This window comes from Mesorhizobium sp. M0184, from assembly GCF_040322215.1.
Taxonomy (GTDB): domain Bacteria; phylum Pseudomonadota; class Alphaproteobacteria; order Rhizobiales; family Rhizobiaceae; genus Mesorhizobium.
The window spans coordinates 1-42,230 of sequence record NZ_JAMYSZ010000042.1 but is presented as its reverse complement, the minus strand read 5'-3'; the positions used below and the strand labels follow the sequence as shown (position 1 = coordinate 42,230).

General features: G+C 62.8%; 34 protein-coding genes and 2 pseudogenes. 28 read left to right on the top strand and 8 right to left on the bottom strand.

The window, feature by feature from the left end:
- From NKJ23_RS30930 to NKJ23_RS30845, 18 genes and pseudogenes are all read left to right on the top strand, one after another.
- A pseudogene (locus tag NKJ23_RS30930) lies at window positions 1–149 on the top strand (aldo/keto reductase); the annotation flags it as partial.
- A gap of 885 nt (window positions 150–1,034) precedes the next feature.
- Window positions 1,035–2,561: an FAD-dependent oxidoreductase gene (locus NKJ23_RS30925; RefSeq protein ID WP_352684485.1), complete on the top strand. Its 1,527-nt coding sequence runs from the start codon at window positions 1,035–1,037 to the stop codon at window positions 2,559–2,561.
- Between the two features lie 638 nt (window positions 2,562–3,199).
- A complete protein-coding gene (locus NKJ23_RS30920; protein WP_352621169.1) occupies window positions 3,200–4,402 on the top strand; it encodes an ABC transporter substrate-binding protein in 1,203 nt (400 codons plus the stop codon).
- An 83-nt stretch (window positions 4,403–4,485) separates the two neighbouring features.
- Window positions 4,486–5,352 (top strand): branched-chain amino acid ABC transporter permease, encoded by an 867-nt coding sequence (locus NKJ23_RS30915; RefSeq protein ID WP_023679424.1) that lies wholly within the window; start codon window positions 4,486–4,488, stop codon window positions 5,350–5,352.
- A gap of 7 nt (window positions 5,353–5,359) precedes the next feature.
- Window positions 5,360–6,334: a branched-chain amino acid ABC transporter permease gene (locus NKJ23_RS30910; RefSeq protein ID WP_023679425.1), complete on the top strand. Its 975-nt coding sequence runs from the start codon at window positions 5,360–5,362 to the stop codon at window positions 6,332–6,334.
- A 3-nt stretch (window positions 6,335–6,337) separates the two neighbouring features.
- Window positions 6,338–7,117: an ABC transporter ATP-binding protein gene (locus tag NKJ23_RS30905; protein ID WP_023679426.1), complete on the top strand. Its 780-nt coding sequence runs from the start codon at window positions 6,338–6,340 to the stop codon at window positions 7,115–7,117.
- Window positions 7,114–7,836, top strand: coding sequence for an ABC transporter ATP-binding protein (locus NKJ23_RS30900; RefSeq protein WP_023679427.1), 723 nt, complete (start codon window positions 7,114–7,116; stop codon window positions 7,834–7,836). The genes NKJ23_RS30905 and NKJ23_RS30900 overlap by 4 nt, the downstream gene beginning before the upstream one ends.
- An 11-nt stretch (window positions 7,837–7,847) precedes the next feature.
- Complete coding sequence (locus tag NKJ23_RS30895) at window positions 7,848–8,627, top strand: aspartate/glutamate racemase family protein (RefSeq protein ID WP_031212558.1); 780 nt, start codon at window positions 7,848–7,850, stop codon at window positions 8,625–8,627.
- A gap of 106 nt (window positions 8,628–8,733) precedes the next feature.
- The gene (locus NKJ23_RS30890; protein WP_352684483.1) at window positions 8,734–9,441 is read left to right on the top strand and encodes a GntR family transcriptional regulator; all 708 of its coding nucleotides are present in this window, start codon (window positions 8,734–8,736) and stop codon (window positions 9,439–9,441) included.
- Window positions 9,442–9,991: 550 nt separating this feature from the next.
- Window positions 9,992–10,246, top strand: coding sequence for a hypothetical protein (locus tag NKJ23_RS30885; RefSeq protein ID WP_352684482.1), 255 nt, complete (start codon window positions 9,992–9,994; stop codon window positions 10,244–10,246).
- A gap of 877 nt (window positions 10,247–11,123) precedes the next feature.
- On the top strand, window positions 11,124–12,563 hold the full coding sequence (locus NKJ23_RS30880) for an FAD-dependent oxidoreductase (protein WP_352684480.1): 1,440 nt from the start codon (window positions 11,124–11,126) through the stop codon (window positions 12,561–12,563).
- Between the two features lie 24 nt (window positions 12,564–12,587).
- The gene (locus NKJ23_RS30875) at window positions 12,588–13,763 is read left to right on the top strand and encodes an acyl-CoA dehydrogenase family protein (protein WP_352684478.1); all 1,176 of its coding nucleotides are present in this window, start codon (window positions 12,588–12,590) and stop codon (window positions 13,761–13,763) included.
- 13 nt (window positions 13,764–13,776) lie between these two features.
- Window positions 13,777–15,125, top strand: a pseudogene (locus NKJ23_RS30870) (LLM class flavin-dependent oxidoreductase).
- Between the two features lie 7 nt (window positions 15,126–15,132).
- Window positions 15,133–15,474, top strand: a complete 342-nt coding sequence (locus tag NKJ23_RS30865; protein ID WP_352684476.1) for a DUF3088 domain-containing protein — start codon at window positions 15,133–15,135, stop codon at window positions 15,472–15,474.
- Window positions 15,475–15,478: 4 nt separating this feature from the next.
- Complete coding sequence (locus tag NKJ23_RS30860; RefSeq protein ID WP_352684473.1) at window positions 15,479–16,660, top strand: acyl-CoA dehydrogenase family protein; 1,182 nt, start codon at window positions 15,479–15,481, stop codon at window positions 16,658–16,660.
- Window positions 16,657–18,012, top strand: a complete 1,356-nt coding sequence (locus NKJ23_RS30855) for an LLM class flavin-dependent oxidoreductase (RefSeq protein ID WP_352684471.1) — start codon at window positions 16,657–16,659, stop codon at window positions 18,010–18,012. Before NKJ23_RS30860 ends, NKJ23_RS30855 begins: the two co-directional genes overlap by 4 nt.
- Window positions 18,013–18,086: 74 nt before the next feature.
- Window positions 18,087–19,163: an LLM class flavin-dependent oxidoreductase gene (locus NKJ23_RS30850; RefSeq protein ID WP_352684469.1), complete on the top strand. Its 1,077-nt coding sequence runs from the start codon at window positions 18,087–18,089 to the stop codon at window positions 19,161–19,163.
- Window positions 19,164–19,395: 232 nt separating this feature from the next.
- Window positions 19,396–20,085: an NADPH-dependent oxidoreductase gene (locus NKJ23_RS30845; protein ID WP_352684467.1), complete on the top strand. Its 690-nt coding sequence runs from the start codon at window positions 19,396–19,398 to the stop codon at window positions 20,083–20,085.
- Between the two features lie 29 nt (window positions 20,086–20,114).
- On the opposite strand, the gene gcvA is transcribed toward NKJ23_RS30845, so the two are convergent.
- Window positions 20,115–21,125, bottom strand: coding sequence for a transcriptional regulator GcvA (gene gcvA, locus NKJ23_RS30840; protein WP_352684466.1), 1,011 nt, complete (start codon window positions 21,123–21,125; stop codon window positions 20,115–20,117).
- A 342-nt stretch (window positions 21,126–21,467) separates the two neighbouring features.
- Here gcvA and NKJ23_RS30835 point away from each other — a divergent pair, with 342 nt between their 5' ends.
- Together NKJ23_RS30835 and NKJ23_RS30830 are read left to right on the top strand one after the other, a co-directional pair.
- Window positions 21,468–23,063 carry an ABC transporter substrate-binding protein gene (locus NKJ23_RS30835; RefSeq protein ID WP_352684464.1) on the top strand — a complete coding sequence of 532 codons (1,596 nt, stop codon included), beginning with the start codon at window positions 21,468–21,470 and terminating at the stop codon, window positions 23,061–23,063.
- Between the two features lie 97 nt (window positions 23,064–23,160).
- Window positions 23,161–24,756, top strand: a complete 1,596-nt coding sequence (locus tag NKJ23_RS30830; RefSeq protein WP_352684462.1) for an ABC transporter substrate-binding protein — start codon at window positions 23,161–23,163, stop codon at window positions 24,754–24,756.
- 84 nt (window positions 24,757–24,840) lie between these two features.
- Here NKJ23_RS30830 and NKJ23_RS30825 read toward each other — a convergent pair whose 3' ends face one another.
- Window positions 24,841–26,280 (bottom strand): FAD/NAD(P)-binding protein, encoded by a 1,440-nt coding sequence (locus NKJ23_RS30825; protein WP_352684460.1) that lies wholly within the window; start codon window positions 26,278–26,280, stop codon window positions 24,841–24,843.
- Window positions 26,281–26,460: 180 nt separating this feature from the next.
- Between NKJ23_RS30825 and NKJ23_RS30820 the strand changes: the two genes are divergently transcribed.
- On the top strand, window positions 26,461–27,822 hold the full coding sequence (locus tag NKJ23_RS30820) for an LLM class flavin-dependent oxidoreductase (RefSeq protein WP_352684487.1): 1,362 nt from the start codon (window positions 26,461–26,463) through the stop codon (window positions 27,820–27,822).
- Window positions 27,819–28,910 (top strand): rhodanese-like domain-containing protein, encoded by a 1,092-nt coding sequence (locus NKJ23_RS30815; RefSeq protein ID WP_352684458.1) that lies wholly within the window; start codon window positions 27,819–27,821, stop codon window positions 28,908–28,910. The genes NKJ23_RS30820 and NKJ23_RS30815 overlap by 4 nt, the downstream gene beginning before the upstream one ends.
- 31 nt (window positions 28,911–28,941) lie before the next feature.
- Here NKJ23_RS30815 and NKJ23_RS30810 read toward each other — a convergent pair whose 3' ends face one another.
- The 5 genes from NKJ23_RS30810 to NKJ23_RS30790 are packed head-to-tail and all read right to left on the bottom strand — an operon-like array spanning window position 28,942 to window position 35,347.
- The gene (locus tag NKJ23_RS30810; RefSeq protein WP_352684456.1) at window positions 28,942–30,204 is read right to left on the bottom strand and encodes an FAD-dependent oxidoreductase; all 1,263 of its coding nucleotides are present in this window, start codon (window positions 30,202–30,204) and stop codon (window positions 28,942–28,944) included.
- Between the two features lie 5 nt (window positions 30,205–30,209).
- Window positions 30,210–31,430: an acyl-CoA dehydrogenase family protein gene (locus NKJ23_RS30805; RefSeq protein ID WP_352684454.1), complete on the bottom strand. Its 1,221-nt coding sequence runs from the start codon at window positions 31,428–31,430 to the stop codon at window positions 30,210–30,212.
- 15 nt (window positions 31,431–31,445) lie between these two features.
- Window positions 31,446–32,483, bottom strand: a complete 1,038-nt coding sequence (locus NKJ23_RS30800; protein WP_352684453.1) for an ABC transporter substrate-binding protein — start codon at window positions 32,481–32,483, stop codon at window positions 31,446–31,448.
- 9 nt (window positions 32,484–32,492) lie between these two features.
- Window positions 32,493–33,677 carry an LLM class flavin-dependent oxidoreductase gene (locus NKJ23_RS30795; RefSeq protein WP_352684451.1) on the bottom strand — a complete coding sequence of 395 codons (1,185 nt, stop codon included), beginning with the start codon at window positions 33,675–33,677 and terminating at the stop codon, window positions 32,493–32,495.
- Between the two features lie 59 nt (window positions 33,678–33,736).
- Window positions 33,737–35,347: an ABC transporter substrate-binding protein gene (locus tag NKJ23_RS30790; RefSeq protein WP_352684449.1), complete on the bottom strand. Its 1,611-nt coding sequence runs from the start codon at window positions 35,345–35,347 to the stop codon at window positions 33,737–33,739.
- A 315-nt stretch (window positions 35,348–35,662) separates the two neighbouring features.
- Between NKJ23_RS30790 and NKJ23_RS30785 the strand changes: the two genes are divergently transcribed.
- The 6 genes from NKJ23_RS30785 to msuE all read left to right on the top strand — a co-directional run bounded on the left by NKJ23_RS30785 (window position 35,663) and on the right by msuE (window position 41,311).
- Complete coding sequence (locus tag NKJ23_RS30785; RefSeq protein ID WP_352449708.1) at window positions 35,663–36,649, top strand: ABC transporter permease; 987 nt, start codon at window positions 35,663–35,665, stop codon at window positions 36,647–36,649.
- Window positions 36,649–37,647 (top strand): ABC transporter permease, encoded by a 999-nt coding sequence (locus NKJ23_RS30780; protein WP_352684447.1) that lies wholly within the window; start codon window positions 36,649–36,651, stop codon window positions 37,645–37,647. Before NKJ23_RS30785 ends, NKJ23_RS30780 begins: the two co-directional genes overlap by 1 nt.
- A 2-nt stretch (window positions 37,648–37,649) precedes the next feature.
- Window positions 37,650–38,648, top strand: coding sequence for an ABC transporter ATP-binding protein (locus NKJ23_RS30775; protein ID WP_352684445.1), 999 nt, complete (start codon window positions 37,650–37,652; stop codon window positions 38,646–38,648).
- Window positions 38,626–39,573: an ABC transporter ATP-binding protein gene (locus NKJ23_RS30770; RefSeq protein ID WP_352684443.1), complete on the top strand. Its 948-nt coding sequence runs from the start codon at window positions 38,626–38,628 to the stop codon at window positions 39,571–39,573. Before NKJ23_RS30775 ends, NKJ23_RS30770 begins: the two co-directional genes overlap by 23 nt.
- A gap of 19 nt (window positions 39,574–39,592) precedes the next feature.
- The gene (locus tag NKJ23_RS30765) at window positions 39,593–40,648 is read left to right on the top strand and encodes an aldo/keto reductase (RefSeq protein ID WP_352684441.1); all 1,056 of its coding nucleotides are present in this window, start codon (window positions 39,593–39,595) and stop codon (window positions 40,646–40,648) included.
- 72 nt (window positions 40,649–40,720) lie between these two features.
- Entirely contained in the window at window positions 40,721–41,311 is a 591-nt protein-coding gene (gene msuE, locus NKJ23_RS30760) for an FMN reductase (RefSeq protein WP_352684439.1), read from the top strand.
- Window positions 41,312–41,724: 413 nt separating this feature from the next.
- On the opposite strand, the gene NKJ23_RS30755 is transcribed toward msuE, so the two are convergent.
- Window positions 41,725–41,847: a hypothetical protein gene (locus NKJ23_RS30755; protein WP_352449789.1), complete on the bottom strand. Its 123-nt coding sequence runs from the start codon at window positions 41,845–41,847 to the stop codon at window positions 41,725–41,727.
- Window positions 41,848–42,230 lie beyond the last annotated feature (383 nt).

Below are 42,230 nucleotides of genomic sequence, written 5' to 3'. Positions count from 1 at the left end.
TCGCCAAGTCGGCAATCGCCCTGCCGGTTCCCGGCTTCACGCGGCCCGAGCAGGTCGCGGACAATCTCGGTGCGCTGGAGAAAGGCCCGCTGCCGGCAGCGGTGATGGCCGAGATCGACGCCGTGCTGAAAATTGCCGAGACCGCCTAGTGCGGCGAATCCGAAATTCGGACCACGTTGGAGCAAAACTGCACACGAAAGTTCCGTTTTCGTTCCTACGATGGGGCGGTCGACGGGTGTCGTGAGGCGCCGTTTGATGCTATTCGAGGGTGCGAGGCGATAACGGTTTCCGATATATTCGGTCGTCGGTCGCAGGACCGTACGGAACGATGCGGGAATACTGGCGATTCTGGTCCACGAAAACGCCAATAAAATCAATGTTTTTGGCGCATCCTCCGGGCCCACCATTGTCGTTATTTATCAATGACTTAGCATCATATTTTGGTTTGGTTGGCCAAGTCAATATTGGCGAACCACGGTGTATCGCGTTGATTTTATTGATTTATGGTAGGCTCCCGAGGACTGCCGATCGATTTGCTGCGCGAGCGTAGCGCATTCGTGCAGTCTTCCAGTCAACGGACGAACTTATGCAAATCCCTGCTCACACATCTGAACTTGGCTCGCACTTTCCGACCGTTGAGACTCACAACAACTGCGACCCTTCGGAGCCCGCTGTCGGCTTATTTTACCCCATTCCCTACACGCGCCATAGATAGGTCCATCCCAAAGCTGGCTCGATTGGCGGGCCGCGCCTCACGCCAGACGATCTATTAGGCTGCGCACGGCCTTCAGACCCACAAGGACGACAAAGGCGCTGCCGCAAGCTCGTCGCCGAAGGGCACGAGATCGGAAATTCAAGCGTGCATGCCGCCCACTGGCAACAAATGATGTGGTCGGACGTTTGGGCACAAGCGGTGTCGGGCACCTGAAGGCGCACTAGCCAGGCGGAAGGTATTCCGAGGCCGGCGGACCTGAAGATTTCCCGCTTCTTAGCCGTCCAGGCGATTTGACACTGTATCGCCAAGGGAGAAGAAAATGGCTAAAGGTCATTCCAAATTAGACGGGCCGGATCTGGTCCAGGGCGTCGCGTTCGCCGATCTTCCCGATGGCGGCAAGTTCGTCGGCCATTGTGGCAACGAGCAGGTACTGCTGGTGCGCCGCGGGGCTGAGGTCTTCGCCATCGGGGCGGCATGTACACATTACGGTGGGCCGCTCGTCGACGGTCTTGTGGTGGGGGATACTGTCCGGTGTCCGTGGCATCACGCGTGCTTCGATTTGCGCACTGGCGAGGCCTTGCATGCCCCCGCCTTCAATCCAATCGCATGCTGGTCGGTGGAACTACGCGATGAACGGATATTTGTGGGCGAGAAGCGCAAGCGGACGGCACCGAAGCAGCGCGATAAAGGCTCCGGCCAGGTTCCCGAGAATATCGTCATTGTCGGCGGCGGCGCGGCCGGTTTCGCAGCGGCCGAAAAACTGCGGCGCGAACACTATCATGGCAGCATCGTCATGCTCAGCAACGACGAAGCGCCACCCGTTGATCGGCCCAATCTTTCCAAAGATTACCTCGCCGGCAAAGCACCGGAGGATTGGATCCCGCTCCGCCGGGAGAGCTTCTACTCAAAGAACGATATCGATCTGCATCTCAATGCGGACGTCGTCAGCATCGATGCACGTTCTGGCGAGGTTGTACTCGCTGATGGCGCCCGGACCCCCTATGACAGGCTGCTGCTTGCGACCGGAGCCGAACCGGTCCGCCTCGCTATCCCCGGCGCCGACCAGCCACAGGTTCACACGCTGCGCTCGCTCGCAGATTGCAAGGCGATCATCGAGCGAGCCACGACTGCGCGCCGCGCCGTCGTGCTTGGCGCCAGTTTCATTGGCCTGGAAGTTGCCGCGGCCCTGCGCTTGCGCGACATCGAAGTTCATGTCGTGGCACCGGAGAGACGGCCCATGGAGCGGGTCCTTGGTCCGCAAATGGGCGACTTCATCCGCGCCCTCCATGAGCAGAATGGTGTCTTATTCCGTCTCGAAGATACCGCGAGCAGCATCGACGGCACCAACGTGAAACTAAGTAGTGGCAATACGTTGACGGCAGATTTCGTCGTCGTCGGCATCGGCGTGCGACCGCGGACTGGGCTTGCCGAGAAGGCAGGGCTGACCGTTGACGACGGGGTCGTCGTGAACGCGTTTCTGGAGACGAGCGCGCCAGGGATCTTCGCCGCCGGTGACATTGCGCGGTGGCCCGATCCTCACACTGGCGAGAACATTCGGGTCGAGCATTGGGTGGTAGCAGAGAGGCAGGGGCAAACCGCAGCACTCAACATACTCGGCCATCGCGAGAAATTCGTCGCCGTGCCGTTCTTTTGGAGCCAGCATTACGATATTCCCATCAACTATGTCGGTCATGCCGGACAATGGGACGAGATCGCGGTCGATGGAGACATCATTGCCAAAGATTGCCTGCTGCGCTTCAAGCGCAAAGGGCGCACGCTGGCTGTCGCTTCGATCTCCCGCGACATCGAAAGTCTAGAGACAGAGGTGGAAATGGAGCGCCAATGACCTAGCGAAGTGCAAGCTGTTATCCGCCTTCCGTGGCGATCAACATCCAATTGCGCTTCCTCGAGGATGTCACAGGCGAACGTCCACGCATCGATCACCTTAATGATCCCCTGGGGATCGCCAGCAACGATCGCATCATTGGGCCGAGCGTGTAACGCTGGCCAGGTCGGAAACGAAGCGAACAGCAATCTCAGCGGTATCATCTCCTTGAGAGCGTTGACGACCCGTCGCTTCGCTCGTTCCGATGGACGTCAGCCGCAGCATCCTCCCGACCCCGGCGTTCTGCAATCGCTCGCGACCTAATCCGCGCGCTGCGTTCGCTCGGCTTCGTCACCTCTTCCTCTCTACCTAGGCGGAAATCAGAGTCGCCGCCGCTCCGGGCGGGAGAGTCGCAAGAGACCCTGTTGGCCTCCTCGACGGCAAATCGACGTCGGCATAGCGCGACGAGGGTGCGGGTGGTGGACAGTACGACAGCATCGCACGCTAAATCCGCAAGCGTTCCTTCGCACACCTTGCGCACGATTGTATACGAAAATGAAGAATAATGTTGACAATTTTCCAATCCAGGTTTCCCTTTAAGGCATCCGCGCAGCCGATGAGCAAAACACAAAGCGCGATAACCAGAAGGGGAATGCAGAATGATCAACCGACGCGCGACTCTCAAATCGATGGCGCTTGGCGCCGTCTCGACCCTGGCCATCGCCGCCATGGGTATCCCGTCCGTGCAGGCCCAGAACAAGGAACTGAAGATCGGATTCGTCGGTGTCACAAGCGGCTCCGCCGCCGCCTGGGGCACATCGAATGTGCGTTCAATGCAGACGCGTGCCGCCTGGCTCAACGAAACCGGCGGCGTCAAGATCGGTGACAGCACCTACAACGTCAACATCGTTACCTTCGACGATCAGAAAGACCCAAAGCGCGCCATCGCCGGCATGGAGAAGATGGCTCAGGAGGGCATCCACTATGTGGTCGGCCCGAATGTCGATGACGGTGCCGCCGCCGTGCGTCCGGTCGCCGAGGCCAACGGCATCATTTATTTCCCGTACGCTTTCCCGAAGGCGCTTTATCAGAAGCCTGCCTCGAATGCCGTGCTCGGCATGATCGCCAACTATCAATCGGGCCCGGCGATCTACAAATATCTCAAGGAAAAAAAGGGGGTGAAGACGATCGCCTTCGTTGCCGCCAATGAATCGGATCCGTTGAGCCAGCGCGATGGTGGCGTCGAGGCAGCCAAGGCGTTGGGCCTCGAGATTGTCGCCCAGAACGACACCTATCAGAACGACACGCGCGACTTCACGCCGGTGCTCACGCCGATCGTTTCGCTGAAGCCCGACCTGCTGGTGCTATCCGGCGTCGCGCCCGCCAATGCGCCGCTGCTCATCCGCGCCGCCCGTGAGCTCGGTTTCGAGGGCCTGATCTCGACCGAAACGGCGCAGGACGCCAAGGTTCTGGAGGAGGGCGCTGGCGAGTACGCCAACGGCTTCATCTCCGTCGGTGGCGCCTCCACGCCGGAAATCGCCTCCGACACGATGAAGGAATTCGTCGACCGCTACACCAAGATGTTCGGCGAATACAATGACGAGTCCAATACCAAGGTCTATGCGCTCGAATACATCCTCGAAACGCTGAAGGCCAATCCGGCGGCAATCGACAATGTCGAGGAGTTCAAGAAGACCATCGACACCTTCTCGGCTCCCAACCCTTACCTGAAAGGCGACGCCAAGCTGAGCTATGTTGGGACGACCTCTTTCGGCCAGAAGCGTCAGCTCGCGGTGCCGATGGTTGTCAATGAGTACAAGGACGGCGCCTTCCAGACCCTGTTCGTCGGCTCGGTTGATTAGGGTTAGGTTCCTGCGGTTATTTCCTCCCGCGTTGCCGGGGGCCCGGAGCATGTTCCGGGTCCCTCGGAAGATCGAAGGCGTCAATGGAACAGGTCATCGCCAACGGATTCTACCTCGGTGCCCAATATGCGCTGATCGCACTGGGGCTCACGCTTATCTTCGCCTTGATGAACGTGCTCAACTTCGCCCATGGGCAGATGTATGTGCTGGGCGGGTTCATCACCTACACAATCTACGGACAACTCGGGCTGCCTTTTGTTGTGGCGCTGCTGGCGTCCGGCGTGACGCTCGCTGTCGTCGGCGCGCTGATGGAGAAATTCCTCTTCCGAACTGTCATCAGGCGAAGTCTACGCGAAGAAAGCACAATGCTGCTCGCGGCGGCAACGGCATTCTTTTTTGACGCGGTCATCCTGCTGTTGTTCGGTGAAAAACAGCGCGGTGTCCCCAAGATCGTCAAGGGCGTGTTCAACGAGGGCGGCATCATCATGCCCTATGACCGTATGGTCGTCGGCGTGCTCGCACTGGTCTTCATCGCGGCCTTTGTCCTCTACATGCAGTACAGCAGGGTCGGGCGAGCCATGCGGGCGCTGGCCCAGGATCGGGTCGCCGCCCAATTGATGGGCGTTCAGGTCGACCGCTATTCGATGATCGGCTTCGCCATGGGCGCCATGCTGGCGGGCATCGTCGGCGGTCTTTTGGTCACCATCACTGGCGTCAATTCCGGCATCGGCGGGCCGATCTCGATCAAGGCCTTCATGATGGTGATGATCGGCGGCGCCGGCGTTGTCGGCGGTGCGATCGCCGGCGGCTTCATCCTTGGCATGATGGAGTCGGTCGGCCTCACCGTGCTGCGCCAATATGGCGACGTCACTTACCTCGTCATCTTCGCCGCGCTGATGGTGTTCCTGTCGATCCGCCCCAACGGGCTGATGGGCAAGCCGTGGGGTTGATGGTGCCATGACGCGTAGCGTGAAAATCGCCCCGGTTGCCGCCTTTCTGGCGATCGTCTTCATCGCCGTGCCGGTTCTGATCTCGGCCAGCGGCCGGATCGACCTCTATTACACGCTCACCTCGGTGGCGTTGCTTAGCATCGCCAGTGCCGGCGTGTGGCTCACTTTCTACATCGGCCGGATCAATATCGGCCAGGGCGCGTATGCGCTGATGGGTGGCTACGTCTCGGCCATACTTGTGGTGACCTATGGCTGGTCGTTCTGGCTGACGCTGCCGGTCGCCGGCCTGTTTTGCGCGGCCGCAAGCGTGCTTATCGGCCTGCCGATCCTGCGCCTGCGCGGCGTCTACTTCGCCATGGTGACGCTGGTGCTGACCGAGGTTGCGCGGCTTCTGGCGCTGGCGCTGCCGATCACCAACGGTGCCAAGGGCATGGTCAGCATCCCGCTGCCTGGGGCGCTCACGATTCTGGGCCTCACCATCATCCCGGATTTCGCCACGTTGCATAATTCTCGGCTGGCCTTCTACCTGCTGGCGGTCGCGCTTATGCTGGTCTGTTTCGCGGTGGTGTACCGGCTGGTTCATTCGCGCGTCGGCAAGCTCTGCCAGTCGCTCCAGCAGAACGAAGATCTGGCCTCGTCGATCGGCGTCAATATCGCCTATCTGCGCGTCATAGCCTATGCCGTCTCGTCCTTCTTCGGCGGCGTCGCCGGTGCGATCTTCGCCGCCATCTCGCAGTCGATCTATCCGTCGAGCTTCACGGTCACCGACTCTGTCAACTTCATGCTGAACTGCTTCCTCGGCGGGCTCGGCTACGTATTCGGGCCGATGCTCGGCACGCTGGTGCTTTATTTCGGCTGGGACCTCCTGTTCCAGACTGGCCGGTTCCAGCTTCTGATCTACTCGACCTTGATGATCGTGCTGATGCTGTTTCTGCCCAATGGGCTGCTCAGCCTTGCGGCCACGACCCGGAAGAAGGGTTGAGCCATGGCCGATCTGCTTGAGGTCTCGGCTCTGACGAAACGCTTCGGCGGTCTCGTCGCGGTCAACAACATCTCCTTTTCGGTGCGCGAGAAGGAGATTCTGTCGGTCATCGGTCCCAACGGCGCCGGCAAGTCGACGCTATTCAAGCTGATCTCGTCGTTCCTCAGGCCGACATCGGGCGAAGTGCGCTTAAAGGGCGAGCGCATCTCCGATCTCGCGCCGCACATAGCCGCACGCAAAGGCGTCGTCCGGACGTTTCAGGAAACGACGATCTTCAAAAACATGAGCGTGCGCGACAACGTCATCATCGCTCACCATCTGCGCTCCACCGCGAGCCTGCTTGGCTTCTTCCTCGGTACTGGCACGGCTAAGGCCGACGAGGCAGCCTTTGGCGCATCAGCCGACGAGATTCTGGCGTTGCTTGGCCTGTCGTCGCTCGCCGGCGAAATCGCCCGAAACTTGCCGCACGGTCACTTGCGGGCTCTCGGCATCGCCATCGGCCTCGCCACGAGCCCGTCGATCCTGCTGCTTGACGAGCCCTTCGCCGGGATGAACCACGACGAGACGATGAGAATGGTGGCGATGGTCAGACGGTTGCGCGAGCGCGGCCTCACCATCCTTCTGGTCGAGCACGACATGCCTGCCGTAATGAAGATTTCTGACCGCATCGTCGTCTTGAATTTCGGCCAGAAGATCGCCGAGGGAACGCCAGCGGAAATCCAGAACAATGACAAGGTGATCGAGGCTTATCTCGGCAGCGAAGACGAGGCCATCGGGCTATGAACCAGATCCTGAAATTTGCTGATGTCCAACTCTACTATGATCACGTCTACGCGCTGAAGGGCGTGTCGCTGGAAGTCAATGAGGGCGAGACCGTCGCGTTGGTCGGCGCCAATGGCGCCGGCAAGTCGTCGATCCTTCGCGCCATTACTGGGCTGCGCAAGATCAAGTCCGGCGAGATCCACTACAATGGCCGGCGCATCGACGCCGCCGCCCCCGATGCGATCGTCAAGATGGGCATCGCCATGGTGCCGGAGGGACGCCGTGTCTTCCCTTACATGTCGGTCAAGGACAATCTCCTTATGGGCGCCTTCACCCGATCCGACAAGGCCGAGATCGCTGGCTCGCTGGAAATGGTGCTTGGCCGCTTCCCCCGCCTCAAGGAGCGCTATTCGCAAGCCGCCGGCACGATGAGCGGCGGCGAGCAGCAGATGCTGGTCATCGGCCGCGCGCTGATGGCCAAGCCGCGTCTGCTGCTGCTCGACGAGCCGTCGCTGGGCGTCGCGCCCAAGCTCGTCCAGGACCTTGCCCGCTCGATCGTGGCGATCAATCGCGACGAGAAAGTCAGCGTTCTGCTGGTCGAGCAGAACTCACGCATGGCGCTGCGCATTTCCCAGAGAGCCTATGCGCTGACTACCGGCAGCGTTGCGCTGAGTGGGAACTCCGCTGATTTGCTGACCGACGAACGGGTCAAGCATCTTTATCTCGGCGGCGAGATTTGAGGCTGATCGGCATGCGCATACTCGTCATCAATCCCAACACGACCGCATCGATGACCGCCAAGATCGGCAAGGTCGCGGCGAGCGTCGCTTCTGCCGGGACGGAAATCGTTTCGGTGAATCCCGGCGATGGTCCGCCGAGCATCGAAGGCTATTACGACGAAGTCTTCGCTATTCCGGGTATCGTCGCCGAAATGAGCAAGGCGGCCGCTATCGATGCCTATGTCATCGCATGTTTCGACGATACCGGGCTGGACGCGGCACGTTGCGCCGCCGAGGCCCCGGTCATCGGCATCGGCGAGGCCGCCTTCCACCTCGCTAGTCTCGTCGCCGGCAAGTTCAGCGTCGTGACGACGCTCGCCCGCTCCGTCCCCGCGATCGAGCACAACCTGGCGAAATACGGCCTCGCGTCGCGCTGCGCGAAAGTCAGGTCGTCGGAAGTTGCCGTGCTCGATCTCGAACTGCCGGGCTCGGACGCCAGGGCCAGAATCTCGGACGAGATCGCGCGCGCCATCAACGAGGACAGGGCGGAGGCGATCGTTCTTGGCTGCGCAGGCATGGCCGATCTGGCAAGCAGCCTATCGGAGGAACACGGCGTTCCCGTACTCGACGGTGTCGCCTGCGCGGTCACCTTGGCAGAGAGCCTTTTCAGAGTCGGTCTGAGGACATCGAAGATTGGTGGCTACGCTGCTCCCCGCGGCAAACGGTTTTCGGGCATCTATGAATCGCTGTCTCCGGCGGGCGCTGCGGCAGCTATACCGCCGACCCAGAACGCGCCTGGCCCCACAAATTGAGATACTGTGTCCCGGGATTGACCGCCACGTAAGCGATACTAGATTGCATCGACCGTTGAGCTGTTTGGGATGAATCAGGCAGTATCGTGCCTGCGCGTTGAGAAGCATGTTGACAGTGCTCAGAGAAGAAGACCGCGACGAAAAACCGGCAGCCCGCTGGTCGCCGATTTACTATGGTCTGAGAGATGCCATCGTCAGCCACCGTCTCGCCCCTGGCACCAAGCTGCCGGAAGATGAGCTGGCGTCGATCTATTCGGTGAGCCGAACCGTCATTCGTGCCGCCCTGCAAGCTCTGGCTCATGACCGGTTGGCGCGGCTGGAGCCAAACCGCGGCGCCTTCGTGGCCCAGCCATCGACGGTGGAAGCGCGAGAGGTATTCGAGGCACGAGCGCTGATTGAACCAAAGGTGGCTTGGCTTGCCGCGAAGGCAGCAGTGCCATCCGACATTGCGCAGTTGCGGCAGCATCTCGAGAGGGAGCATGAAGCACTTCACGCCGGCCGGGACAGTGAGGCGATCATGCTGTCGGCACGTTTCCACGTAGGCGTCGCCGAAATCGCTGCACATTCGGTGTTCACCAAATTCGTTCGCGACCTTGTCTCTCATTCTTCTCTCATCATCGCACTCTACTGGAAACGGCGCGACGCGACCTGTGAGAAACACGCCCATCACGCTCTGGTCGATGCAATCGAAGCAGGGCGTAGTTCCCAAGCGGCCGGCCTGATGACCAGCCATCTGGTCGACCTCCTGTCGGGGCTCGACCTCACAGACAAAATAGAAAAGTCAGACAACCTCTCGGATTTGCTTCGTCCGTAGAACAGGAGAGGACACAGCACTGCTGTACCCGAACAGCGCCAATTGCCGGCGCTGCCCGGATTATGGTCTCACGAGTTTTCGGCGCTTGATGCAGTGGGAGTGACGCCCAAGGAAACGGATCGAAAGAAGCGGGATTGGCAAGCGCGCTCCGCGCTAGCATAGTCCAGGCTCGTGAGATGGCGGTAGTTCAGGTCGCCGACCAAGTCCAGTGCCCAGATGTATTCCGCCCCCAATTGCTTCATTGACTAATCTTGGGAAGAGGGCACTTCAATGAAGGGAAAGGTTCGGTCCCTGCGCAGGCTTACCTCGATGTGACGCGATTACTCCAATTGAAGAGGCTAAATGACTGAAGTGGTGGACTTTTTTGCGGACAGAATGACCGAGAGTGAGCGGGCAGGATCGAAGCGGATCGTAGCGTAGGGAAACATCGGATGCCGGCGCGCAGCATCGTGTCATGGCGTAGAAAAGGCGGGGCTCGCCGGGCTGAACGAAACCGCGAACTTATGTGTTGCAGATTGCCCTCAAAGCTACGCCAGAGCCCTCCGTCAGGATGCGGAAGCGTGATCGCGACCGCGCCGAGCGGATCCGGCTTGCCGGTGGCCCAAAGCCGACATTGAGGGAACGCGCCGTCTCGCTCGCTCTTGAGAACGGCGAAGTCCGGACAAAAGACCTGACCGACATCGGCGTTCCTCGCTGCTACCTCGCCCGCATGTGCAAGGAAAGCTTCCTCGTGAAGGTGGGCTATGGGAGCTACCGTGTGGCAGTTCCCAAACAGGGCCTCAAGCTAGTCCGCCATGCAGCTTAAATCGGGGTGCCGCATCTGCTATGTCGTTGACGATCGCTGCGCGCGCCTCGGCGCTGTCGCGCTTATCAAGTGCTGCAAGAAGCTTCTCATGATGCCTCACCGGGCGGCCGCGGAATACTGGCGCGCGCTGTGCCATTTGGTGCTGACGAAGCGGTTGTGACATGTTCGGCAGCCCGCGGGATAGGGCCGCGATGTTCGACTGTCTGGCTGTCGCGGTACCATACGGAACGATACGGGAAGATTTCCGACTTTGGCCCACGAAAAAGCCAATGAAATCAACAATCTTGGTACATCCTCCGGGCCCACCATATTATTGCATATCAATATGTTACGCTTAATTCTTCGGGTTTGAATTGAGCGCTGTCGGGTAAATCCGTGACTTTTAGCGAAATGATTTTGGGCCCGTTCGTCGATTTTCTCCGTCTCGTTGATGGCACCCGTCACAGGTAGCTCAACACTCCCGGCTTCAAAAGACCCTTCAGCGATGCGTACGGCAATCGGCGGCAACGACGTGCAATTAGGCGGGTTCTGAACTCGGCCGTAGTCTCAAAATGCCCTTGTGCGGAGCAAAGTGTGGATCCATCCGCTTGCAGGTTCATGACCCTTCGCCAATCGCCGCTCCAGTCGCGAGCGGAATACCGGCACCAATTGCACCGGCCGCGGCGGTCCGTAGACCGCGGCTGCGGCCCGGTCATCCGCTGGCCGGGTAGTATCGCGTCTCCTGGAAGCTCCGATCTCCATTTGCCCGATGGCGCTCCCGATTGTGAAATCGGATGCAAGTGAAAAAAACTACCGGGCAATCAAAGCAGACATTTCTGGACTGTTTGCCGACTGGGGCGGAGTTTGGCGCGACGCTTGAACTTCAGCCGGAGCCCAAATGGCTTTACCATCCGATCCAGATTTCCACGCCCATGAAACACTTCGGCTGATCGGCCCTGATCCGCAGAACTGGGTGCCGGACCGGGAAGGCATCGACCACAATGTCTTCATCGTTGGCGGTGGGCAGACGGGGGCGACCTTTGCCTTCGCGTTGAGGCGTGCCGGCATCGGCAAGGTCACTGTCGTCGACGCGGCACCGGATGAAAGCAAGGCCGGCATCTGGCTCACTCATGCACGGATGAACCGGCTGCGAACGCCAAAGGGCTTGCCGGGGCCGGAACTCGGTCTGCCAGGCCTGAGCTTTCAGTCATGGTATGAAGCCTGCCATGGTGTGGAAGCCTATGCCGGTTTCGACCGCATCGCGCGGACGGATTGGGCGAGTTACCTGAAATGGTATCGCGACTTTCTCGGCATCGGCATTCGTTACGGCACACGTCTCATTCGCATCGAGCCGGCTGGCGGGCATTTTCGCCTCCACCTCGAAGCCGACGGCACGCCATCGGTCGAAACGGCGCGCAAGATCATTCTGGCCAATGGATTTGGCGGCAGCGGCGGTCCAGTGATACCGGCGGTACTTGCCGCCTTGCCGCAGGGCTTTGTCGCACACAGTTCTGCGGCAATCGATTTTGCCTCCCTCAACGGCAAGGCAATCGCTGTCGTCGGGTCCGCGGCTTCGGCATACGATGCGGCCGGGACGGCCCTCGAAGCGGGCGCCCAATCGGTGCGTCTCTTTGCCCGCCGCAACAGCATTGCCAGTGTGCCGATCAACCGCGTGCGCGGCTATCCCGGCGCCTATGACAATTATCCTCGGCTGCCCGATGCGGTGCGCTGGCGCCAGGCATTGCGCTTCCGCGAGGCCGGTTCAACGCCGCCGCTCGATGCGGTGGAGCGGGCGGTGCGGCACCAGAATTTTCATCTCCATCTCGGTACCCCCTGGACAAATGCGGATGTCGAAGACGGCAAGGTCGTCACCGATATCGCAGGCGAGACGTTTGCGTTCGACTTCGTCGTCGCCGGCACCGGCTATTTCGCCGACCCGACGCGCAAGCCTGAGTTCGCCGATTTCGCCGCCAACATCCGGCTATGGCGCGACCAGTACGCGCCGCCGGAAGCAGAGCTGGATGCATTTTTCGGCGCCCATCCTTATCTCGGCCTCGGCCATGAATTTCTCGAGAAGGCGCCGGGGGAGGCGCCATTCCTGAGGAATATCCATGTCTTCAATCCCGGCGGCTTTGTCAGTTTCGGCCTGCCGATCGGCGATGTGCCGTCGATCAGGCGCGATGTGCCGGCCGTTGTCGCGCGCATCAGCCGCGATCTCTTCCTCGCCGATCTCGACAGTCATGAGAGTCGCATAACCGGGAGCCATCCGGCCGAGTTCGGCGAAGACGCCTATGCCGCTTCCGTCTGGCGGCCGGCGCAGACCATCGCGGCGGAATAGACGCATTTCCATGGACAAACGCCGATGACCTTCAGCCCTGACCTTTCCGACCCGTTCGTCGCCACGGCGGTCGAACTGCGCGATATCTTCGATCGGGATGCCGTGGCGCGCGACAAGGCCGGCGGGCGGCCGGTCGAGCAAATCCGCCTGCTGAAGGAAAGCGGCCTGCCGTCGGCGCAGATACCCAAGCGCTATGGCGGCAAGGGCGCACCCTGGCTGTCGGTGCTGCGCGTCGTGCGCGAATTCGCCCGCACCGACGGCTCGCTCGCCCATCTCTACGGCTACCATCATCTGCCGCTCAACGGCGTGCTGTTTCGCGGGACCGAGGCGCAGAAGGACCGACTGCTGAAACGCTCGGCAAGGGAGAACTGGGTCTGGGGCAATTCCGGCAACGCCATGTCGAAGACGTCGACGGCGAGGCGCAACGGCAAGGGCTGGGTCCTCAGCGGCTTTCGGCCCTTTTCTTCCGGTTCGCACATCGCTGACTATATCCAGGTCGCCTGGGAGGACGGTCAGGACCGGCTGGCAGCCGCAATCCCGGCTGACCGTGAGGGCATCGTCATCGAGGACGACTGGGACGGCGTCGGACAGCGCCAGACGGGTTCCGGCAAGGTCACCTTCAAGGACGTGCATGTCGGTGATGACGAACTGATTGGCTCGCCCGCGGTGCCGCTGACGCCATTCCAGACGCTGACGTCACTGTTCCAGCAGGCGGTCCTGCTCAACCTGTTCGTCGGCAGCGCGCAAGGAGCGCTGAGCGAAGGCCGCGACTATACGGTCTCGCATTCGCGCCCCTGGGTCTATTCCGGCTATGAGAAACATACCGACGATCCGTTCGTGCAACGCAAATATGGCGACCTCTATATCCGCACGCTCGCCGCGGCCCAACTGGCCGATATAGCGGCATGCAGCCTCGATGCCGCCTATGGCCAGGGCGAGGCGTTGACCCTGGAGCAGCGCGGGCAGACGGCGATCGATCTCGCCACCGCCAATGTCTACGCCGGGCAAATCGGCCTCGATGCGTCGAGCGAGGTTTTCGAGGTGATGGGCGCCCGCTCAGCCACCAAGGCCAACGGCTACGACAGGTTCTGGCGCAACGTGCGCACGCACACGCTGCACAATCCGGCCGAATACAAGAAGCGCACCATCGGCACCTGGTTGCTCACCGGGGAATTGCCGGTCGGCGGATTGTATCGCTGAGGAGGCGCGGAACATGGCCAGCCGCAAGGACAAGCTCAAGCTTGGAGCCTTTCTTCTCTTCACCGGCCACCATGTCGCAGCCTGGCGCCACCCGGAGGCAGGAGAAGGGACCAGCCTCAACGACTATGTCGAGTTGGCCCGGCTGGCGGAAGCAGCCAAGTTCGACACGATCTTCTTCGCCGACGGCGTTGCGGCGCGGCTGAAGGATATGGAGGCCGCAAGGCGCATAGCGGCGTCTATCCGTTCGAGCCGATCACGCTGCTGTCGGCACTGTCGGCTATGACCAGGAACATCGGCCTCATCGCCACGGCGTCGACCAGTTTTTCCGATCCCTACAATCTGGCCCGCCAGTTCGCGTCGCTCGACCATCTGAGCGGCGGGCGGGCCGGCTGGAATCTGGTCAATTCGTCCGATCCGGAGGCAGCGTTCAATTTCGGTCACGAGACGCATATCCAGCATGGCGAGCGCTACGACCGCGCCGAGGAATTCGCCGATGTCGTGCTCGGCCTGTGGGATAGCTGGGAAGATGACGCCTTCCCGCGCGACAGAGCAATCGGGCGCTATTTCGACAAGGACAAACTGCATGTGCTGAACCACAAGGGCCAGCACTTCAAGGTGCGTGGTCCCCTGAACACGCCGCGAACGCCGCAAGGCCATCCGGTCGTGGTCCAGGCCGGGGCGTCGGGTCCGGGCAGAGAGCTGGCGGCTCGTACCGCGGAAGCGATTTTCGCCGCGCAGATCACGCTCGACGAAGCCACCGCCTTCTATGCCGACGTCAAGGGCAGGCTCGGCAAATATGGCCGCTCGGAGGATGACCTGAAAGTCCTGCCAGGCATTTTCCCGGTCGTCGGCCGCACCGAAGCCGAGGCGCGGGAGAAGTTCGAACAGCTCCAGGATCTCATCCAGCCGGAAGTCGGCCTCGGTCTGGTCTCGGCGCTGGCCGGCGGCTTCGACCTCAGCGCCTATCCGCTCGATGGGCCCGTGCCTGAATTGCCGGAGACCAATGCCGGCAAGAGCCGGCAAGCGCTGGTGATCGATCTGGCGCGGCGCGAGAAACTGACGATCCGGCAGCTCTATCTGCGCATCGCAGGCGCCCGCGGCCACTGGCAGGTGGTCGGCACGCCGCAACAGATCGCCGACACCATGGAAGAGCGGTTCGAGAATTACGGCGCCGACGGCTTCAACATCATGGCGCCGATCATGCCTGGCGGCTTGAAGGATTTCATCGAGCTGGTCGTGCCGGAACTTCGCCGCCGTGGCCTGTTCCGCGATGAGTACGAGGGCAGGACCTTGCGCGACAATCTCGGCCTGAAGCGGCCGGCAAACCGTTTTTCGCGGCATGCCGCGGCGGCTGCGGAATAGGCCGGCAATGGTGCGCGACACGCTCTTTCTCATTCAGCCGGGTTTCGCCGACCCAAAGCACCCCGGCCGAGCCTTCGTCTGTCCCTATTGCAACCAGGTCGAAGGGCTGCTCGCTGCCTTTCCCGATCTCGCCAGCAGACTAGACGTCGAACGCGTCCCGTTCGCAAGGCCGAGGGGCAAGGTGATCGACGCGCTCGGCGAACGGCACCAGTCGCTGCCGGTGCTGATCATCGGCAGCGATCCGCCCGCCGACTTGCCGACGGCCAAGGGCAAGGTCTTTGCCGATGACACCAGGCGCATTCTTGCACTGCTTGCCGAGCGCCACGGCTTCCCGCATCTGCATGAGTGAGACGATGACCTTCGATCCCGATACGTCCAATCCATGGATCGCCAAGGCGGTCGAGCTGCGCGACATCTTTGCCCGCGATGCGGTCGAGCGCGACCAGCTTGGCGGCAGGCCTACCGAACAGATCCGTCTGCTCAAGCAAAGCGGCCTGCTCACCATCGTGATCCCCAAGGAATTCGGCGGCGCCGGGGAACCCTATTCGACGGCGCTGAAGATCGGCCGCGAGTTCGCCAAGGTCGACGGCTCGATCGGCCATATCTACGGCTACCATTTCAGCGCGCTGATCGCCGCCAGGCTCAATTCGGACGAACCGCGCTCAGCCGATCTGCTACGGCGTTCGGCTGCCGGCGACTGGTTCTGGGGCAACACCGGCAACAGTTTTTCCAAAACGCTGTTCGGCCGCAAAGATGGCGAGTGGACGATCGTCAATGGCTTCAAACCCTTCGCCTCCGGCTCGCATGTCGCCGACTATCTTTCGACCTCGTGGGAAGACGAGGTCAGCGGCGAGAGGAAATTCGCGGCGATCCCCGCGAACCGCGAAGGCATCAGCGTTCTCGACGACTGGGACGGCATCGGCCAGACGCAGACCGGCAGCGGCAAGGTCGCCTACAAGGACGTCAGGATCCACGACAGCGAGTTGGTGCGCGGTTGGGTCGACGCGTCGTTGCCAATCCGCACCATCGGCCCGCTGCAGCAGCAGAGCGTGTTGCTCAATGTCTTTGTCGGCACGGCCCAGGGCGCGCTGCTGGCGGCGCGAGATTATACGCTCAACAGTTCGCGGCCGTGGATGTATTCCGGCGTCGAGCGTCATATCGACGATCCATGGATCAAGCGGCAGTATGGCGAGCTCTGGGTCAAGACGCGGGCGGCGACGGCGCTGGCCGATCGCGCGGCGGCGGCGATCGATCATGCGATCGCGCGCGGCAAGGCGCTGACCGAGCAAGAACGCGGCGAGGCGGCGGTTGCCGTCGCCGCGGCCAATGTGCTGGCAGGCGATGTCGCGCTCGAAGTCACGACCGAGATATTCGAGGTGATGGGTGCCCGCTCCGCAGTGCGCAAATACGGCTTCGACCGCTTCTGGCGCAATGCACGCATTCACACCTTGCACAACCCTGCCGAATACAAGACCCGCACCGTCGGCACCTGGTATCTGACCGGCGCCTATCCCGAGCCCGGCGTCTTTCGATGAGCGGCCGGCAGCTCCATCTCAACGTCAACATCCTGCATGCCGGCTTCTCGCCGGCGGCATGGCGGATGGACGGCGTCGACCCCTATGCCGCCTTCACCGTCGACCACTATGTGCAGGTCGCGAAGATCGCAGAGCGCGCAAAGCTCGACGCCGTATTCCTTGCCGACCAGGCGGCGATATCGGACCGCATTGACTATCGTCCGATCACGTCGCTGGAGCCGACCATCGTGCTGGCGACGGTAGCCGCCGCAACCGAGCGCATCGGCCTGATCGCCACCGCTTCAACCAGCTTCAACGAGCCCTACAATATCGCCAGGCGCTTCGCGACGCTCGACCATGTCAGCGGCGGACGCATCGGTTGGAACATCGTCACCACGGCCGATCCCGCCTCGGCCCGCAATTTCGGCCTCGACGGTGCCATCGATCATGGCCGGCGCTACGAGCGGGCGGCGGAATTCGCTGACATCGTCAAGGCATTGTGGGACAGCTGGGAGGACGATGCCTTCATCGGTGATGTCGCCAGCGGGCGCTTCGTCGATGCCACCAAGGTTCACGCCATCGACCACAAGGGCGCACATTTCTCGGTGCACGGGCCGCACAATGTGCCGCGTTCGCCGCAAGGGCATCCGGTGGTCGTCCAGGCCGGCGGGTCCGATGACGGCAAGGACCTCGCCGCCCGCCACGCCGAAGCCGTGTTTTCCGCATCGCTATCTTTCGAGGAAGCGCTCGGCTATGCGCGGGAACTTAAGGCGCGTGCCGTCGCCTATGGCCGCACCGGCGGCGTGCCGCTCAACCTCGCCGGCCTAGCCACCATCATCGGCAGCACAGAGGCGGAAGCGGAGCGGCGGCAAGAAGATCTGTGGGATCGCATTCCGCTCGACTACAGCCTTGGGCGGCTGTCCGGCGTGCTCGGCATCGACCGCGAGCGATTGAAGCTGGACGAGAAGTTGCCGGAAGGGATTCAACTGCCCCCCAACGGCGGCCACACCTTCTTCAAGGCCACGCTCGCGCTCGCCCGCAGCAATGATTTCACGGTTCGCCAGCTGATCCGGGCGCTGAACGGCAGCACTGGCCACCGCACCATCGTCGGCACGCCGGAGCAGATCGCCGACGATATCGAAAGATGGTTTGTCGCCGGCGCCGCCGACGGCTTCAACCTGATGCCGGACGTGCTGCCGACCGGACTGGAGGTCTTTGTCGATACGGTGGTGCCGATCCTGCGCCGGCGAGGGCTGTTCCGAACGGAATATGAAGGGCGCACGCTGCGCGACCATCTCGGCCTTGCCCGGCCCGAAAGCCGCTTTGCACCGCAGCCGAGCAAGGCGCCAGGGCTGCTAGGGGCAGCCCTTTGAATGATCATCAAAATACAACGGAGCGGAGGGTCCTGCCATTGACCTCCATGCCCGGCCAAAATACAGGCCCGACAATGAGCGCTGATACCGAGTTTCTTTGGTACATCCCGAACCAAGTCGATCCCGGTCACCGCGGCGAGCCGGCCGTCGAGGACCACAACAGCCTGGAGACGCTGACCAGCCACGCGAAGGCGCTTGAGGAACACGGCTGGAAGGGCGCGCTGATCGGTACCGGCTGGGGTCGGCCCGACACTTTTGCCGTCGCGGCCTCGCTCGCCGCGCGGACCACCTCCTTCGAGCCGCTCATCGCGATCCGCCCGGGGTACTGGCGGCCGGCGCACTTCGCATCCGCCGTAGCCACGCTCGACCAGCTGACCGCCGGTCGCGTGCGTATCAACATAGTGTCAGGCAAGGACAACCTCGCTGCGTATGGCGACAGCGAAGGAGAGCAGAACCATCGCTATGCCCGCACCGGAGAGTTCATGCGGCTGGTCCGCAGACTTTGGACCGAAGAGAACGTGACCTTTGCGGGCGAGCACTTCCAGGTCACCGGGTCTACCGTCATGCCCCGCATTCCTGTGCGTGGCGATCGTCGCCATCCGAAGCTCTATTTCGGCGGCGCGTCGGAGGCGGCCGAGCGGGTGTCGGCCAGCGAGGCGGATGTCCAGCTCTTCTGGGGCGAGCCGCTCGACGGCGTCCGGGAGCGGATCGAGCGGCTCAAAGCCTTGAGCAGCGAACTCGACCGAGACCTCCCGCCTCTGGAATTCGGGTTGCGGGTCACCACGCTGGTCCGCGACACCACTGGCCAGGCCTGGGCGGACGCCGAGGCGAAGGTCGAGGAGATGGCCAAGGGCCAAGGCGCCGGCTGGAACGATCACGGTCGGGCGGTAGCGGTGGGCCAGCAGCGTCTGCTTGATCTGCACGCGCGTGGCGAGGTGCTGGACGACAACCTCTATACTGCGCCGGGCAAATATGGCGGCGGCGGTGCCGGTACCACCTGGCTGGTCGGCTCGGCCGCCGACGTCGCCCACTCGCTCGGCAGGTACCGGGATCTGGGCATCACGCATTTCGTGCTCTCGGACACGCCGTACCTTTCCGAGATCAAGCGGCAAGGCGATCAGTTGCTTCCGCTATTGCACAATGGGGCCTAAGCCGCGCTTCTTGAACCGGCAAGGGCCGGCGAGGGAAGCCAGATTGCCAAGTAGGGAAGACGATGTCACAGCCGGCCGCCTTCAGCACCCGTCCGTCAGACGCCGACCTGCGTGGTGAAGCGGCGCTGCGGCGGCGTTACCGGGCGCCGCAACATACGCACACCGGAAACTGGAACGAAGCCCTCGAGGGATCCTTTCGCATCGCTCGGTCCGCAATTATCTCGCCAAGCCTTTGCCCGAAGGGACGCTGGAACTGATCGTCGCCGCCGCCCAGTCGGCGCCGACTTCTTCCAATCTCCAGGCGTGGAGCGTCATCGCAGTCGAGGATCCGGCGCGCAAGGCGCGGCTTGCCGGACTGGCGGCGATCAATCGCCATATCGAGCAGGCGCCGCTGCTGCTGGTCTGGCTGGCCGACCTGTCGCGGCTGCGCGCCATTGCCGAGGCAAACGGCCGGGAGGGCGAGGGGCTCGACTATCAGGAGAGTTTTCTGCTGGCCGTGATCGACGCCGCACTTGCCGCGCAGAATGCCGTGGTGGCGATCGATGCGCTCGGGCTCGGCTCCTGCTACATCGGCGCCATGCGCAATCATCCGCAGGAGGTGGCACGCGAACTCGGTCTGCCGCCGGAAACCGTGGCGGTGTTCGGCCTGACCGTCGGCTATCCCGATCTCCTGGCTGCGACTGACATCAAACCCAGACTGCCGCAGGCTGTGGTGCTGCACCGCGAGCGCTATCGATCAGAGCCCGATCCGGACGATCTTGCAGCCTACAACCAGAGGCTTCGTTCATTCCAGCAGGAGCAGGCGATGCCTGTGGTGGACTGGACAGAGTTGGTTTCGAACCGCATCGGCAGCAAAGCGGCGCTGAAAGGCCGTAATCACCTGGGCGAAGTGCTCAAAGCGCTGGGCTTCAAGCTCAAATAGGCGCGCGCCCTCGCGAGACCGCGGCGCGGCTATTCGGCCGCGATAATGGCGATGCGCGCCGGAAGCGCCGCCGGCGGTGGGAAGTCGAGAGCGCCGAGCTGGCGCGCCTCGGCCTTCAGCCAGGCATGAAAGCGCTCGACCGTCGCCAGCTTCGCCTTGTGCGGCGTCGTCGCGAAATAATAGGAAAACTCGACCGGCTGCGGCGAGCCGAATGGGCTGACCAGACGCCCCGCGGCAAGGTCGGGTTCGGCCAGCCGAAATTTGCCAAGACCGATGCCCTTGCCGGCAGCAGCGGCGTCGAGAACCAGCGAGGACTGGCTAAGCCGTATGCCGCCCTCGACAAGCCGGCCGGACAGGTCGTTGGATCTCAGCCAGCCCTTCCAGTCAGGGCAGCTTGGATCGCGTTCCGGACCGTCCTCATGCAGGATCGGTGCGTCACGCAGCCCCTCCGGCCCGCGATAGAGACCGTGCATGCGAGCAAATTCCGGGCTGCAGACGGGCAGCACCGCCTCCGAAAAAAGCCGTTCCGTCAGCAGGCCGCTATAGGCGCCCGACCCGTAGCGGATGACGCAGTCGACGTCTTCGCTGGCAAAGTCGGCAAGCCTGGTCGATGCGTCGACCAGCACTTCTAGGCCGGGTACCGCGTCGCGCAGTGCGTCGAGGCGCGGGATCAGCCATTTGCTGGCGAAGGAGGGCGCGACCGACACCTTGATCGGCGCATCCTCCTCGTCGCCGGAAATCCGCGCGACCGACTCGACAACGACGTCGAAAGCCTCGGTGAGGCCGGGCATCAGCGCCTGGCCGGCCGACGTCAGCAGAAGCTCGCCGCGGTTGCGGTGGAACAATGGTTGTCCGAGATGATCCTCGAGCAGGCGGATCTGCTGGCCGATGGCGGCAGGCGTCACATGGAGTTCTTCGGCCGCCCGCGTAAAGCTCAGGTGGCGGGCGGTTGCGACAAAAGCGCGAAGCGACGTCAGCGGCGGAAGCCTCGCCAGCGTCGGCCGCAGCTTCCTTGATTTTGCGCGAATGAGATCGACCATGGAGCGCATTCAACACGTTCAGGCCGGGCGCGACGAGGGCGGGCTTTGCGCCAAAGCACGCGGCGGAAAATTTCGTTTGCCGCAGCGTTGCCTCAGCGGGAACGGAAATCTAAAAAATCGTAATGTCTACAATTCTTGTAGAAATAAGATCGGAGCGCTGATTTGGGCGTCGAGCAGCTTTGCCAGATCCTGGAATGAAACGGTCGTGCGAAGCGGTGCTTTCGGCAGACGATAGAAAATCATTCTTCCGGTTTTGCGGCGTGGCAGAGATCATCGCGTCGAGGCGCCGGAGTGTGTTCGGCCGCCGGATGCCATCGAAGCCGTTTTCCGGAGCTCAAGGCCATGTCTGTCAATCGTCGTCATTTCAACCAGCTGCTGTTGCTTGGCGGTGCGAGCTTCGCATTGCCCGGGGTTTCTTTCGCTGCCGAAGGAACGCCGGTCCAGGGTGGCACGCTCAACTGGGCCTACTATCCCGACCCCACGTCGCTGATTGCAATCAACACCTCGTCGGGCACCGGCCAGGCGATCGGTCCCAAGGTGAATGAAGGTCTGCTTGATTTCGCCTATAACCTCAGCCCGAAACCGCTGCTGGCGACGGAGTGGTCGATCAGCGATGACGGCCTGCGCTACACCTTCACGCTGCGCGAGGGCGTCAAATGGCATGACGGCAAGGACTTCACGTCGGAAGACGTTGCCTTCACCATCTTCCGGCTGAAGGAGGCGCATCCGCGCGGCCGCATCACCTACCAAAACGTGACCGCGGTCGAGACGCCCGATCCGCACACCGCAATCATCGTGCTTTCAAAGCCGGCGCCCTATCTGATCACGGCACTGAGCAGCTCGGAATCACCGATTGTGCCGAAGCACGTCTACGAAACGTTCAAGCCGGCGGAACAGCCGAAGCTCGAACAGACGATCGGCACCGGTCCCTTCATTCTCAAGGAATGGGTGCCCGGCAGCCATCTGATCTTCGACCGCAATCCGGACTATTGGGACGCGCCTCGGCCCTACCTCGACCGCATCGTCCTGCACGTCATCCTCGACCCGGCCGCGCGTTCGGCGGCTCTTGAAACCGGCGAGATCGATATCGGCGCCAATCCCGTGCCGCTGGCCGACATCGAACGGCTGAAGGCAAACCCCGCTCTGGTCGTCGACACCAACACCTACGCCTATTCCGGCCCACAGCAGCAATTGTTCTTCAACTACGAGAACGAAATCCTGACCAAGCGCTATGTGCGCCTTGCCATCGCCCACGCAATCGACCTGCAGAAGCTGGTCGACATCGCGCTCTACGGTTATGCGCAGGTATCGCCGAGCCCGATCAGCACGGCGCTGCCCAAATGGTATGACCCCAGCATCAAGGCGCGCGAGCCCGATACCAAACTGGCGGAGAAGCTGCTCGACGACGCCGGCTATCCGCGTGGCGCCGATGGGACGCGCTTCAAGCTCCGGCTTGCCTACAACGCGTTCCTGCCGGCGTCCTATGCCGATTTCATCAAGCAGTCGTTGGCGACGGTCGGCATCGATGCCGAGATCCTCAAGCTTGACCTGTCGACGTTCCTGAAGACCGTCTACACCGACCGCGCCTGGGACCTGGTGGTCGAGTCGCTGTCGAACACCTTCGATCCGACGCTCGGCGTCCAGCGCGCCTACTGGTCGAAGAACTTCAAGATCGGCCTCGTCTTCTCCAACGCTAGCCACTATGCAAACGCCGAGGTCGACCAGATCCTCGAAGCCGCGGCAATCGAGCCCGACGAGACCAAGCGGCGCGAGCTCTGGTACAAATTCCAGCACATCATCCATGACGACGTGGTGTCGGTCGATCTGGTCGCCGCCGGCGCCCAGATTGTCGCCAACAAGAAGGTCCGGGATTTTGCGCCCGGCGCTCAGGGGATCAACAACAGCTTCGCGCAGATATGGCTCGCGCCAAACACCTAAGCGTTCTGCAAGCCCTCTGGTTGGGACCGGCGCGTGAAAACGACGATCCCGACTTTTCTCCATGAAAGATAAATCGCGCCAATTCGGAGTACCGACCATGACCATCAACCGACGCCTGTTCAATCAGTTCTTGCTGCTGGCCGGCGCGAGTGCCGCACTTCCCGCCGGGGCCTTCGCAGAAGACGCAAAGCCGGTGGCCGGAGGCACGCTCAACTTCGTCTACTATCCCGAGCCCAACCAGATCGTTTCCATCAACACCAGCGCCGGCGGACCGGCCACCATCGGTCCGAAGATTTTCGACGGCCTGCTCGCCTACGACTACGATCTCAATCCGCGACCGCAACTGGCCGCCGAATGGTCGATCAGCGACGACGGGCTCGAATACGTCTTCAAGCTGCGCCAGGGGGTGAAGTTCAGCGATGGCCATGATTTGACCTCCGAGGACGTGGCCTTTTCTATCTCCCGGCTGCGCGAAGCGCATCCGCGCGGGCGCATCACCTTCCAGAACGTCACCGACATTGACACGTCGGACCCGCATATCGTGAAGATCAAATTGTCGAAGCCGTCCGCCGCCCTGATTTCGGGGCTGGCCGCGACGGAATCGCCTGTCGTGCCCAAACACATCTACGAGAATCTGAAGCCGGCCGACGATCCGTCCTTCGAGCAGATCATCGGCAGCGGGCCGTTTGTGCTGAAGGAATGGGTAAAGGGCAGCCACATCCTCGTCGAAAAGAATCCGACCTATTGGGATGCGCCTAAACCCTATCTCGACCGGATCATTTTCCGCTTCATCACCGATCCGGGCGCGCGCGCCGCGGCGCTCGAAACGGGCGAGGTCGACATCGGACCGAACCCGGTGGCCTTCGCCGATCTGGAGCGGTTCAAGGCGCTGCCGCAATTCGTCGTCGATAGCACGGTCTTCGCCTATAGCGGCCCGCTGCACCAGCTGATCATCAACCTCGAAAACCCGATCCTGAAGGAGAAGAAGGTCCGTCAGGCAATCGCGCATGCGATCGACCTCGACGCGGTCAACGCCATCGTGTTTTACGGCTATGGGCAGGTGTCGCCGACGCCGATCAGCGTCGTCAACAAGAAGTATTTCGATCCCGATGTGAAAGCCGCGACCGTCGATACGGCGCTGTCGGAGAAACTGCTCGACGAGGCCGGCTTCAAGCGGGGAGCGGACGGCATCCGCTTCAAACTCAGGCTCACCAACAACCCGTATAACCCGTGGGGCTATGCCGACTTCCTCAAGCAGGCCTTGGCGAAGATCGGCATCGACGCCGAGATCCAGAAATTCGACTTCGGCACCTATGTCAAAACCATCTACACCGACCGGAGGTGGGACCTGTCGACAGAATCCTGCGGCAATATCTTCGATCCGAGTGCCGGCGCGCAGCGGCTCTACTGGTCGAAGAACATCAAGATCGGGCTGCCGTTCTCAAACGGGGCGCACTATGAAAACCCGGAGGTCGACCGGCTGCTGGAAGCCGCTTCCGTTGAACTCGACGAGGCCAAGCGCAAGCAGCTCTTCTTCAAGTTCCAGGAGATCATCGCCGACGAGTTGCCGATCATCAATCTGATTGCGCCGCCGACCATCATCATCGCCCGCAAAACCGTCAAGAACTACGCACCGGGTGCCGAAGGCCTGTCGGCCAGTTTCGCCGACGCCTATATCGATCCGAACGCCTGACCCTGCAGGGCAATCGGAATGAGAAAGGGCTGCATCTCGATGCGGCCCCTTTTTGTGTTTCTGTCGCCTTGATGTGCAGCATGCTCAGGCCAGAGCACGCAGCCTTGGGCTGGCCTTGACCAGAAGGTCGGCAAGGGCGATGGCCTGAGCCAGCTGTTCGCCGATGGAACTCGATTCCCAGGCAACGCCGCGCAGCGGATGGCCGACGGCAAACAGATCGCCGTGGGTCCTGCCGTTACGGGAAATTACCTGACCTTCGCGCGTGGCATCGATGCCGAAGCTGGTCGCATGCGGCCTAACGATGCCGTTCTCGAGCAGGCTTTGGACGAATGGATCGGCGATCCGCCGCCAGTCGTGCTCCTGATGGCCGCGGCAGTTGACGACGCCGTCGAAGCGCAGCCGTTCGACCGCGCCGCTATCACGCCAGCGGATTTCAGCAACGATGCCATTTGCCTGCGGATGGAGTGCCAGCACCCGTCCCGCTCGACCCGTCCAACGGCCTTGGCTTCGCGCCAGTGCCACGCGCTCAAAGCTCGGTGGCGCCGCACGGTGCGCGGTGACATCCCAGAAGGCGCGCAGATGGCGTGCGAACTTCAAGCGCTCCCTGTCGGTGGCGCCTTGCCACAAGGCCAGGATCCACGGCCGGATCGTCAGTGGCAGCCCTTGCCAGTCCAGGCCGGTGGTTTCGATTGCCCGGCGTTCGGCCTTGACCAGTGCGAGAAGCGCCCTGGTGGTTTTCGGCAGCGGCCGCCCGGTGAGGAAATCGCGCCACGCTTCCGCGTTGCGCCGAGGTTCGACGATCTGTCCGCGCCGCGACACGACGCGATAACCGCCCTTGAAGCCGCGCGCTTCCATGCTGGCGACGACGTCGACCATGCTGAGGCTGGAGCCGATCAGCAGCAGTTCCTTGCTGCCGGCGAGCCGATCGAGCGCCGCCGAATCCCAGGGATTGGCGACATAACGGGGATCGCTGACGACGGCTGCTTCCGTGGTGGACGGCTGGCTCTGGAACACCCCGGTTGCCAGCACGGCCTCATCGGCCAGCAATTGCTGGCCGTCGCCGGTGCCGACGCATACCCCTGACGGGCCGGTCAGCATGTCGACGGCGGATGCCTTGATGTGGCGCAGCGACGAACGCCCGTCTGCTTCTCTGATCGCTCTCGTCAGTTCGGACTGGACATAGCTGCCGATCAGCCAGCGCGGCGGGCTTGAGTCCGGGACATCCTCGGGCGGTGTCCAGCCGTGCTCCGGCCCATTCGCCATAAGCCAGCGAACGAGGTGATCGGGATCGTCCGGATGCAGCGAGAAGATGCGCGCCGCGCCGTTGACGAGGTGTTGTGGATCGACGGTGCTATAGGCAACGCCGCGACCGAGCTCGGCCCGGCGCTCGATGATGGTGATTGCCAGCGGCTCAGTTGAACGGTCGAGCAGCTTGATCGCGGTAACCGCGCCGGCAAAGCCGCCGCCAACGATGATGATTGAACGCGGGATCGAGCGTAGCGGGGAGGAAGGGGTATGAAGCATCAAGAACCTTTGCGACGCCGGTGGTCGTGGCTCTAGCCCATCGCCCGGCAACGACCATCGTGCTTTCCCGTAACCCGATGTCAAAAAACAATAATTGCCAGCTGGCGAAAGGCATTCTTTCACTCAGCGGGTTTGGCAGGCGCTAGATAGGAACGCCCTTTGCGACCAGCCCGAGAACCGCTGATGACTGAAAATCGAAAGATAAGGCTTGGAGCCTTTGTTCGCGGACCGGGCCATCATGTCGCTGCCTGGCGCCATCCCGATGTGCCTGCCAATCCGGGCCTGAGCTTTCAGCACTATGCGGACGCCGCGCGCACTGCCGAGCGTGGCCTGTTCGACATGGTGTTTCTGGCCGACAGTCTCAGCGCGCGCAATGGCGAGCAGCCGATCGAGACCTTCGAGCGCACCGGCCATGTCGTGCATTTCGAGCCGCTGACGCTTTTGTCGGCGCTCTCGACCATCACGCAAGGGATCGGGCTCGTTGCGACCGCCTCGACCACCTATTGGGAGCCGTTCCACTTGGCGCGGCTGTTCGCTTCGATCGATCATCTCAGCGGCGGCAGGACAGGCTGGAATGTCGTCACCTCAGCCGATGCGCCGGCGGCGGCGAATTTCAGCCTCGACCAGCATCCCGTTCATGCCGACCGTTACGCCCGCGCCGAGGAATTCGTCGCTGTCGCGCAGAAGCTTTGGGACAGCTGGGACGACGATGCCTTCGTCGCCGACAAGGCTTCGGGGATCGCCATCGACCGGCGCGGCATCCACGCCCCGGACCATGCCGGCCGGCATTTCCGCGTCAAGGGACCGCTCAACGTCGCTCGCCCACCGCAGGGCCATCCCGTCATCGTCCAGGCCGGTTCGTCCGATGCCGGTCAGCACTTGGCGGCGCGGACGGCGGAGGTGGTTTTCACCGCCCACCAGACCATCGAATCGGCGCGCGGCTTTTACGGCGAACTGAAAGGCCGGCTGGGCTCGTTTGGCCGCTCCGCCGACAGCTTGAAGATCATGCCCGGTGTCTTCCCGGTCGTCGCGCCGACGCGCACGGAGGCCGAGGACAAGTTCGATGCGATCCAGCGCCTGGTCGATCCTGTGGTTGGTGTGGCGCTGGTTTCAGGATTGCTCGGCGGTGTCGATCTTTCCGGCCATTCACTCGACGGACCGTTGCCGGAACTGGGCAGTTCCGATGCCGTGAAGAGCCGCCTGAAAGTCGTTTCCGAATTGGCCGCGAGCCGGAACCTGACCATCCGCCAATTGTATCTCGCCGTTGCCGGCGCGCGCGGCCATTTCCAGATCGTCGGCACGCCAAAGGATGTGGCCGACATGATGGAGGAGTGGTTCGCCGGTGGCGCGGCGGACGGCTTCAACGTCATGCCGCCGATCCTGCCGACGGGCCTCACCGATTTTGTCGACCTCGTCATTCCGGAGCTGCAGCGGCGGCGTCTGTTCCGGACTGCTTACGAAGGCGGGACGTTGCGCGAGAACCTCGGCCTTGCGCGTCCGATCCGTGGCGCCGCTGAACAGCAAGAGAGGAAAGCATCATGAGCGACAGGACGATCGATTCGAAAATGTTTCGCCAATGGCTGGCGGATGGCGAAGAACTGGCGGTGCTAGACATTCGCGACAGCGCGACTGTCGGATACGCATCGCCGCTGTTCGCCACCAACCTGCCCGCGGCTCAGGTCGAGGCCGAGATCGACCGCTTCATCCCGCGCAAAACGGTGCGCACCGTGCTGGCGGACGACGGCAGCGGCGTTGCCGAGCAACTTGTCGAACGGCTGGCCCAGCGCGGCCGCAACCAGCTTTTCGCACTTGCCGGTGGAATTCCGGAATGGACGCAAAGCGGCGTTGAAGGCCTGCCGACCTTCGATACGCCGGGCGTCGATTTTTCGCTGGCGATCCGCGACGAGAAGGGGACCCCGGTCATCGGCGTTGAAGAGCTCGCGGTGCTCAGAGGCCCAGGCGCCGACGTGGTGGTGCTCGACAGCCGCACGGTGGCTGAGTTCGAAAAGGACCATGTGCCGGGCGCCATCAGCGTGCCGGGCGCCGAGCTGGTGCTGCGCTTCGCCGACCTGGTGCCGTCACCGGAGACGCAGGTTGTCGTCTCCTGCGCCGGCCTGCCGCGCGCCATCATCGGGGCGCAGACACTGATCGATGCCGGCGTGCCCAACCGGGTCGCCTATCTGCACGACGGCACCAAGGCATGGCGCGAGACCGGTCTTGCACTCGAAACCGGCAAGACCGCAATCTATGGTCCGGCAAGCGAGGATGCCAAGCGTTTCGCCGGGGAGCACATCGCAAAGCTTGCCGAAGGCGACAGCTTTCCCCGCATCAATGCGGCCACGGCCGCGAACTGGGCGAAGGACGAAAAGCGGACGACTTACCTGCTCGATGTGCGCACACCGGAGGAATTCGCGGCAAGCCACATTCCGGGCTCGATCGCGTCGGAGGGCGGCCAGTTGCTGGGCGTCGCCTATCGCACCATCGCCGTGCGTGGCGCCCGCGTCGTGCTGATTGACGATCTGCTCGGCGTCCGCGCGGCGACAACGGCGCACTGGCTACAGCGCCGCGGCTTCGAGATCGCCATCCTCCTGCATGACTTCCAGTCGGCCAGCCTGGTTGAAGCGGCGTAGAGGAAGAACTGTCGGGTGATTTTGGAGGCCGCTATTCGGCGGCTTCCTTTTGACGGCGGCGGCCTGAGAGGACATTCTTCTGCATCGCCGTCAGTGAAGAGCGCACTGCATTGCCGCCGTGTTCCAGCATCTTCGCCTCATAATCCGACAAGGCTTCGACAAGCGGCTTCTCGCCGCGTCTGGCGGACACAAGCTCCGGCACCAGCAGCCCGGCGTCGTAGATCGCAGTGTTGCCGCCGAGTGCGCGGAAATAGGTCATGGCGTGGATGGCGTCGCCAAGCAGTGTCACTCGTTTCGTCGGCCAGGGATCGACAGGCTCTGAGCTGTGGACATGCAGCAGCGCCACCGTCGACGGGTCGGTGTAGCGAACGAGGTTGAGGATCTCCGGATGCCAGTGGCCGATCTTCGAGATCAGCAGGTCCAGCAGCTCTGAACCGGCGAGCTTTGCCAGCGCGTCATCCGTGGCGATCTCGTCCTGCTCGTATGCGGTGTTCCACCAGACATAGCTGGTGGTGTTGTTGAAATGGAACCCGGAAATATCCTTGTGGGTGTCGTCGTCCAGCCCGATCAGTCCATGCTTTCGAAATGCCTCGACATTGACCCGGTGGCTGGTGACCATCAGCCCATGACCTTCCGTCGGTCTGACGCCGGCATTGTAGTCGAGCAGCAGCGGCGAGATCTGGTGTAGGGCTGCGGCATGCAGCGTCATCTTGCCGGCCAGGCGCCTGACGCCGGTGTCGAAGCTTCGCGCATGCGGCACCAGTTGATGGCGCACGCGCGAGCGGGCGCCGTCGGCACCGACCAGCACGTCGGCATGGATTGTCGAGCCATCCTCGAAATGCGCTACTACCGAGCCATCAGGCTGCTCCCAGTAGCGGGAGAAGACCTTGCCGTAGCGCACGATGCCGTCGAGGCCGGACAACAGCACCTGGCGCAGCGTGATACGGCTCACCGACTTTTCGAAATGCGTGTCGTCGGTCTCGCCGAGCGCGTTGCCGCCGCCCCAGGCATCCTCGCCCAAGGTCTCGAAATTCTCGTCGAGCAGGATGTTGCGATCTGGCGCCTGGCCGAGCGTGGCGACAAAAGCCTCGTAGAGGTCCGGCGGCAAGTTGGCGATCAGCGAATCGATGCCACGCTGGCGGATGCGCAAACGAAAACCCTGGACATAGTCGGTGCGAGCGCGATCCTTCTCGAAGACCGCGACGCTGATGCCGTTCTTCTTCAGGCCTTGCGCCAGTGTCAGGCCACCGGGGCCTCCGCCGATGATGACGACGTCGACATGTTCCGTTGTCATGGCGCTCAACCGACCGCCGCAAGCCTGGGTTTGCCAGCGGCGACGGCCGGCGTCTCAGGCACCTGCCGGGCAGCGTGGCGACCGAGCGACGCCTTGGCGGCGATCGTGCGGATCATGTGGTTCTGCGGCGCGTGCGAGCGCGCGGTCAGCGTATCGCGATGGTGACGCTCGAGTTGGAAATCCCTGTTAAGGCCGGGATTGCCGGCAAGTTCCAGCGCCAGCGAGGTGACGGCAACGGCATTGTCGATGACGACATGCCTGACGGTCATCCCGTCGGTGCCGACCGGCCGGCCGGCATCGACGTCTTCGGCGAGCGAACGCAGCAGCCGCGTGCTGGTCGCAAGCCGGACCTCGATCTCGCCCAGCCCGGCCTGAATGTGCGGCACGGTCGACAGCGGCGCGCCGAGGCTCGCCGGCGCATGCGTGGTGACGAAGGACACCAACCGATCACGGGCAGCGCGGGCCGCACCGTGGTAGACGGCGCCGATCAGCGAAAAGAAGAACGCCGTCGACCCTTCTTCACGTCTGAGCGGTTCAGACGCCGGTTGTGCCTCGGTGATATCCTCGGCGGGCACGGCGACATTGTCCAGGATGACGTCGTCGCTCGCTGTGGCCCGCATGCCGGCCGCATTCCATGTCTTTTCGACACGCAATCCCGGCGCATTGGTCGGCACCAGGAACGAGGCGAGGCGCGGCTGCGGCTCGTCGGTCAGCGCCAGCAAGTTCACCCATTTCAGGATGGGAATGCCGGTGACGTAGTTCTTGTGGCCGGATATCCGCCAGACATTGCCGTCGCGCCGGGCAATAGTTTCGGGCGCCTTGCCATGGGCGGGCGAGCCGATCCCCGGCTCGGCCTGTGCGGCGTTGATCAGGGCGGGGCCAAGACGCCCGGCTTCGACAATCCGCTGAACCAGATGGCGCGGCCATTTTCCGGATTTCCGCAGCGCATACTGGCTGTTGTAATGCATGGCCAGCACCAGCGCCGTCGACGGCTCGCCACGGCCGATCTCGGCGATCACCGCCTGGGCTTCCGTCAGCCCGCCACTGAGGCCGCCATGCTCGCGCGCCGTGACCAGGCCAAGCAGGCCGGCCTGGTGAAGCCGGTCGAAATTGGCGAAGGGAAATTCCCCGGTCGCATCGTGATGCGCGGCGGTCAGCGCGAAGTCGTCGGCAAGGCCGGCCACCCTGTCAAAGAGTTGCGGAAACTCGGCAATCGTCGAGGTCATGAAGCTGGCTTCCTCTCAGGCGGCGGCGCGAATGTTCACCAGATCGAGCGGCCGGCGATCGACCCAGTCCTCGACGTCGAAATCGCTGGCAAGGAAGCCCCAGTCGCGCAAGAAATTCTTGTAGTGGGAAACCGCCGCGACGAGCTCGGGCTGCAGTCCGAGGCCGAGGTGCTTGTGGACATCCGGTCCGTTGGCGGCCAGCACCTGTTCCTCCGTGGCGCCGGATTCGCGGGCGACGAAGCGCCGCGTCTCTTCCGGATGAGCCTCGGCCCAGGCGCTGGCGCGCAGGATCGTCTCGATCAATCTCGCGACGAGGTCGGGGCGCTGTTCGGCCAGCAAGGCATCGACGGTCAGCACGCGCGGCGAACCGGAATTGATGCGGATGTTCGGGTCGGGGTGGAAGCCGAATTCGGCGACCTGGATGGCGCCGATCAGATTGGCGACATTGATGCCGGCCGTGCCTTTGACATAGATGGCGTCGACCTCGCCACGGATCAGGGCTGCGGCTTCCTCGCCATAGGCCTGCTTGCGCTTGAGCCCGAACAGCGATGGTCCTTCCTGGCTGTCGAGCACGCTGTCGGCCAGCGCTATGTCGACGATCTCGACGTCGCCATAGCTAAGGCCCTCGAGCGAGAGCGCCGAGATCAGTCCCTTCAACGCCGTCGCCCGCATGAAATCGACAATGCCTTCGGGGCGCCGGGCGATGCCGAAGCGGCGGCCTTTCAGGTCCTGGGTTGTTCTGATGCCGGTGCTGCGCAAGGTGATGATAGCCTGGAACTCGTCGGTCCAGGTGATGCCGACGAGACGCGTCTTGCGCCCTTCGGACCGCGCACGGATCGGCGGCACGTTGCCGCCGTGGCGGAACGACCAGTCGAGCGTGTGGTTGAAATGGCTCTGGCGGATATCGCGGTTGGGTGAATCGATGATCGACTTCAGTTCGATACCCTCCTTGCGAAAGGTCTCGTCGAGAAGCCCGAGCTGTGCGGCGAGCCCGACAGGCGTCGGCACCGGGCAGCGTGTGTACCAGATTTCGGAGATCGCAGTCGTGGTCATGATTGCTCCTCAGGTGTTGCGCAGGCCGGCCTGCTTCATCAGCGGCAAGATGTTCTCGCCGAAGAATTCGAGGTCAGGCTTGAAATCGAAGAAGGACAGTTGCAGGCCGTCAATGCCGGCGTCCCTGAGCTTGACGAACTGGTCGACGATCTGTTCGGGCGTGCCGATGAGATAGATGTTGCCGCCGACCTTGGCGTAGGGATCGTCGCGGCCCTCGCGCCCCTTCCAGGCCTGGGCATCGCTGTTGAAGGTCTGGAAGCCTTTCGGCGTGCGGCTGTCGGCATGGGCGACGATCTCGTCGGCGACCGCCCAGGCCTCCTTCTCGGTCGGCCTGCTGATGACCAGCGGGTTGAGCAGAGTGCGCACGGTGCGGCCGACACCAAGGGCCGCGTCCTTCACTTTCTCCGTATGCGCCGGCAGCGCCTCCAGCGCGCTGGCGATGTCGGAGCCGGCCGGGCTGGTGACGAAGACGATGTCGGAATAGCGGCCGGCAAAGGAAATGCCGGCATCGGAGCCAGTGGCGTTGACCAGGATCGGCCTGCCGTAATTCGGCTTCGGCGTGACGAAGCCGCCATTGAGCTTCCAGCTCGATTCTCCGGAGAAGGAGAAATTCTCATCATCCTGCCACAGCCGCTGCAGCACTTCGACGAATTCGGCGGCGAGTTCATAGCGGCGGTCATGCTCGATGCGGTTCCAGCCGAACATTTCATGTTCGACAGCGCGATGACCGGTGACCACGTTGATGCCCCAGCGGCCGCCGGAGATGTGGTCGAGCGTGGCGCCGAACTTCGCCAGATGCAGCGGATGCCACGGGCCGTAGAGAACATGCATGGTCGAAATCAGCATGATCTTCTTGGTGATCGCGGCCATGGCCGCCACGGACACAAAACTGTCCAGCGCCTGGCCGTTGAAAACGCCGCCATAGCCGCCCTTGGGCAGCCATTGACTGAGCGCGAAGACGAGGTCGAAGCCAAGCTCCTCGGCCTTCAACGTCAGATCGCGATTGTAGTCGAAGCGCCAGTCGGTCGAGCGCGGCAGCGTCGAGTTGGTCCAGCCACCGGCCTGGATCGGCAGGAACAGCCCGAGCAGCACCGGCTGCTGAAGTGCTTTCGACAGCGGGCTGTCCGGATAGTCGGTCGGCGCCTTGAAGAAGGGCGTGCCGACGATGGAACCAGGCTTGTGGGCGAGCGTCATGGCGAACTTTCTCGGGTGGAGGAAGGGAACCCGTGCGAAGGACCGCGCACGGGTCAGGCTCAGGCGACGATATGGGCGGTTGCGAGGGAGCCGGCATTGCCCTCGGCGCCCACCGTGTGACCGGCTATGCGCCTGTTGTAGAGGGTGATTTCCGGTTGGCTGACGATGCCGATGTCGGGCAGGTCCTCGACAAGGATCTGCTGGATCGCGGCCCATTGCTCGAAGCGCTTTTCGTGGTCGACCTCGACGGCGGCCGCTTCAAGAAGTTCGTCGACCTTGGCATTGCTGTATTTCGAACCGTTGGAGAACGGCACGCCGGGCTTGAAATTCTTCGACCAGTAGAGCCGCTGTACGCCTACCGTCGGGTCGAACAGATTGCTCATGCCGTTGAAGGTGAAGTCGAAATCGCGGTCGGTGTAGATGCGCTTGGTGTAGGTGGCAAAATCCTGGCTGCGCACGGTGACCTCGATCCCGACCGCGGCCAATGCCTGCTTGATGTAGTCGGCGCCGCGCTTGTAGGTTTCGCCGCTCGGGACATAGTCGTGGACAAGCTTGAGCCGGGTACCGTTGGCGTCGCGCGGCAAGCCTGCTTCGTCGAGCAGTTTCTCGGCAGTGGCAATGTCGACCGGATAGGTCTTCAGGTCGGCGACGTACCACTTCTTCAGATTGGGGTTGATGGGGCCTGGAATGGTCGCGCCATAGCCATAGTTGATCGTCTCGCGGATGACGTTGCGGTCGATAACATGGGCGAAGGCACGGCGGACGCGAACATCCTGGAAATAGGGTTTCTCCAGGTTGAACTCGACCCGGCTGATGCCATTGGAATACTGATAACCCTGCTTCTCGAAGCCGATATGCGGCAGCGTTTCGAAGCGCTGCAAATCGCTGTACGGAATCGGCGTGGCCGGCGCCAGATCGATCTCGCCTGTCTCCAGCGCCAATGCGCGCGCCGAAGCGTCAGGGATGAAACGGACAATCAGCCGGTCAAGGTAGGGGCGCAGCGCGTCCCAATAGTCGGGATTGCGTTCGTAGACGATGTGGCTGCCGCGGACCCATTCCTTGAAGACGAAAGGGCCGGTGCCGACCGGCGCGACGTTGACCGGATTTTCGGCTGCCTTTGTGCCGTCATAGAGGTGCTTCGGCACGATCGGCGTTTCGGCCGCGGCCAAGGCCGTGATCAGGTAAGGCGCCGGCCTCGACAGAACCAGCGTCACGGTCAGCGGATCCGGCGTCTGGATGTCTACAAGGTTGAGGAAGGTGTTGCGGCCGCGCGGATGAACCTCTCTGATCGTGGTGATCGAATAGGCGACGTCGGCGGCGGTGAACGGCTGGCCATCATGCCACTTCACGCCTTCGCGCAGCTTGAAGGTGTATTGCAGCCCATCGTCACTGACCGACCATTGTCTGGCCAGGGATGGGCGCGGCGTGAGATCGAAATCATAGGTCAGCAGGCCCTCGGTGGTCTTTGCCGAGACGTAGACCGAATTGAATGCCGTGTGGGCGATGGTCGTCAGCACAGGCGGCTCAGCCGAGAGCACCAGCGTCGCCATTCCACCCTGTTTCGGCTCGGCGGCGTAGGCGCTGCGCGATGCAGGCAACAGGGTCGCTCCGAGCGCGGCTGCCGAGATGCCGAGGAACCTGCGGCGGTTCGGAATGAGGAAATGAGACATCGCGCCCTAGTCCTTTTTTTGCTGCCGCCCCCGATCGGCCGATCCTCGGCCACCGAGTTAAAAATCCATTGTTCCAAGAGCGGGCCCGTTTGCGAAAAGATTTGGCCGACCCGCTCCCGCGCTTAAGATTTCATGCCTCAAACCGCTAATTCCGTAGCATGAAATAAAATTCTATTCTGCAAAGTCGCCATTTGCAGGATAAAATTTCTTAAATCAGGTTTGACAATGTCTATAAATCTTGTCAACTAAAAAGCACGGAACTTTCCGGGAAACAGCAAACCCGCATCGTCAGCCACAGCCGGGATAGCGAAAACGATGTCGACCCTGACGCGCATTGGCAGAACGTTTCGACGCACCGCCATCCAGGCGGTGCCGACCGTTCTGGGCATCGTCATCCTGAACTTCTTCCTGCTGCAGCTCGCGCCCGGCGATGCCGCCGATGTCATGGCCGGCGAGGCTGGCTCGGCCACTGTCGAAACGATGGCGGCGCTTCGCCAGCGCTTCGGGCTCGACAATCCGCTTCTCGTCCAGCTGTTCAACTATCTCTACAATCTCGCGCATTTCAGCCTCGGCTTTTCGCCACGCTACGGCATGCCGGTCGCCGACCTGATCGGCCAGCGGCTGCCCGGCACGCTGGTGCTGATGGCGGTGGCTCTGGCCGTCGCCATTGTGCTCGGCCTCGCCCTTGGATCGGTGATGGCGGTGTTTGCCGGGCGCCTGCCGGATCGTGTGCTCTCCGTTATTTCGCTGCTGTTCTATTCAATCCCGGGTTTCTGGATCGGCTTGATGCTGATCGTGCTGTTTTCGGTCAAGCTCGGCTGGCTGCCGAGCGGCGGCTCGGGAACCATCGGCAGCAACCTGACCGGCCTTGCCGGGCTCTGGGACAGGGCGCGCTACATGATCCTGCCGGCACTGTCGCTGGCGCTGTTCTACGTGGCGATCTATGCGCGGCTGACACGAGCGGCGATGCTGGAGGTCCAGTCGCAGGACTACGTGCGCACCGCCGCAGCCAAGGGCCTGCCGCCGGCCATCATCACCATTCGCCATGTCCTGCGCAACGCGCTGATCCCCATTACCACCATGGCCGGCATGCATGTTGGCGGCATGCTCGGCGGCGCCGTGGTTGTCGAGACCGTCTATTCCTGGCCCGGCCTCGGGCGTCTCGCCTTCGAAGCGGTCATGGGCCGCGATTTCACCGTGCTGCTCGGCATCCTTCTGTTGTCGTCGCTGCTGGTCATCATCGCCAACGCGACCGTCGATCTTCTGCACGCCTGGCTCGATCCCCGCATCGGAGTACGCTGATGGCTTCCACCGATTTCGCCGCGGGCGATGCCCGTTCCCGCCGTCTCCATGCCGATGCCTGCGGGCCCGCGGCACCGCCTGAGCCCGAGGCGAAGAGCTGGAGCAATCTCCACGCGCCCGACGCACGCTCCGCTTCGGCAGCGTCGGTGCCGATAGCCGCTGGAGGGCGTGCGCTGAAGGTTTTCCTGCGCAATCCCAACGCCATGTTCGGCGTGGTGTTCCTGTCATTGGTCGTGCTGGCCGCACTGCTGGCACCAGTCCTCTATCCGGCCGATCCGCTATCGATGGTGGCGCGGCCCTTCCTGTGGCCGGGCCAGAACCCAGCCTTCCCGCTGGGCACGGACTCCATGGGCCGCGATGTGCTTTCCGGCATTCTGCATGGCGCGCGGATTTCGCTGTTCGTCGGCCTGGTGGCGACCGCGCTCGGCCTCAGCTTCGGCATCCTGGTCGGCGCCGCCGCCGGCTACTTCGGCGGCTGGATCGACGACCTGCTGGTGCGCCTGATCGAGATCTTTCAGACCATACCGAGCTTCGTGCTGCTGGTCGTCATGGTGGCGATCGCGCAGCCGACCGCGCCTGTCGTGACAGTGGCGATCGCCGTCATCACCTGGCCGACGGTGGCGCGGTTGACCCGCGCCGAATTCCGGGCCATCCGCGAGAAGGATTTCGTCATGGCCGCCCGCAGCCTCGGCTACGGCCATGCCCGCATTATCTTCCGCGAGATCCTGCCCAATGCGCTGCCGCCGTTGATCGTGACCTCGTCGGTGATGGTGGCGACCGCGATCCTGATGGAATCGGCACTGTCCTTCATGGGCCTCGGCGATCCCAACGTCGTCAGCTGGGGCTCGATGATCGGAGCGGGCAGGGAATTGATCCGCACCGCTTGGTATCTGACAGCGCTTCCGGGACTGGCGATCGTCTTTACCGTGCTGGCGCTGAACCTGATCGGTGACGGCCTCAACGACGCGCTCAACCCGCGCTTCTCACAGGAGCGATAGAGATGGCGGCTCCTTTGCTCAGGATCGACAATCTGACGGTTCGCTTCCCGAACACTGAGCCGGTCAGCCGGCTGAGCTTCGAGGTCGGTGAGGGCGAGACGCTGGCGATCGTTGGTGAATCAGGCTCCGGCAAGTCGCTGACCGCGCTCGCCCTGATGCAGCTTCTGCCGCGCTCGGCGAAAATCCCCAATGGCCGGATCGAATTCGCCGGCAAGGACCTGCTCGGTCTCGACCAGAAGGCTATGCGGAACCTGCGCGGACGCGAGATCGCCATGATCTTCCAGGAGCCGATGACGTCGCTCAATCCGGTGCTGACCATCGGCCGGCAGATCACCGAGGTGCTGACGCTGCACGAAGGCATACGCGGCAAGGCAGCGCGGAGCCGTGCCATCGAGCTTCTCAATCTGGTGCGCATTCCCGATCCGCAGCGGCGCATCGACGACTATCCGCACCAGCTTTCCGGCGGCATGCGCCAGCGCGTCATGATTGCCATCGCCGTTGCCTGCCGACCGCGCCTGCTGATTGCCGACGAACCGACGACGGCGCTCGACGTGACCATCCAGGCGCAGGTGCTCGACCTGCTCGATACGCTGCGCCGCGAACTATCGATGGCTGTCGTGCTCATCACCCACGATCTTGGTGTCGTCGCACAATGGGCCGACAAGGTCGTCGTCATGTATGCCGGCCGCAAGGTTGAACAGGCGCTGCCGGACGCACTGTTCAGAACACCCCTTCACCCCTATACGCGCGGCCTGCTGGCGGCGTCGCCAAGGCTGAAGACCAATCTCCACTACCGCGACGCCAGGCTGACCGAGATTCCCGGCAGCATCGTCTCGGCCGCCGGCGAAAAGGGCTGCCCGTTCCGCCCGCGCTGCGCGGTGGCGCGCGACAGCTGCGCCCATTTCGTGCCCGCCCTCGTCGAGGTGAGCGAGGATCGTCTAGTCGCCTGCCCCAACAGCTTCATTCCGGAGGTTGCGCATGGCGCTGCTCTCGGTCTCTGACCTTTCCACCCATTTCCACGCCCAGGGGGGCACGCTGCGCGCCGTCGATGGCGTATCCCTCGAAGTCGGACGCGGCGAGACGGTTGGTCTCGTCGGCGAAAGCGGTTGCGGAAAATCGACGCTAGGCAAGACCATCATGCGGCTGGTCGACCCGACTAGCGGCAGGATCGAGTTCAACGGCACCGACATCACCGTTCTCGACGCGCGCCGGCTGAAGGCGGCGCGCCGTAATATCCAGATGATCTTCCAGGATCCGTTCGCATCGCTTAATCCGCGCCACACGATCGGCGACATCCTGACAGCACCACTGAAGGTCCATGGCATCGGCAACACGGCCGAGCGGCGCACCATCGTCGAGGACATCATCGAGCGTGTCGGTCTGCCGAGGGATTCGCTTGGCCGCTACCCGCATGAATTTTCCGGCGGGCAACGCCAGCGCATCGGCATCGCCCGGGCGCTGATCCTCAATCCGGAACTGGTCGTCTGCGACGAGCCGGTGTCGGCGCTCGACCTTTCGATCCAGGCGCAGATCCTCAACCTGTTGGTCGACATGAAACGTCAGCTCGGGCTGTCCTATCTCTTCATTTCGCACGATCTATCAGTCGTCCGCTATTTCGCCGACCGGGTGCTGGTCATGTATCTCGGCCGCATCGTCGAAAGCGCCGATAATTCGACGCTGTGGACCTCGCCCCAGCATCCCTACACGCGCGCGCTGATGGATGCCGTGCCGGACCCGTCGCGGCGCCGCCAGGCCGCGCCGATCCATGGCGATCTGCCGAGCCCGCAGAACATCCCGAGCGGTTGCCGCTTTCACACGCGCTGCCCGCTGGCAACGGATCTGTGCCGTTCGCAGGAGCCGGCATTCCGGGCGATCTCGCCCGGACACCACGTCGCCTGCCACTACGCCGAACCAACCATCAACTGAAATTCAACGGAGCAGAAAAATGTCCGACTACCGCTATCTTGGCCGCAGCGCCCTGAAGGTTTCGTCGCTCAGCCTCGGCACGATGATGTTCGGCGGGCCGACCGAGGAGACGGTCGCGCATCGCATCATCGACAAGGCGCGCGAGCAAGGCATCAACTTCATTGACACCGCCGACGTCTACCACAACGGCAAGTCCGAGGAAGTCGTCGGTCGCGGCATCAAGGCGACGCGCGATCATTGGGTCGTGGCGACCAAATTCGTCAACTCCCACGACAAGGGTCCCAATCTCGGCGGCCATTCGCGCAGATGGGTGATCCAGACCGTCGAGAACAGCCTGCGCCGCCTTGGAACAGACTATATCGACCTGTTCTACTTCCATCGTGCCGTCTTCGATGCGCCGCTGGAGGAGCCGGTGCGGGCGATCGCCGACCTGATCCGCCAGGGTAAGTTACGCTATTTCGGCGTGTCCAACTTTCGTGGCTGGCGCATCGCCGAAGTCGCGCATCTGGCCGATGAACTCGGCATCGACCGGCCGGTGGCCAGCCAGCCGCTCTACAACATCGTCAACCGCACCGCCGAGGCCGAACAGCTGCCGGCGGCCGCCTATTACGGTCTTGGCGTCGTCTCCTACAGCCCGCTGGCGCGCGGCGTGCTGACCGGCAAATACGAGCCGAACCAGGCGCCTGCCGCCGACACGCGGGCCGGCCGTGGCGACAAGCGCATCGCCGAGACCGAGTGGCGCCCGGAATCGATTGAGATCGCCAGGCAGATCGCGGCGCACGCAAAGTCACGCGGCGTCTCGGCCGCCGATTTCGCGCTGGCCTGGGTGTTGAACAACCGGCTGATCACGGCGGCGATCGCCGGCCCGCGCACCGAGGAACAGTGGGACAGCTATGCGAAGGCGCTGGACTTCAGGCTGAGCGCCGAGGACGAGGCCTTTGTCGACCGCCTCGTCACCGCCGGCCATGCCTCAACGCATGGGTTCAATGATCCGAGCCATCCGGTCGAAGGCCGCGTGCCGCGTTCGGAGCCGGCCGCGCCGATCCCGCTGACACGGCCTCTGCGCGCCGCCTGACGGTCGCCGACGAAATGGCGGGGCCGGCGCCCCGCCCCCGTTTCCAATTGCTTTGGACAGATGAGAGAGCCCATGAATTTCCACGTCGAACGGCTGCGCCAGAACATCGTCGTGCTTTCGGGCAACACCCACAGGCCGTCGAAGTCGCGGACGCTGGCGCATCATCTCGGCGAGGCGCTGCGCGAAAGATTGTCTGTCACAGTAAATTTCCTCGATCTTGTCGATGCCGGCCGTGGTCTGGGTGCTGCGTTTACGCGAAAGGAATTGGCGCCGGAGGCGCTGAATGTGGTAACCGCGGTCGAACAGGCCGACGCGCTGATCGTCACGACGCCGGTCTACAACGGCTCCTATGCTGGCCTGTTCAAGCATCTGTTCGACCTCATCGATCCACTGGCGCTCGTCGACCGGCCGGTCCTGATCGGCGCGACGGGTGGTGGCCAGCGCCACGCGCTGGTAGTCGAACATCAGCTTCGCCCGCTGTTTGGCTTTTACTCCGCCTTGACGGTGCCGAGCGCCGTCTATGGCAGTGACAGCGACTTTGCCGACGGCAAGCTCGTAGATTCGCTGGTTCTGGCGCGGGCCGGGCAGGCCGTGGATCAATTCGTTGCCTTGCTTTCAGCGCGGCAGCCGAAGAGCCAACCGGTCCGGGGGGCTTCGGGCTGACGGATATCGGGTTCGAGCAGGTGCCGGATGCCTTGGACGGCCAAATAGGCAGAACGTTCGGTGTTTTGGCCGACATCGGCGACGGAACCATACGGAACGATACGGGAAGATTTCCGACTTTGGCCCACGAAAAAGCCAATGAAATCAACAATCTTGGTACATCCTCCGGGCCCACCATTATCTTCATTTATCAATGACCTAGCGGTGTGTTTTGGTTCGGGTAGCCAAGTAATAACTGGCGAACCGCCGTCCATAGCGTTTGATTTTATTGACTTATGGTGGGCCTCCGGAGGCCGCAGATGTGTTGCCAGCCGCCGGTGGAGTGTCAGGATCGTTTATCAAGTGCTTGAACGACGCCGGCACGGTGTTCGGAATAGAAATCCGCCCATAGTCCCGTCGCAATCAACCTCGAATTACTGTCTGGATGCTACATCGGCCATCGCCGCACCCCACCCTGCGGCGATCTCGTAGCCCATGCGTGAGAAGCCGAATTCGCGATCGAATGTGTTCGGCGCTTTGACACGCCAGTTCTTCATGACCTCGCCCGGGAGGCCGCCAGCAGCGGTGACGACCAAGTCACGCTCGCCGGCGCGGAGTTCACGACGGCGATCATTTGGCGTAGCTGGGAACAGGCCGGCGACGTCAGGCAAGACCGTCCGGCTGCACCTAGGAAGTTAGTCGCGACCCACGGCGGACCGCTCCGTACGCGCGCGCTGCGTACGGCAAGCTGCTAGCCTCAATCTCCGGATGAGATCAGAGTCGCTCAGACCGGGTCTTCAGGATCTGGTACAGCACGTTTCGGATGCGCTGCCAAACGGTTAGCCGGTTGATCACGAGTTGTGTGCGTCAAGTTCTGCAAAATGGCGTGGCATTGCGGTGACGTCGGCGTGTCCGCCGCGCAGCCCCCGTGTTTAGCGGA

Excerpts from the sequence above, each read along its gene's own strand:
- msuE (WP_352684439.1), top strand. The coding sequence starts at position 40,721 with ATGAATTTCCACGTCGAACGGCTGCGCCAGAACATCGTCGTGCTTTCG.
- NKJ23_RS30880 (WP_352684480.1), top strand. The coding sequence starts at position 11,124 with ATGGCTTTACCATCCGATCCAGATTTCCACGCCCATGAAACACTTCGG.
- NKJ23_RS30830 (WP_352684462.1), top strand. The coding sequence starts at position 23,161 with ATGACCATCAACCGACGCCTGTTCAATCAGTTCTTGCTGCTGGCCGGC.
- NKJ23_RS30825 (WP_352684460.1), bottom strand. The coding sequence starts at position 26,280 with ATGCTTCATACCCCTTCCTCCCCGCTACGCTCGATCCCGCGTTCAATC.
- NKJ23_RS30925 (WP_352684485.1), top strand. The coding sequence starts at position 1,035 with ATGGCTAAAGGTCATTCCAAATTAGACGGGCCGGATCTGGTCCAGGGC.
- NKJ23_RS30895 (WP_031212558.1), top strand. The coding sequence starts at position 7,848 with ATGCGCATACTCGTCATCAATCCCAACACGACCGCATCGATGACCGCC.
- NKJ23_RS30920 (WP_352621169.1), top strand. The coding sequence starts at position 3,200 with ATGATCAACCGACGCGCGACTCTCAAATCGATGGCGCTTGGCGCCGTC.
- NKJ23_RS30780 (WP_352684447.1), top strand. The coding sequence starts at position 36,649 with ATGGCTTCCACCGATTTCGCCGCGGGCGATGCCCGTTCCCGCCGTCTC.
- NKJ23_RS30890 (WP_352684483.1), top strand. The coding sequence starts at position 8,734 with ATGTTGACAGTGCTCAGAGAAGAAGACCGCGACGAAAAACCGGCAGCC.
- NKJ23_RS30885 (WP_352684482.1), top strand. The coding sequence starts at position 9,992 with ATGCGGAAGCGTGATCGCGACCGCGCCGAGCGGATCCGGCTTGCCGGT.
- gcvA (WP_352684466.1), bottom strand. The coding sequence starts at position 21,125 with ATGGTCGATCTCATTCGCGCAAAATCAAGGAAGCTGCGGCCGACGCTG.
- NKJ23_RS30835 (WP_352684464.1), top strand. The coding sequence starts at position 21,468 with ATGTCTGTCAATCGTCGTCATTTCAACCAGCTGCTGTTGCTTGGCGGT.
- NKJ23_RS30860 (WP_352684473.1), top strand. The coding sequence starts at position 15,479 with ATGACCTTCGATCCCGATACGTCCAATCCATGGATCGCCAAGGCGGTC.
- NKJ23_RS30805 (WP_352684454.1), bottom strand. The coding sequence starts at position 31,430 with ATGACCTCGACGATTGCCGAGTTTCCGCAACTCTTTGACAGGGTGGCC.
- NKJ23_RS30795 (WP_352684451.1), bottom strand. The coding sequence starts at position 33,677 with ATGACGCTCGCCCACAAGCCTGGTTCCATCGTCGGCACGCCCTTCTTC.
- NKJ23_RS30815 (WP_352684458.1), top strand. The coding sequence starts at position 27,819 with ATGAGCGACAGGACGATCGATTCGAAAATGTTTCGCCAATGGCTGGCG.
- NKJ23_RS30800 (WP_352684453.1), bottom strand. The coding sequence starts at position 32,483 with ATGACCACGACTGCGATCTCCGAAATCTGGTACACACGCTGCCCGGTG.
- NKJ23_RS30775 (WP_352684445.1), top strand. The coding sequence starts at position 37,650 with ATGGCGGCTCCTTTGCTCAGGATCGACAATCTGACGGTTCGCTTCCCG.
- NKJ23_RS30875 (WP_352684478.1), top strand. The coding sequence starts at position 12,588 with ATGACCTTCAGCCCTGACCTTTCCGACCCGTTCGTCGCCACGGCGGTC.
- NKJ23_RS30790 (WP_352684449.1), bottom strand. The coding sequence starts at position 35,347 with ATGTCTCATTTCCTCATTCCGAACCGCCGCAGGTTCCTCGGCATCTCG.
- NKJ23_RS30755 (WP_352449789.1), bottom strand. The coding sequence starts at position 41,847 with ATGAAGAACTGGCGTGTCAAAGCGCCGAACACATTCGATCGCGAATTC.
- NKJ23_RS30865 (WP_352684476.1), top strand. The coding sequence starts at position 15,133 with ATGGTGCGCGACACGCTCTTTCTCATTCAGCCGGGTTTCGCCGACCCA.
- NKJ23_RS30810 (WP_352684456.1), bottom strand. The coding sequence starts at position 30,204 with ATGACAACGGAACATGTCGACGTCGTCATCATCGGCGGAGGCCCCGGT.
- NKJ23_RS30910 (WP_023679425.1), top strand. The coding sequence starts at position 5,360 with ATGACGCGTAGCGTGAAAATCGCCCCGGTTGCCGCCTTTCTGGCGATC.
- NKJ23_RS30900 (WP_023679427.1), top strand. The coding sequence starts at position 7,114 with ATGAACCAGATCCTGAAATTTGCTGATGTCCAACTCTACTATGATCAC.
- NKJ23_RS30915 (WP_023679424.1), top strand. The coding sequence starts at position 4,486 with ATGGAACAGGTCATCGCCAACGGATTCTACCTCGGTGCCCAATATGCG.
- NKJ23_RS30850 (WP_352684469.1), top strand. The coding sequence starts at position 18,087 with ATGAGCGCTGATACCGAGTTTCTTTGGTACATCCCGAACCAAGTCGAT.
- NKJ23_RS30855 (WP_352684471.1), top strand. The coding sequence starts at position 16,657 with ATGAGCGGCCGGCAGCTCCATCTCAACGTCAACATCCTGCATGCCGGC.
- NKJ23_RS30785 (WP_352449708.1), top strand. The coding sequence starts at position 35,663 with ATGTCGACCCTGACGCGCATTGGCAGAACGTTTCGACGCACCGCCATC.
- NKJ23_RS30770 (WP_352684443.1), top strand. The coding sequence starts at position 38,626 with ATGGCGCTGCTCTCGGTCTCTGACCTTTCCACCCATTTCCACGCCCAG.
- NKJ23_RS30765 (WP_352684441.1), top strand. The coding sequence starts at position 39,593 with ATGTCCGACTACCGCTATCTTGGCCGCAGCGCCCTGAAGGTTTCGTCG.
- NKJ23_RS30905 (WP_023679426.1), top strand. The coding sequence starts at position 6,338 with ATGGCCGATCTGCTTGAGGTCTCGGCTCTGACGAAACGCTTCGGCGGT.